This is a genomic window from Methylotenera versatilis 79 (assembly GCF_000384375.1).
Classification (GTDB): domain Bacteria; phylum Pseudomonadota; class Gammaproteobacteria; order Burkholderiales; family Methylophilaceae; genus Methylotenera_A; species Methylotenera_A versatilis_B.
In genome coordinates this window covers 461,372-516,880 of the sequence record NZ_ARVX01000001.1, presented here as the reverse complement: position 1 = coordinate 516,880, position 55,509 = coordinate 461,372, and the positions used below count along the sequence as shown (strand labels likewise).

Below are 55,509 nucleotides of genomic sequence, written 5' to 3'. Positions count from 1 at the left end.
GAATTGTTGGAACAGCGTAAAGCCGCTGATCCAACTTCGTCTTATGTGGCGAAACTGTATGCTAAAGGGTTAGACAGTATCTTAAAAAAGATTGGTGAGGAAGCGACTGAAACAGTCATTGCAGCCAAAGGTGGTAACAAAGAAGAAATTATTTATGAAACTGCTGATTTGTGGTTTCATACCTTGATTATGCTGAGTCACGCAGGTTTAAAACCGCAAGATGTGCTGGACGAACTAGCGCGCCGTGAAGGTTTGTCTGGTATTACAGAGAAAGAAAGTCGAAGTAAATAATGAGCGCGGACTGTATTTTTTGTAAAATTATTGCTGGCGATATTCCAGCCAAAAAAATCTATGAAGATGACAGCTTTATTGCCTTTCATGACATTAAGCCTATGGCAAAGATACATTTTTTAATTGTACCCAAACAACATATTGAAACCTTAAAAGATTGCACAGAAGCACAAGAATCCTTATTGGGTAAAGCATTATTGTTGGCGCCGAAATTGGCAGAAAGCCAAGGCTTGACAGGCTTTAAAACGCTGATCAATACTGGTCGCGAAGGCGGTCAGGAAGTATTTCATATTCACGTTCATGTATTTGGCGGCAATTAATTGCCTACAAAAGCAAATTAGCTAAATAACTAAATTTAGGAGAGCATCATGGGTTCATTCAGTTTGTGGCATTGGTTAATCGTCTTATTGATTGTCGTTTTAATATTTGGCACTAAAAAATTAAAGAATATGGGTAGCGATGTTGGTGGTGCAGTAAATGAGTTTAAAAAGGCCATGAAAGATGAGCAGGTAACTGACGCTAAAGTTGATACTCAGCCACATCAATCTGGCACAACTATTGAAGGTGAAGTCACTCACAAGACTAAGAGTTAATTGTAATGTTTGGTATTTCCTTTTCGGAACTGTTTGTCATTGCTATCGTAGCTTTATTGGTTATTGGCCCAGAAAAATTACCAAAAGTAGCACGCACGATAGGCGCGTTGACTGGGCGCATGCAACGTTACGCGACACAGGTAAAAGAAGAGGTCAATCGCGAATTTCGGTTTGAAGAATTGCAAAAATTGCAGCAAGAAATCAGCCATGCGGTTGTTAGTGCAGAGCAAAATATTCATCAACAAGTCAATCAAGTTGAAAATTCAATTGCAGATTTAGGTAGTAGTAAAGCTGAACCTGCGCCAAATCTTGCTCAAAATCAAGCGCCGATTCAAAAACAAACAACTGCTCGAAAACCGCGGGCGAAATCTACTAAAGTTATTTCTGAAGGTTCAGAAAAAGTCGTTAAAGCTAAACCCGTTAAAAAAACAAAAAAAGTTGAGGTTTAGCGCAAATGCCCACGCCTACTGAATCGTTTATCTCACATTTAATTGAGTTGCGTAATCGACTGCTCAGAATCGTATTGGGTTTTGTCATCGTATTTATTGGCCTATTTCCTTTCGCCAATAAAATATACGCTTTGCTGGCAGAGCCGATGCTTACTAAGCTGCCTGCTGGTGGTCAGATGATTGCGACCGCAGTGACTACACCATTTTTCGTGCCGATGAAAGTGGCAATGATGGCGGCTTTCGTAATTTCTCTACCACATACTTTGTATCAAATTTGGGCATTTATTTCGCCCGGTTTATACAATCATGAAAAAAAATTGATGGTGCCAGTTATTGTGGCAAGTAGTTTGCTATTTGTAATTGGGATGGCATTTGCGTACTTTGCCGTTTTTCCCACAGTGTTTGGATTTATCATACATAGTGCGCCAGCAGGCGTTGCAGTGATGACAGATATTGCTGAGTATTTAGATTTTGTATTGACGCTTTTTATGGCGTTTGGTTTAGCGTTTGAGGTGCCGATTGCCGTGGTGCTAATTGCACGTTTTGGTTGGGTGAGCATTGCACAATTGAAAGAGGTGCGCGGATATGTGATTGTTGGCGCTTTTATCTTGGGCGCTATTTTTACGCCACCTGATATTATTTCGCAGTTTATGTTGGCCGTGCCATTGTGGCTTTTATATGAAGTGGGTATTTTGGTGGCGTTATATACAACGCCTAAAACCAACTCACTAAAAGCTAGTGAAACAAAAGCTAGTGAAACTTAATAAATGCTAATGATGCTTTAATCTTGTTTTCTTACTGCTGTTGGCTTGGGCCGTTTACCAATTAATACACCAATTTTGATATTTTTTTGATTTCTAGCAAGTGTTAACACTGCTTTTTCATTCGGTTTTAGCACGGCAATAATGTTGAGCATGCTGCTGCTATCGGTTACTTCGTGATTATTAATTGCTAGCAAAACATCGCCAGATTTAACGCCAGCAACATACGCTGGGCTGTCGCGCAACACACCTGCAATCAGCGAACCTTGCACTTTATCTAGCTTAAATGATTCGGCCAGTTCTGGCGTGATGTCTTGCGCTTCAATACCAATCCAGCCACGGGTAACGCTACCACTTAACGCAATTTGTTCCATCACCTGTTTGGCCAAGCTTGCCGGTATCGCAAAGCCAATACCCATAGAGCCGCCACTGCGTGAATAAATAGCGCTATTAATACCAACCAAATTTCCCTCAGTATCAATCAATGCGCCGCCAGAATTGCCAGGGTTGATTGAAGCATCGGTTTGAATAAAGTTTTCGAAAGTATTGATACCTAAATGATTACGACCAAGCGCACTCACGATGCCTTGGGTGACGGTTTGCCCGACACCAAACGGATTGCCAATCGCCAATACCACATCGCCGACATCTAATTTATCCGTTGCTGCAAAGGTGATAGAAGGTAATTTATCTGCATCGACTTTAATCACTGCCAGATCTGTTTCGGGGTCAGTACCCACTACTTTTGCCGGTAATTTTCTGCCATCAGATAATAAAATCTCAATTTCGTCTGCACTGGCCACAACGTGGTCATTGGTTAAAATTAAACCCTGTTCGCTAACGATAACACCACTACCGAGACTGCTATCTGGCTGTTCATCTTCATTGTTTTCTAACTGATCACCAAAAAAATGCTTGAATAAAGGGTCATCTTTATATTGCTGTTGAGGATTAGCTGTCGTTTTTTGGCTAGATGTGAAGATGTTAACCACCGCTGGCATGGCTTTTCTTGCAGCCTCACTATAGCTTCCTTTAGAGGTGACTTTAGGACTGATCGTGCCAGCTTTGAGGTTAGGTTGAACCTGTTTAATGGTGATAGGTTCTTGTGCTGTATTGAGTAGTTGCGGATAAAACAAACGCAATACAAATAAAATACCTAGGCAGGCGGTGACCGATTGCGCAAAAATAAGCCAGATTCTTTGCATGTTTTAAACTGCTAAAATGTGATGACTATTAGTATAGGTGAAATAAGGGCGAATACGCATGAAATTAAGTGACCTGAATAACTATTTAAATCAATTACTTCAACCTGAACGTTTTAACGATTACTGCCCAAATGGTTTGCAAGTGGAAGGCAAGTCAGAAGTCAGACATATTGTGACAGGCGTGACTGCCAGCTATAACTTGCTCGAAGCGGCATTTGAGGCCAATGCAGATGCGATATTAGTGCATCACGGTTATTTCTGGCGAGGTGAGTCCATGCCAATTATTGGCATTAAAAAACGCCGTATTCAGTTTTTGCTGAAACATGATATCAGTCTGCTTGCTTATCATTTGCCGTTGGATGCACATGCTGAGTTCGGCAATAATGTGATGCTAGCAAAGAAATTAGGGTTAACCATAACAAACTGGGCTGGTCAGAAACATAAAAATGAGCCAAATTTGATTGCTTTGGCTGAATTAAATCAGTCGTTATCGCTCAAAAAATTTGTTGAAAGTTTAAATTTGGCGCTTAATCGCCCTTCACAGGTGATTGGCGATTTAGAGCGGCCAATACAGAAAATTGCCTTATGCACAGGCGCTGCGCAAGGATACATAGAGCAAGCAGTTGAAGCTGGCGCTGATGTTTATATCAGCGGTGAGATTTCTGAACCGACTGTACACGTCGCGCGTGAAGCGGGTATCGCATATATTTCAGCAGGGCATCACGCAACAGAACGTTACGGTGTGCAAGCGTTAGGCGAACATTTAGCGCAAGCATTTGGCTTGAAGCATACGTTTATAGATTGCGACAATCCTGTGTAGTTAACAATAATAAGTAAGTCGTATTAATTGTTAATTTTCAACTACTTATGAAAATATATTTGGCTTATTTTGCAAAAAATTGTATAATCATGCGCTTTGCAATTAAGCACATTTATTAACATTAATTGGTTGGGCAGATTAATGTTAATTCAGCGCCATCATTAATAGCATTGCCCCAAAAAGGCAAGTTAAAGGAAAACAATGTCAGACAACAAAATTGACAAAGACGCATCTAGTAAAGATTCAGCTAATAAAGATTTAAGCAATAATCAAGGATTATCATTTTCCGCTCCTTCTAAAGTTAACCAAGAAAAACGTAACTTTTTAATCGCAGCAACTGCAGGTGTTGGCGCATTAGGCGCTGCGGCAGTAGCGGTTCCATTTGTGGGTAGCATGTTGCCAAGTGAGCGCGCAAAAGCCGCTGGTGCGCCAGTTGAAGTGGATGTTAGCAAAATTGCACCAGGCACTATGATCACTGCCGAATGGCGTGGTAAGCCTGTGTGGATTATCAATCGTACCGATCAAATGACGTCAGAACTTGCGAAACACAATGATCAGCTTTCTGACCCTAATTGTGAAGTGCCGCAGCAGCCAACTTATTGCAAAAATGCCAGTCGTTCTATCAAGCCTAATTTAGCTGTAGTGGTTGGTATTTGCACGCATCTTGGTTGTTCACCTACTGAAAAAATACAAGCAGGTGGTGATATGGGTGAAAACTGGACAGGTGGTTTTTTCTGTCCTTGTCATGGTTCAAAATTCGATTTAGCAGGTCGCGTTTTTAAAGGTTCCCCTGCGCCAATCAATTTGGTAGTGCCACCTTATCAATACTTAACTGACACAACTCTGCTGATTGGTGTTGACACGAAAGCGGAGGCTTAATCATGGCGCTATCCAAAATAGAATCATCTAAAATCGAAGCGGGCAAAACCGAACCAAACGGTTTAATGGGTTGGGTTGATGCAAGATTGCCAGTCACCAGTTTTGTTAAAGCGCACTTAACCGAATATTACGCACCAAAAAACTTCAATTTTTGGTATTTTTTTGGCTCGCTTGCTTTGTTAATTCTGGTGCTGCAGATCGTTACCGGCATTTTCTTAACCATGCACTATAAGCCAGATGCGCAACAAGCATTTGCTTCAGTTGAATACATCATGCGTGACGTGTTTGGCGGCAATATCATTCGTTACATGCACTCTACTGGCGCTTCCATGTTTTTTGTGGTGGTTTACTTGCACATGTTCCGTGGCTTGATTTATGGCTCTTACAGAAATCCAAGAGAGTTAATTTGGTTATTTGGCGTTGGCATTTTCTTAGTGTTGATGGGTGAAGCGTTTTTTGGTTACCTATTACCTTGGGGGCAGATGTCGTATTGGGGTGCGCAAGTGATTGTGAACTTGTTCGCGACAATTCCATTCATTGGTCCTGATTTATCGGAATGGCTGCGTGGCGACTACCTAATATCTGATGCAACCTTGAACCGCTTTTTTGCTTTTCACGTGATTGCGTTGCCGTTTGTGTTGGCTGGTTTAGTGGCTGTGCATTTGGTTGCCTTACACGAAGTCGGTTCGAATAATCCTGACGGTATCGAAATCAAGGCCAAAAAAGACAAAAAAACCGGTATTCCATTGGATGGCATTCCATTTCACCCTTATTACACGGTTAAAGATTTGGTCGGCGTGGTGGTGTTTTTAATCGTGTTTGCCAGCATCTTATTCTTTTCGCCGGAAATGGGCGGCTACTTTATTGAAGCCAATAACTTTGTTCCAGCAGATCCGCTTAAAACGCCTGCGCACATTGCACCCGTTTGGTATTTCACTCCGTATTACTCAATTTTACGTGCTGTGCCGCCGATTTTTAACTCACAGTTTCCAGGTGTGGCAGCGATGGGTCTATCAGTCATGATATTTGCGTTATTGCCTTGGCTGGATAAAAGCCCAGTGAAGTCCATTCGCTATCGTGGTGGATTGTATAAAAAATGGCTAGCTGCGTTTGTCGTGAGCTTTTTAGTGTTAGGTTATTTGGGTACGGTTCCATCAAATATTTGGGGCCAATTTGGTAGCTGGTTAAGCGGTGCAGATCGTGCGACAGTGGTTGCGCGTGTTTTTACTGTGATCTACTTTGCATTCTTTATCTTAATGCCTTGGTACACAGCAAAAGATAAAACCAAGCCTGTGCCAGAGAGAGTGGTGGGTTGATATGAAAATTTCTAACATCAAAAAACTATTAACTTTATTAGCATTTTTGCCACTTATTGCGCTGGCAAATGAATCGGAAATTAGCATCACTGCGCCGATTAATCCTAGCGACAAAGCTTCATTACAACGCGGCGCGCATTCTTTTGTGAATTATTGCCTTAATTGCCATAGTGCAAAATACATGCGTTATAACCGCTTGATGGATATTGGTTTAACCGAAAAACAAATCAAAGATAATTTGTTGTTTGCCGGTGAAAAAGTGGGTGACACCATGCAGGTGTCGATTGATCCAGTGGAAGCAAAAAAATGGTTTGGTGTAACGCCGCCAGATTTGTCGGTTGAAGTGCGTGCTCGTGGCGCGGATTGGGTCTACGCCTATATGCGCGGATTTTATCGTGACAGCACAACGCCAACGGGTTGGAATAATACGGTGTATCCGAAAGTAGCCATGCCACATGTGTTGTATGAGTTGCAAGGTGAGCAAGTGCTGAATCATGAAACGCATCAGTTAGAGCTGTTAAAACCAGGCAAATTGAGTCCATCTGAATACAATGCATTCGTTGCTGATTTAACCAACTATATGGCGTTTATGGCTGAGCCTGGTAAGCAAAGCCGTAAGCACATGGGTTGGTGGGTATTGCTGTTTTTAGGTGTGCTTTTAGTTTTGGCTAAAAAACTCAAAACTGAATACTGGAAAGATATTAAGTAATAGCTAGTTAAGCAATAAAGTAAGCATTAAATAGAAATACAGCGATGCTGATAATTAGTGTCGCAAAAATGAGCGATTAGAACGCATTTCTAATTTAAGAAAGAAACAAAGATTATGATGAAATTATACTCAGGCACGGTCGATCCGTTTAGCCATCGCTGCCGTATTGTGCTGTTTGAAAAAGGCATGGATTTTGAAGTGATTGACGTAGACTTAGCCAATAAGCCAGAAGATTTGGCCGTGTTAAACCCGTATAACGCAGTGCCGGTATTAGTTGAGCGCGATTTAGTGTTAAGTGAAGCGAACATTATCAATGAATACATTGATGAGCGCTTTCCGCACCCACAATTAATGCCAGCAGATCCAGTCATGCGCGCGCGCGCTAGATTGTTTTTGTATAATTTTGAAAAAGATTTATTCGATCACATTAAAGATGTGGAGTCGGATAATCAGGAAATTGCAGATAAAGCACGTAAAACAATTCGCGATAACCTAACGCAAATTGTGCCTATTTTTAGCAAGCAAAACTATTTGTTAGGTGACGATTATTCCATGTTAGATGTGGCTGTTACGCCTTTATTATGGCGTTTAGGGCATTATGGTATTGAGTTGCCAAACCAAGCTTCGCCATTGCTTAAATATGCAGAGCGTTTATTCTCGCGCCCATTGTATGCAGATGCGATGACGCCTTCAGAAAAAGCGATGCGCAAATAGATTGAATATTTAATTTATTCACTAAAGTTTAAAGCACATGAGTGACTTAATATCCACTAAACCTTATATGGTTCGTGCCATTCATGAATGGTGCGTTGATAATAATCTAACCCCGCATTTATTGGTTGCTGTTAACCCACAAACGCGGGTGCCAGTGGCGTTTGTAAAAGATGGTGAGATCGTACTTAATCTTAATTATTCGGCCACCAAAGATTTGCATATGGATAATGAAGCGATTGTGTTTTCTGCACGTTTTAGTGGTGTATCGCAAAATATTTATGTGCCGATGCAAGCAGTTAAGGGTATTTTCGCCAGAGAAAATGGTCAGGGTATGTTTTTTGAAATTGATGCAAAAGTTAACACAAAAAATGAATCAATTAATATTGATTCCGATAACGCAACTAATGCGGCATCACCTAAGTCAGTCAGCACGCCCGAGAAAAAGAAACCAACCTTAACTATCGTTAAGTAATGCAGCAAATAACAAGCAAGTAATGCCCAAGTCAAAATAAATACTATAAAAGTCATTTATTTTTCTAAAAGGGGCTAGGCTTTAATAAATAAAATTGTTATAGTCACGCCTTCAAGAAAAAGCCGGATTAGCTCAGTTGGTAGAGCAGCGCACTTGTAATGCGAAGGTCGTCAGTTCGATTCCGACATCCGGCACCAAATTCTCACTCAAAATCCACATAGCGATTAAAGTTTTTAGTATGTTGCATTTAACGCAAAATACACTCAGCTTTAATCGTTAAATAAATGCTCAATTTGTTTGACAGTATGTCAAAAAATCAGCATAATCGCGGGTTCGGTTAGGAGGGGTGGCCGAGTGGTTAAAGGCGACGGACTGTAAATCCGTTCTCTCTGAGTACGAAGGTTCGAATCCTTCCCCCTCCACCAAAATTTAGTAGTTTGCAATGAAGTAGTAGCGGTAAGCGGTTGCTATTAAGCCTGTTGACGTTGATTTTAATGGCTATGCGGGTGTAGCTCAGTTGGTAGAGTTTCAGTTTTCCAAACTGAATGTCGCGAGTTCGAGCCTCGTCGCCCGCTCCAAATGCTGGGTTTCTTAAAGTGGCTTAGCTTGCTAAATGTTACGTTTAGCAAGGGTGTTAAAAGCTACGCTAAGAATCATGGTCAAAAAGACAAGCGCCCATGTGGCTCAGTGGTAGAGCACTCCCTTGGTAAGGGAGAGGTCGCGGGTCCGATTCCCGCCATGGGCACCATGAAAGCGCCAAGTAAGAATGATTGATAAGTGAAAATGGTTTTAATAGTTGTAGTGTTAAAGTTTTATTAAGTTAAATAAAACTTTTAAGGCCTGATAAATTCAGGTAAAAACAGAGCGTTAAGTTAATAAAATTTTATTAAAATTATATCGATAAAAAGATTAAGCAAAGGATTGTAGAGATGGCAAAAGGCAAATTTGAACGGACCAAGCCACACGTCAACGTCGGCACGATTGGCCACGTGGATCATGGTAAGACAACATTAACAGCAGCGATTACCACAATCCTGTCTAAAAAATTCGGTGGTGAAGCCAAAGCTTACGACCAAATTGACGCAGCACCAGAAGAAAAAGCACGTGGTATTACCATTAATACTGCCCACGTTGAGTATGAGACGGCTAACCGTCACTACGCACACGTAGACTGCCCAGGCCATGCTGACTACGTTAAAAACATGATCACAGGCGCAGCACAAATGGACGGCGCTATCCTAGTATGTTCAGCAGCTGACGGTCCAATGCCACAAACACGTGAGCACATCCTTCTTGCTCGTCAAGTTGGCGTACCTTACATCGTTGTGTTTCTAAACAAGGCAGACATGGTAGATGACGCTGAGTTATTAGAGCTAGTAGAAATGGAAGTGCGTGAATTGCTTAGCAAATATGACTTCCCAGGTGACGACACACCAATTATTCACGGTTCAGCTAAACTCGCTTTAGAAGGTGACCAATCACCAATCGGCGAACCAGCAATCTTCAAATTAGCAGAAGCCTTAGACAGCTACATCCCAATGCCAGAACGCGCAATCGACGGCACGTTCTTAATGCCAGTAGAAGACGTATTCTCAATCTCAGGTCGCGGTACAGTAGTAACAGGCCGTATTGAGCGTGGTATTGTAAAAGTCGGTGACGAGATCGAAATCGTTGGTATCAAACCAACTGTAAAAACCACTTGTACTGGTGTTGAAATGTTCCGTAAATTACTAGACCAAGGTCAAGCGGGCGACAACGTTGGTGTATTGCTACGTGGTACAAAACGTGAAGATATCGAACGTGGTCAAGTATTGTCTAAATCAGGCTCTATCAAACCACACACAAAATTCACAGCAGAAATCTACGTGCTAGGTAAAGATGAAGGCGGTCGTCACACACCATTCTTCAACGGCTACCGTCCACAATTCTACTTCCGTACCACAGACGTAACTGGTGCAGTTGAATTGCCAGCAGGTACTGAAATGGTCATGCCAGGTGACAACGTATCAATCACAGTTGCTTTGATCGCACCGATCGCGATGGAAGATGGCTTACGCTTCGCTATCCGTGAAGGTGGCCGTACTGTGGGTGCTGGTGTGGTCGCTAAGATTATTGAATAGTAAGTATTAAGTTTTAATGCAAAAACTACGCTAACAACTCAGCGTAGTTTTTGTGGTTTTAGTAAAAGTTAAATAGGCCAATAGCTCAATTGGTAGAGTATCGGTCTCCAAAACCGAGGGTTGGGGGTTCGACACCCTCTTGGCCTGCCATATTTAATAAGCCGCATTTTAATGCGGACAATTTGACGTAAAAGCTTAGTAAGTAAGCTAATTAAAAGTTAAGACTATAAAAACATGATAGACAAAATTAAGCTGGTGTTATCTGCATTGCTGTTGGCGGCTGGTATCGCTGGCTTTTATTTGCTGGCAGATAAGGCGCTTGTGCTGCGGATTCTTGCTGTTTTAGCAGGTTTTGCCGCGGCTATTGCTGTTTTATGGACTACCGTTCAAGGCCAAGCTTCGCTAGGTTTTATTGGTGAGTCAATTGCGGAAGCAAAAAAAGTAGTCTGGCCAACCAGAAAAGAAACTATACAAACTACCGTTGCGGTATTTTTATTGGTGTTGGTAATGGCGGCTTTCTTGGCGGTGGTTGATATCGGATTTGCTTATATGGTGCAATGGTTAATGGGACGGAGTGCTTAATGAGTATGCGTTGGTATGCAGTCCAAGCTTTTTCCGGTATGGAAAAATCAGTAAAAGCAGGCATTGAAGAGCGTATTACACGTTCTGGCTTGCAAGATCAATTTGGTGATATTTTGGTGCCAGTTGAAGAAGTCATTGAAATGAAGTCTGGCGTTAAAAAAATTACAGAGCGTCGCTTGTATCCGGGCTACGTGCTGGTGCAAATGAGCATGTCTGACGAAAGTTGGCATTTAATCAAAAGTACGCCACGTGTAACGGCCTTTATTGGTGGTAGCGCCCAGCGTCCAACGCCAATTAAAGATAAAGAAGTTGAAATTATTTTACAGCGCATGGATGACAGTAAGTCTAATCCAACACAAAAGTTAACCTTTGAAAAAGGTGAGATTGTGCGTGTGATTGATGGTCCATTTAAAGATTTCTCTGGTGCGGTTGAAGATATCAACTACGAGAAAAGTAAGTTGCGTGTTTCAGTGGTCATTTTTGGTCGCGCTACACCAGTTGAATTAGATTTCAGCCAAATTGAAAAAGAAGTTTAAGTAAGTAGATTTGTTAGATTTGTTGTAAAAAGTATTAAGCAGTATTTATCAACGGGGAGCTTTATAAAATCCCGAATAAAAAGTTCTAAGCCAGTCAAGGCGTCATTGTAAAAAATAGCGCGCCACATACGTTTTGTATGTAAGCGATCTTTTTTGTGATGACAACGATGGATGGCGACGAAGTTTTTATTCGGTAAGCGTTTGTACCCACATTAGGAGTTATACCATGGCAAAAAAAGTCATTGGCTACATTAAGCTGCAAATTCCTGCAGGTAAAGCCAACCCAAGTCCTCCAGTTGGCCCAGCATTGGGTCAACGCGGTTTGAATATTATGGAATTCTGTAAAGCGTTTAACGCTGCAACACAAGGCGTTGAGCCTGGTTTGCCAATTCCTGTTGTGATTACAGCGTTTGCGGATAAGAGCTTCACATTCGTGATGAAAACACCGCCAGCAACGATTCTAATCAAAAAAGCGGCAGGTATTACCAAAGGCTCACCAAAACCTCATACCGATAAAGTTGGCAAAATCACACGCAAACAAGCGGAAGAAATTGCAACAACTAAGATGCCTGACTTAACAGCGGCAGACATGGACGCTGCAGTGCGTACTATTGCAGGCAGCGCACGTAGTATGGGTATTGAAGTGGAGGGTGTATAACATGGCTAAACGTATTAATGCGCTTCGCGCAAAGATTGACCGCAATAAACTTTACCCAGTAACAGAAGCGTTAACTTTAGTTAAAGAAAATGCGACTGCAAAATTTAACGAGTCAATCGATACTGTAGTGAATTTAGGTATTGATGCACGTAAATCAGACCAATTGGTTCGTGGTGCTTTGGTGTTGCCAAATGGTACAGGTAAAGTAACTCGCGTAGCTGTGTTTGCGCAAGGTGCGCAAGCGGAAGCTGCTAAAGCAGCTGGTGCTGATATCGTAGGCTTTGAAGATCTAGCTGAAAAAGTTAAAGCTGGTTTCTTAGACTTCGACGTAGCAATTGCAACGCCAGATGCGATGCGTATTGTTGGTACTTTGGGTCAAGTTTTAGGCCCTCGCGGTTTAATGCCAAACCCAAAAGTAGGTACAGTAACGCCTGATGCAGCAACTGCGGTTAAAAATGCAAAAGCGGGTCAAGTGCAATATCGTACAGACAAAGGCGGCATCATCCATTGCACAATCGGCCGTGCATCATTTACGGTTGATCAATTACAAGGCAACTTAGCTGCTTTATTAGATGCATTAACTAAGGCTAAACCAGCTGCAAGTAAAGGCGTGTTTTTAAAGAAAGTTTCTGTATCTAGCACAATGGGTGCTGGCGTACGTGTTGATCAAGCAACTGTTGCATAAGAAATAATTGAGTGGCTGAAGCTGCTCAATGAAAGAACTTTGGGCTTGTGATTTGACTATTTTATTGGGTTAGCCTTTATTTAATTAAATCTCAAGAACATCAAAGACCGTTGGTATCCGAAATGGATTTAATTGCAGTAAACAAAAATGGGCGATTTTTAAGTGTTCTACAGGCTTAAGTCCTCTATTTTAATTTGCTAATACCAACGCAGATGGCGTAACCAGATACAGGATATTAAGTAATAAAACCTGATTAAGGCCGCCGTAAAATGGTTTCTAGACTATTGTTTAGAAGCTCATTCTGGTTCAGAAATGAAACAGAGATTTTAACGGAAAGGAGAAAAGACTTTGAGTCTGAATCTTACAGAGAAAAAAGCAGTTGTAGCTGAAGTAAGCGAACAAGTAGCTAATGCACAAGTAATCGTGATCGCAGAATACCGCGGCACAGGTGTGGCTAACATGACAACGCTACGTGCAAGTGCAAGAAAATCTGATGTTTATCTGCGTGTACTAAAAAATACTTTAGTACGTCGTGCAGTTGAAAACACAGCGTTTTCGAGTCTTGCTGACGGCATGGTTGGTCCATTGATTTTTGGTATTAGTAAAGATCCAGTGGCCGCCGCTAAAGTGTTAAACGACTTCGCTAAAACAAACGACAAGTTTGTGATCAAAGCAGGTGCAGTACCAAATCAGTTGCTAGATGTTGCGGGCGTTCAAGCCTTAGCATCAATGCTCAGTCGTGAAGAGTTGCTTGCTAAATTTGCACGTACACTTAACGAAGTGCCAACTAAATTTGCACGCGCAATTGCAGCGGTTCGTGACGCTAAAGCAGCTTAGCCTGTTTCAAATAGCTTAACTTAATCAGATACATAATTTAATTTTAGGAAATAAAAATGGCAACTTCAAATGCAGATATTTTAGATGCAGTAAGTAAAATGACAGTATTAGAGCTAACTGCTTTAATTACAGAAATCGAAGAAAAATTCGGCGTATCAGCAGCTGCAGTAGCAGTAGCTGGTCCAGCAGGCGGCGCAGCTCCAGCTGCAGCGGCTGAGCAAACTGAATTCAACGTGATCTTGTTAACAGCTGGCGACCAAAAAGTTAGCGTTATTAAAGCAGTTCGTGAATTAACGGCGCTTGGTTTGAAAGAAGCTAAAGACTTAGTTGACGGCGCACCAAAAGCAATTAAAGAAGGCGTTAATAAAGCAGATGCTGATGCAGCATTGAAAAAATTGATCGAGGCTGGCGCGACTGGCGAAATCAAGTAATAGTAAGATTTGAACGTACTTGGGCTGACGGGAAACCGTCAGCCTTAGCCGTTTTTAAGCAGTGATAGTTGTAACAAAATATTACAACTCAAAAAAGTAACCGAGTAACAAAATGTAACGATTTTTTGCCTCAATTTAATCGTTAACTAAAATCTAATCATTGAAAATAATGATGTTAGAAATCAAAACATTGAAATGGATGAAAGTGTTTTGTCTTCTACCCTCAAAATATCAGGAGACGCTATGAGCTATTCCTTTACCGAAAAAAAACGCATTCGCAAAAGCTTTGCCAAACGTGAAAGTGTGCAAGAGATTCCTTACTTGCTCGCGATGCAGTTAGAGTCATATAAAGCATTTTTACAAGCTGAAATTCCAGCAGACAAACGCGCCAATAACGGATTAGAGTCTACTTTTAGCTCTGTATTCCCTATTGTCAGCCATTCTGGCAATGCGCGTTTAGATTACGTGAGCTATCAATTAGGCGCTGAGCCGTTTGATGTCAAAGAATGTCAACAACGCGGTTTAACTTACGCAGCGCCTTTGCGCGTTAAAGTGCGTTTAACCATTATGGACAAAGAGGCTTCAAAGCCAACTGTTAAAGAAGTGAAAGAGCAAGAAGTTTACATGGGCGAATTGCCTTTGATGACTGAAAACGGCTCATTCGTGATTAACGGTACAGAGCGCGTGATTGTTTCGCAGTTGCACCGCAGCCCAGGCGTGTTCTTTGAGCATGACCGTGGTAAAACACATTCATCTGGTAAATTGCTGTTTTCAGCACGTATCATTCCTTACCGTGGTTCATGGTTAGACTTTGAGTTTGATCCTAAAGATTACTTGTATTTCCGCGTTGATCGTCGTCGCAAAATGCCTGTGACTATTTTGCTTAAAGCATTGGGTTACACACCAGAGCAAATTTTACAAACGTTTAACGATACAGATACTTTCCATATTGGCCCAAAAGGCGTGGAGTTTACTTTAGTTGCAGATCGTTTACGTGGCGAAGTGGCTAAGTTTGACATTGCTGATAAATCGGGTGAAGTTTTAGTCGCTAAAGACAAGCGCATTACCGTTAAGCATATTCGTGATATTGAAAAAGCTGGCGTGACTAAAATCACAGTGCCGACTGACTTTATTTTGGGTCGTGCGATTGCCAATAACATCATTGATACAGAAACTGGCGAGTTGGTTGCTCATGCCAATGATGAAGTGACTGAAGATTTGATCGAAAAATTGATTGAAGCAAAAGTCACTGAAATTAAAACGTTATATACCAATGATTTAGATCATGGCGACTTTATTTCGCAAACTTTGCGCATTGATGAAATCCCGGATCAATACAGTGCAAAAGTAGCGATTTATCGCATGATGCGTCCAGGCGAGCCGCCAACAGAAGATGCAGTTGAAGCGTTATTTAAAGGCTTGTTCTTTAATGAAGATCGCTACGATTTATCAGTAGTTGGCCGCATGAAATTTAACCGCCGCGCTTATCCAAGCAAACAAGAAGAACGCAGTGCAAACTGGATGCGTGCTTTTTATGAGCGCGTTGGCCCGCAAATCGACCAAGGTGCAAATATCTTATCTAACGATGATATTTTAGCGGTTGTTGGCGTGTTGCTAGAGTTACGCAATGGCCGTGGTGAGATTGATGATATTGATCACTTAGGTAATCGTCGTATTCGTTCAGTGGGTGAGTTAGCAGAAAACCAATTCCGTGCTGGTTTGGTACGAGTTGAGCGCGCTGTAAAAGAGCGTTTAAGCCAAGCTGAATCTGATAATTTAATGCCGCATGATCTAATCAATGCAAAACCAGTTTCAAGCGCGATTCGTGAATTTTTTGGCTCAAGCCAACTCTCACAATTTATGGACCAAACTAATCCATTGTCAGAAATTACGCATAAACGCCGTATTTCTGCATTAGGCCCAGGCGGCTTGACGCGTGAGCGTGCAGGTTTTGAGGTGCGCGACGTTCACTCAACGCATTACGGTCGTGTATGTCCGATTGAAACACCGGAAGGTCCAAACATTGGTTTGATTAACTCGCTGGCTTTGTATGCGCGTACTAACCAATATGGTTTCTTGGAAACGCCTTATCGCCGTGTTGAAGGTAATAAAGTGTCTGACACGATTGATTATTTATCGGCGATTGAAGAAAGCCAATTCATGATTGCGCAAGCAAACACTGAAATGGATAACAAGAATGTATTTACCGATGATTTGATTTCATCACGTTATCACAACGAATTTACGATGACACAACCTGATCGCGTGCAATATATGGACGTTGCGCCTGGTCAAATTGTATCGGTTGCAGCTTCATTAATTCCGTTCTTGGAACACGATGATGCGAACCGTGCATTGATGGGTGCCAACATGCAACGTCAAGCTGTACCATGTTTACGCGCTGAAAAAGCCGTAGTTGGTACTGGTATTGAACGTACAGTAGCGATTGACTCTGGCACAACAGTGCAAGCACGTCGCGGCGGTATTGTCGATTACGTTGATTCTGGCCGTATCGTGATTCGTGTAAACGATGATGAAGCAAAAGCGGGTGAAGTGGGTGTAGATATTTACAACTTAACTAAATATACGCGTTCTAATCAAAATACCAATATTAACCAACGTCCGCTCGTTAGAATCGGCGACAAATTAGCACGTGGCGATATTATTGCCGATGGCGCATCGACCGATATGGGTGAGTTGGCTTTAGGTCAAAACATGCTGGTTGGTTTTATGCCATGGAATGGCTATAACTACGAAGACTCGATCTTGATTTCAGAGCGCGTAGTGGCTGATGATCGTTACACTTCGATTCATATTGAAGAGTTATCAGTGGTTGCACGTGATACTAAATTAGGTGCGGAAGAGATTACGCAGGATATTTCTAATCTAAGCGAGCGTATGTTGGGTCGTTTGGATGAGTCTGGCATTATCTACATTGGTGCTGAAGTAGAAGCAGGTGATGTATTGGTTGGTAAAGTGACGCCAAAAGGTGAAACGCAACTGACACCAGAAGAAAAACTATTACGTGCGATTTTCGGTGAAAAAGCGTCTGATGTAAAAGATACTTCATTGCGTGTGCCATCAGGTATGAGCGGTACGGTGATTGATGTGCAAGTATTTACACGCGAAGGTATTGATCGCGATTCACGTGCGCAACAGATTATTGATGACCAATTGAATCATTACAAAACTGATTTGGCGGACCAAATGCGTATTGTAGAAGATGATGCGTTCGGTCGTATTCGTCGTTTGCTTGAAGGTAAAGCAGCTACTGGCGGTCCTAACAAGCTGAAAAAAGGTGATGCATTAAGCGCTGAGTATTTAGAGTCTGTTGGTCGTTACGATTGGTTCGATATTCGTTTGAGCGATGAAGAAGCAGCGCGTCAATTAGAGCAGTTGAAAGACAGCTTGAGCCAAGCACGTATTGAGTTTGATAATCGCTTTAATGAGAAAAAACGCAAGTTAACACAAGGTGACGAATTGCCACCAGGTGTACAAAAAATGGTCAAAGTGTATTTGGCTGTTAAGCGTCGTATTCAACCAGGCGATAAAATGGCTGGTCGTCACGGTAACAAGGGTGTTATTTCAAAAATCGTACCGGTAGAAGATATGCCGCACATGGCAGATGGTACGCCGTGTGACATTGTGTTGAACCCACTTGGCGTTCCATCACGGATGAACATTGGTCAGATTTTAGAAGTGCATTTGGGTTGGGCTGCTAAAGGTTTAGGTTTACGTATTCAAGAAATGCTGGAGTCAGAAGTTAAAGTGGCTGAAATTCGCAAATTCTTAGAACAAATCTACAACGACAGCACGGGTAAAAAAGAAGATATCAAATCTTACACAGATGTTGAGATTTTAGAGCTTGCCCGTAACTTGAAATCAGGAGTTCCATTTGCAACGCCAGTATTCGATGGTGCTGCAGAGTCTGATATTAAAGCGATGTTGGATTTAGCTTTCCCTGATGATGATGCACGCACAAAACAATTGCAGTTCTCTGCTGGTAAAACACAGGTGAAATTGTTTGATGGTCGTACTGGTGATGCGTTTGAGCGTCCTGTGACTGTTGGTTACATGCACGTGTTGAAACTGCACCATTTGGTGGATGACAAAATGCATGCGCGTTCTACAGGTCCATATTCATTGGTGACACAACAACCATTGGGCGGTAAAGCGCAATTTGGTGGTCAGCGTTTTGGTGAGATGGAGGTTTGGGCGCTTGAGGCTTATGGCGCATCTTACACATTGCAAGAAATGTTGACAGTGAAATCAGATGACGTGAATGGCCGTACCAAAGTGTACGAAAATATTGTTAAAGGCGAACACAAAATTGATGCCGGTATGCCGGAATCATTTAACGTGTTAGTGAAAGAAATCCGTTCACTTGCTATCGACATTGACCTTGACCGTAACTAATTAGGAGAGAATTCACATGAAAGCTCTATTAGACTTATTTAAACAGGTAACCAAAGAAGAAGAGTTCGACGCGATTAAAATCGCGTTGGCTTCACCTGAAAAAATCCGTTCATGGTCCTATGGCGAAGTAAAAAAACCAGAAACCATTAACTATCGTACGTTTAAACCAGAACGTGACGGCTTATTCTGCTCAAAAATATTTGGCCCTATTAAAGATTATGAGTGCTTATGCGGTAAATATAAACGCTTAAAACATCGCGGCGTAATCTGCGAAAAATGTGGTGTTGAAGTAACGTTAAGTAAAGTACGTCGCGAACGTATGGGCCATATTGAATTGGCTTCACCAGTTGCGCATATCTGGTTCTTAAAATCATTACCAAGCCGTTTGGGTATGGTATTGGATATCGCTTTGCGTGATATTGAGCGTGTGTTGTACTTTGAAGCATTTATCGTCGTTGATCCTGGCATGACACCGTTAACGCGTGGTCAATTGCTAACAGAAGATGACTATGTTGCCAAAGTAGAAGAATATGGCGATGAGTTTAATGCGGTAATGGGTGCTGAAGCGGTGCGTGAATTATTGCGCACGATGAACATTCATAACGAAATCGAAACATTGCGTGTCGATTTAGGTGCAACGGGTTCAGAAGCGAAAATCAAGAAAATCGCTAAACGCTTAAAAGTATTAGAAGCATTCCAAAAGTCTGGTATTAAACCAGAGTGGATGATTCTTGAAATCTTGCCAGTATTGCCACCAGAATTACGTCCATTAGTACCATTAGATGGCGGTCGTTTTGCGACTTCTGATTTGAACGATTTATATCGTCGCGTGATTAACCGTAACAATCGTCTAAAACGTTTGTTAGAGTTGAAAGCGCCAGAAATTATCGTACGTAACGAAAAGCGTATGTTGCAAGAAGCGGTAGATTCACTGTTAGACAATGGTCGTCGCGGTAAAGTGATGACTGGTGCTAACAAACGCCCATTGAAATCATTAGCAGACATGATCAAAGGTAAAGGCGGTCGTTTCCGTCAGAACTTACTTGGTAAACGTGTCGATTACTCTGGTCGTTCAGTGATTGTGGTTGGCCCGACATTGAAGCTGCATCAGTGCGGTTTACCAAAAAAAATGGCGCTGGAATTGTTCAAACCATTCATTTTCCACAAGTTGGAAGTGTTAGGTTTAGCAACTACGATTAAAGCGGCGAAGAAAAAAGTTGAAGAAGAAGGACCAGAAGTTTGGGATATCTTGGAAGACGTGATTCGTGAGCATCCGGTTCTATTAAACCGTGCGCCTACATTGCACCGTTTAGGTATTCAAGCGTTTGAACCTATCTTAATTGAAGGTAAGGCTATTCAATTGCATCCATTAGTTTGTGCGGCATTCAACGCCGACTTCGATGGTGACCAAATGGCTGTGCACGTTCCATTGAGCTTAGAAGCGCAAATGGAAGCACGTACTTTAATGTTGGCTTCAAATAACGTGTTGTCACCTGCAAACGGTGAGCCGATTATTGTGCCTTCGCAAGATATCGTGTTGGGTCTTTACTACATGACGCGTGACAAAGTTTCTGCGCGTGGTGAAGGTATGCGTTTTGCGGATATTAAAGAAGTGCAACGCGTATTCGATCAAAACTTAATCGATCTGCACGCTAAGATTACCGTGCGTATTAAAGAGTTTGATGTTGATTTAGATGGTGTTAAAACCGAGAAAACCACACGTTACGAAACGACTGTTGGTCGTGCTTTGTTGTCAGAAATTCTGCCAGCTGGCTTACCGTTCAGTTTCATTGATAAGGCGTTGAAAAAGAAAGAAATTTCAAAATTAATCAATGCTTCTTTCCGTAAAGTAGGTATTCGCGATACGGTAATTTTCGCTGATAAATTGATGTACACAGGTTATACATACGCGACTAAAGCGGGTATTTCGATTTCAATTAATGACATGCTGGTTCCACCAGAAAAAGCACAATTAATTGCAGCTGCTGAAAATGAAGTGAAAGAAATTGAAGATCAATATGTTTCAGGTTTGGTGACTCAAGGTGAACGCTATAACAAAGTAGTGGATATCTGGGGTCGCGCAGGTGACAAAGTGGCTGATGCCATGATGAAGCAATTGCGTGAAGAACCTGTTTTAGATGCGAATGGCAAGCAAGCAAAAGATAAAGACGGCAAAGCGCTTAAACAAGAATCGTTTAACGCGATTTATATGATGGCTGACTCTGGTGCGCGTGGTTCTGCAGCTCAGGTACGTCAATTGGCTGGTATGCGTGGTTTGATGGCAAAACCAGATGGTTCTATCATTGAAACACCGATTAAAGCGAACTTCCGTGATGGACTTAACGTGTTGCAGTACTTTATTTCTACGCATGGTGCACGTAAAGGTTTGGCTGATACGGCATTGAAAACGGCTAACTCTGGTTACTTAACACGCCGTTTAGTGGATGTAACGCAAGATTTGGTAGTAACTGAGCATGATTGCGGCACAACTGAAGGTTTGGTAACAAAAGCTTTAGTTAAAGGCGGTGAAGTGGTTGAACCATTGCATGATCGTATTTTAGGTCGTACAACCGTGTTTGATATTTTGAATCCTGAAACGCAAGCTGTAGTTTACACCGCTGGTACCGTACTGGGCGAAGATGAGGTTGAGAAAATCGATGCATTAGGTATCGATGAAGTAAAAGTACGTACAGCATTAACCTGCGATACACGCTATGGTATTTGTGCAAAATGTTACGGTCGCGATTTAGGTCGTGGTAAGTTAATCAGCATGGGTGAGGCAGTTGGCGTGATTGCAGCGCAATCTATCGGTGAGCCTGGTACACAGTTAACGATGCGTACGTTCCACATCGGTGGCGCGGTATCGCGAGCAGCTTCTGTATCGTCTGTTGAGAGTAAATCTAACGGCGTATTAAGCTTTACTTCTACTATGCGTTATGTGACCAATAACCGTAATGAGCAAATTGTGATTTCACGTAATGGTGAAGTGCTTATCGCGGATGAAAATGGCCGTGAGCGTGAACGTCATAAAGTGCCTTACGGTGCAACATTGACAGTAACTGATGGTAAAACCGTTAAGGCTGGTCAAGTATTAGCAACGTGGGATCCACATACCCGTCCAATTATTACGGAATATGCAGGTTTCATTAAATTTGAAAACGTTGAAGAAGGTATCACGGTAGCTAAACAAATCGATGATGTAACAGGTTTGTCATCATTAGTGGTTATCGATCCTAAACAACGTGCGGGCCAAACAAAAGGTTTGCGTCCACAAGTTAAGTTGTTAGATGCAAATGGCGTTGAAGTGAAAATTGCTGGTAGTGATTTACCCGTTAACGTTACTTTCCAATTAAGTTGCATTATTACGGTTAAAGATGGTCAAGAAGTAGGCGTTGGTGAAGTGATCGCGCGTATTCCACAAGAGTCATCTAAAACACGTGATATTACCGGTGGTTTGCCACGCGTAGCAGAGTTGTTTGAAGCGCGTTCACCAAAAGATGCAGGTATGTTGGCTGAAGTAACGGGTACCGTTTCATTCGGTAAAGATACTAAAGGTAAACAACGTTTGGTGATTACTGATTTAGATGGCATTGCACATGAGTTCTTGATTCTTAAAGATAAACACGTGACAGCGCATGATGGTCAAGTGGTGACTAAAGGTGAAAGTATTGTTGACGGCCCAGCCGATCCGCAAGACATTTTACGTTTACAAGGCCGTGAAGCATTGGCGCGTTATGTGATTGACGAAGTGCAAGACGTTTATCGTTTGCAAGGCGTTAAGATTAATGACAAGCATATTGAGGTGATTGTGCGTCAAATGTTGCGTCGTGTACGTGTTTCAGATGCGGGTGATACAGGCTTTATCATGGGTGAGCAAGTAGAGCGTGCGGATTTGTTGGCAGAAAATGAAAGAATCGTTGCACAAGACAAACGTCCTGCGACATTTGATTACGTGTTGCTTGGTATTACTAAAGCATCACTTTCAACTGATTCGTTTATTTCTGCGGCATCATTCCAGGAAACAACGCGTGTACTAACAGAAGCGGCAATTTTAGGTAAACGTGACGAGTTACGTGGCTTGAAAGAAAACGTGATTGTTGGTCGCTTGATTCCAGCAGGTACTGGCTTGGCTTATCACGAGGCACGTAAACGTGCAGCAATTGCAGCCTTAACACCAGCAACGCCTTCAGCGCAAATTGCAGCTGCAGAAGCATTATTTGCAGATGCAACTGCAGTGGAATCTACTGAAGCAACGGTAGTAGAAACACCTGCTGAGTAAATTAAACGTTTTAATTTGAGTGAGGTAAAAATGTGTCAAGGTGAATTTTATCTTGACACATTCCCTCGCGCTAAATAGAATACTCGGTTTTCTAGATTAGCCATGTTCTAACTGACTTAAGTCAAGATTAGAGCTAATTAGTTGGCTAAATTTTATGAACAAGCATTTTTAGATGCAGTTAAGCAATTTTTTATAGAGGTTATAGGCAATGCCAACCATCAATCAGTTAATACGTAAGCCACGCGCTAAAGTGGTTACAAAAAGTAAAGTGCCTGCACTTGAATCTTGTCCACAAAAACGCGGCGTATGTACACGTGTTTATACTACAACACCTAAAAAGCCAAACTCTGCATTGCGTAAAGTTGCCAAGGTGCGCTTAACCAATGGCTACGAAGTGATTAGCTATATCGGTGGTGAAGGCCATAACTTGCAAGAGCATAGTGTTGTGCTATTGCGCGGTGGTCGTGTAAAAGATTTGCCGGGTGTACGTTACCATATGGTGCGTGGTAGTTTGGATACGGCAGGTGTTAAAGACCGTAAACAGTCACGTTCTAAATACGGTGCTAAACGTCCTAAAGAAGGTAAAGCTGCTAAATAATTAGCAGTTAATCATTAAGGCGGCTTGAAATAGCCTTGTCAGCGCTGTTGCCGACTAAAATATATACAAAGAGAATTGAGAGAAGTATGCCAAGACGTAGAGAAGTCCCCAAGCGCCACATTCTGCCAGATCCAAAATTCGGAAGCACTGAAGTGTCTAAGTTCGTAAACGTACTAATGACAGGCGGTAAAAAATCTGTTGCTGAGCGTATTTTGTACGGTGCATTTGATCAAGTAGCCACTAAAACAGGTAAAGATGCGCTTGAAGTGTTTACACTCGCGTTAACAAATTTACGTCCGTTAGTTGAGGTGAAAAGCCGCCGTGTTGGTGGTGCTAACTACCAAGTGCCAGTTGAAGTGCGTCCAAGCCGTCGTAGTGCTTTGGCAATGCGTTGGTTGCGTGATGCTGCGCGTAAGCGTGGTGAGAAGTCTATGGGTTTGCGTTTAGCAGCTGAGTTGGCTGAAGCTTCTGAAGGTCGCGGATCTGCAATGAAGAAGCGTGAAGAGGTTCACCGTATGGCAGAAGCGAATAAAGCGTTCTCACATTTTAGATTCTAATTGTTTTAATAAGTTAGTTGTTTGTAATATTGCCTAAACAAAGTTTAGGCAATATTGATGTGGTGAGAATTAAACCGCTCTTTAAGAATTTAAGATCGAATTGAAAAGCAAAGGTAAAGTATCGTGGCTCGTATAACCCCTATTGAACGCTATCGTAATATTGGTATTTCTGCGCATATTGACGCGGGTAAAACAACGACGACAGAGCGTATTCTGTTCTACACTGGCGTAAACCATAAAATTGGTGAAGTGCATAACGGCGCTGCAACAATGGACTGGATGGAGCAAGAGCAAGAGCGCGGCATTACTATTACTTCTGCTGCTACTACCTGTTTCTGGAAAGGTATGGCTGGTCAATTCGATCAACATCGTATTAATATTATTGATACGCCGGGCCACGTTGACTTTACGATTGAAGTAGAGCGTTCAATGCGTGTGCTTGATGGCGCATGTATGGTGTACTGTGCTGTGGGTGGTGTGCAACCACAATCTGAAACTGTTTGGCGTCAAGCTAACAAATATAAAGTGCCACGTTTAGCGTTCGTTAATAAAATGGACCGCGCTGGTGCTAACTTCTTTAAAGTGTACGATCAAATGCGTGCACGTCTAAAAGCAAACCCAATTCCATTGCAAGTGCCAATCGGTGCTGAAGAAAAGTTTGAGGGTGTTGTTGACTTAATCAAAATGAAAGCTGTGTATTGGGATGATGCATCTCAAGGCATGAAATTTGATTACCGTGAAATCCCTGCCGATTTAAAAGCTGAATGTGATAAATGGCGTGAAAACATGGTTGAAGCGGCTGCTGAAGCCACTGAAGAGCTGATGAATAAATACCTTGAAGAAGGTGATTTATCAGAGGCTGACATCATGGTTGGTTTGCGCATGCGTACGATTGCCTTTGAAATCGTGCCGATGGTTTGTGGTTCTGCTTTTAAAAATAAAGGCGTGCAAGCTATGTTGGATAAAGTGGTTGAGTTAATGCCTGCTCCAACTGATATTCCGCCAACTCGTGCTGAAGATGAAGATGGTAATGAAATTTTCTTAAAAGCTTCTGATGATGAAAAATTCTCAGCGTTAGCTTTCAAAATCATGACAGATCCATTTGTGGGTCAGCTGATTTTCTTCCGTGTTTATTCTGGTGTGATTAATGCGGGCGATACCGTTTACAACCCAATCAAAGGCAAAAAAGAACGTATTGGTCGTATTGTGCAGATGCATGCTAATACTCGTGAGCCTTTAACTGAAGTGCGTGCTGGCGATATTGCTGCTGCGATTGGTTTGAAGGAAGCGACTACTGGCGATACCTTGTGTTCAGTAAATGATGAAATCATTTTAGAGCGCATGATTTTCCCTGAGCCAGTGATTCACGTTGCTGTTGAGCCAAAAACTAAAGCCGACCAAGAAAAAATGGGCGTTGCTTTGAATCGCTTAGCGCAAGAAGATCCATCTTTCCGTGTTAAAACAGATGAAGAGACTAACCAAACTATTATTTCTGGTATGGGTGAGTTGCATCTTGAGATTCTAGTGGATCGTATGCGTCGCGAATTCAACGTTGAAGCAAACGTCGGTGCGCCACAAGTGGCTTATCGTGAGGCGATTAAGAAGAAAGTCGAAGTTGAAGGTAAGTTTGTTAAGCAATCTGGCGGTAAAGGTCAGTACGGTCATGTTTGGCTAATTATGGAGCCAAATGAACCAGGTAAAGGCTTTGAGTTTGTTGATGCGATCAAGGGTGGTACTGTTCCGCGTGAGTTTATTCCAGCGGTTGAAAAAGGCTTGCGCGAAACAATCCCTTCAGGTGTGTTGGCTGGCTTCCCGGTGGTTGATGTAAAAGTAACCCTGTTTGATGGTTCATACCATGATGTTGACTCGAACGAAAATGCTTTTAAAATGGCGGCTTCAATCGGCTTTAAAGACGGTATGCGTAAAGCAGACCCAATTTTACTTGAGCCAATGATGGCAGTTGAAATTGAAACGCCAGAAGATTATATGGGCGATATTATGGGTGACTTGTCATCACGTCGCGGTATGATTCAAGGCATGGAAGACAATGCTACGGGTAAAGTGATTCGTGCAGAAGTACCGTTGGCAGAAATGTTTGGCTATTCAACAACCGTGCGTTCATTATCACAAGGTCGTGCAAGTTACAGTATGGAATTTAAGCATTACACAGAAGCACCTAGAAACGTGGCGGAAGCCATTATGAATAAGAAATAATTGTTCTTAATATATAAAACATAAAGGAAACTAAGTCATGGCAAAAGGCAAATTTGAACGGACCAAGCCACACGTCAACGTCGGCACGATTGGCCACGTGGATCATGGTAAGACAACATTAACAGCAGCGATTACCACAATCCTGTCTAAAAAATTCGGTGGTGAAGCCAAAGCTTACGACCAAATTGACGCAGCACCAGAAGAAAAAGCACGTGGTATTACCATTAATACTGCCCACGTTGAGTATGAGACGGCTAACCGTCACTACGCACACGTAGACTGCCCAGGCCATGCTGACTACGTTAAAAACATGATCACAGGCGCAGCACAAATGGACGGCGCTATCCTAGTATGTTCAGCAGCTGACGGTCCAATGCCACAAACACGTGAGCACATCCTTCTTGCTCGTCAAGTTGGCGTACCTTACATCGTTGTGTTTCTAAACAAGGCAGACATGGTAGATGACGCTGAGTTATTAGAGCTAGTAGAAATGGAAGTGCGTGAATTGCTTAGCAAATATGACTTCCCAGGTGACGACACACCAATTATTCACGGTTCAGCTAAACTCGCTTTAGAAGGTGACCAATCACCAATCGGCGAACCAGCAATCTTCAAATTAGCAGAAGCCTTAGACAGCTACATCCCAATGCCAGAACGCGCAATCGACGGCACGTTCTTAATGCCAGTAGAAGACGTATTCTCAATCTCAGGTCGCGGTACAGTAGTAACAGGCCGTATTGAGCGTGGTATTGTAAAAGTCGGTGACGAGATCGAAATCGTTGGTATCAAACCAACTGTAAAAACCACTTGTACTGGTGTTGAAATGTTCCGTAAATTACTAGACCAAGGTCAAGCGGGCGACAACGTTGGTGTATTGCTACGTGGTACAAAACGTGAAGATATCGAACGTGGTCAAGTATTGTCTAAATCAGGCTCTATCAAACCACACACAAAATTCACAGCAGAAATCTACGTGCTAGGTAAAGATGAAGGCGGTCGTCACACACCATTCTTCAACGGCTACCGTCCACAATTCTACTTCCGTACCACAGACGTAACTGGTGCAGTTGAATTGCCAGCAGGTACTGAAATGGTCATGCCAGGTGACAACGTATCAATCACAGTTGCTTTGATCGCACCGATCGCGATGGAAGATGGCTTACGCTTCGCTATCCGTGAAGGTGGCCGTACTGTGGGTGCTGGTGTTGTGGCTAAAATCATCGAGTAATTGTAGGTAATATTAATTAAACGGCAGGCTTAAGTCTGCCGTTTCGCTCTTTAAAGGAAAAGTAAAATGGCAGCTCAAAAAATTCGTATTCGCTTGAAAGCATTTGATTATCGTTTGATTGATCAATCTGCTCAAGAAATCGTAGAAACAGCTAAACGTACTGGTGCAGTGGTTAAAGGCCCAGTGCCATTGCCAACACGTATTGAACGTTTTGATATTTTGCGTTCGCCGCATGTGAACAAAACATCGCGCGATCAGTTTGAGATTCGTACGCATCAACGTTTGATGGATATTGTTGATCCAACTGATAAAACAGTGGATGCATTAATGAAGTTAGATTTACCAGCTGGTGTTGATGTAGAGATTAAATTGTAAGTAATTTAAGCTTGAAATTAGTGTTAAGTGTTGTAAAAAGTTATTGTAATAAAATCATGGGTTCGGTATAATCCGCGCTCTTTCACAGAAGTCGGTCAATTGTAATCGACTTCTTTAACTAAAAATAAGGATACGATCATGAGCTTAGGGCTTATTGGTCGCAAGGTGGGCATGACCCGCGTGTTTACTGATGATGGCGCAAGCATCCCGGTAACCGTGTTGGAAGTTGTTCCTAACCGTGTGACACAGATCAAGACAATCGCGAGCGATGGCTATACTGGCCTTCAAGTTGCTCATGGCGAGCGTCGTGCTAGCCGCATCAACAAAGCGCTTACTGGCCATTATGCCAAAGCGGGCGTTGCTGCTGGTTCTGGCATCAAAGAATTCAATGTTTCTGCTGATGTGTTAAGCGGCTACCAAGTTGGTGGCAGCATTACAGTAGAGATTTTCTCAGCAGGTCAAATCGTTGATGTGACTGGTACCTCGATTGGTAAAGGCTTTGCTGGCGCGATTAAACGCCATCACTTTAAGTCTAACCGCGCATCGCACGGTAACTCTAAATCGCATAACGTTCCTGGCTCAATCGGTATGGCGCAAGATCCAGGTCGAGTATTCCCTGGTAAGCGTATGCCTGGTCATTTAGGTGATGTAACTGTTACAACACAAAATCTAGAAATAGTGCGTGTTGATGTAGAGCGTAACTTATTGTTGATTAAAGGTGCGATTCCTGGCTCTAAAGGTGGTGATGTTGTTGTTCGCCCAGCCGTTAAAGTTAAGCTTCAGAAATCTAAGGGAGCTAAATAATGGAACTCAAATTAATTGATAAAAACGGTAAAGCTGCTAAGAAAGGCGTTGACGTTTCTGAAGTAACATTTGGTCGTGAGTTTAACGAAGCTTTGGTGCATCAAGTTGTGGTTGCGTATATGGCGAATGCCCGTACAGCAACGCGCGCACAAAAAGGCCGTGACACTGTGGCGCATACAACGCACAAGCCATACGCACAAAAAGGTACTGGTAACGCACGTGCAGGTATGAGCTCAAGCCCAATCTGGCGTGGAGGTGGACGTGCATTCCCTAATTCACCTAACGAAAATTTCAGCCACAAAGTAAACCGTAAAGCCTACCGTGCTGGTATGCAAACGATTTTGTCTGAATTAGTTCGCCAAGAGCGTATTACCGTTGTTGAAGAGTTTAAAATCGAGACACCTAAAACAAAACAATTTGTTGAGAAAATCAAAGGTCTAGGCTATGCCGATGGCGTTTTATTGTTAACAGATGGTTTTGATGAGAACTTGTATTTGTCATCACGTAACTTAACCAATGTTATGGTGATTGAAGCGCAATATGCTGACCCAGTCAGCTTGGTGCGTTTCCCTAAAGTATTGGCAACCGCAGGTGCAGTTAAAAAACTTGAGGAGTTGCTAGCATGATGACCGCGATTACAAAATCTCAAGATCGCTTATTACAAGTGATTTTAGCGCCACAAATCACAGAAAAAGCAACATACATTGCCGATAAACATCAGCAAATTGCTTTTAAAGTACGCACTGACGCAACTAAACTGGAAATTAAAGCTGCAGTTGAGCTTGTTTTTAAAGTTGAAGTTGAAAAAGTCGCTACGATTAATGTGGGTGGCAAAATTAAACGCGCTGGCAAACGTATCGGCAAGCGTAACGACTGGAAAAAAGCTTATGTTAGCTTGAAGCCAGGTCAAGAAATTAACTTCGCAGCGGGCGAATAAGGAGAGAAGATATGGCATTAGTTAAAGTCAAACCAACTTCCCCCGGTCGTCGTGGTGTCGTAAAGGTCGTAACACCAGATCTTTACAAAGGTAAGCCACACGCGCCGCTGTTGGAAAGTCAAAGTAAACACGCTGGCCGTAATAATAACGGTCATATTACAACTCGTCACCAAGGTGGTGGTCATAAGCAGCATTATCGTATGATTGATTTTCGTCGTAACAAAGACGGTATTCCTGCGAAAGTGGAGCATATCGAGTACGATCCAAATCGTACGGCACATATTGCATTGCTTTGTTATGCGGATGGTGAGCGTCGTTACATTATTGCGCCACGCGGCATTGCTGCTGGTGCGCAATTGATTAGTGGTGCAGAAGCGCCAATCAAAGTAGGTAATGCATTGCCATTACGTAATATCCCAGTAGGTAGCACGATTCATTGTATCGAATTGCAACCAGGCAAAGGCGCGCAAATTGCACGTTCAGCTGGTACCTCTGTTCAGTTATTAGCGCGTGAAGGTGCTTATGCACAGTTGCGTTTACGTTCAGGTGAAGTTCGCCGCGTTCACGTGGATTGCAAAGCAACTTTAGGTGAAGTGGGTAACGAAGAGCATTCATTACGTTCAATCGGTAAAGCTGGTGCAATGCGCTGGCGTGGTGTTCGTCCAACCGTTCGCGGTGTGGTAATGAACCCGGTTGATCACCCGCACGGTGGTGGTGAAGGTAAAACTGCAGCTGGTATGAATCCAGTGAGCCCATGGGGTGTTAAAACGAAGGGTTATCGTACACGTAGCAATAAGCGTACTGATAACATGCGTATCAGTCGTCGTCCGAGAGGCGTAAGGTAATCATATGGCACGTTCAGTTAAAAAAGGTCCATTTATTGATGGTCATTTGGCAAAAAAAGTAGAAGTCGCAGCAGCTACACGCGATCGTAAACCAATTAAAACTTGGTCACGTCGTTCTACTATTTTGCCAGATTTTATTGGGTTAACCATTGCGATTCACAATGGTAAGCAACACATTCCTGTGTTGATTTCAGAAAACATGGTTGGTCATAAGCTCGGTGAATTTGCGTTAACACGTACATTCAAGGGCCATGCAGCTGATAGAAAAGCGAAGAAATAGAGGCCTATGATGCAAGTAACTGCAATATTAAGAGGCGTTCACCTTTCTCCGCAAAAAGCGCGTTTGGTGGCTGACCTTGTTCGTGGCAAAAAAGTAGATCACGCATTAAATATTTTGAACTTCACACCTAAAAAAGGTGCTGAGGTCATTAAAAAAGTGGTTGAGTCAGCAATTGCTAATGCTGAACATAATAATGGCGCTGATATCGATGAGTTGAAGGTTACTTCAATTTATGTTGATAAAGGCATTGTGCTTAAACGTATTCGTCCACGCGCAAAAGGCCGTGCGGGTCGTATTACTAAACCAACCTGTCACATTCATGTGACTGTCGGTAACTAAAGGATAATCATGGGTCAAAAAATTCATCCAATTGGTTTCCGTCTGAGTGTCCAAAAAAATTGGGCTTCACGTTGGTACGCCAATAGCAAAAACTTTCCTGCTATGTTGCAAAGCGACATTAAAGTACGTGAGTTTTTAAATAAAAAATTAGCCAGTGCTGCAGTAAGTAAAATTATTATTGAGCGCCCAGCAAAAAATGCAAAAATTACTATTCACAGTGCCCGTCCAGGTGTTGTTATTGGTAAAAAAGGTGAGGATATCGAATCTTTACGCGCTACTTTACAAGGTTTAATGGGCGTTCCTGTTCATTTGAATATTGAAGAAGTACGTAAGCCAGAAATCGATGCGACATTAATCGCACAATCTATCGCGCAACAACTTGAAAAGCGTGTGATGTTCCGTCGTGCCATGAAGCGTGCTATGCAAAATGCAATGCGTTTAGGTGCTCAAGGTATCAAAATCATGAGTTCAGGCCGTTTGAATGGTATAGAGATTGCACGTACTGAATGGTATCGTGAAGGCCGTGTGCCATTACATACATTGCGTGCTGATATTGATTACGGTGTTGCTGAAGCATTAACAACATACGGCATTATTGGTATTAAAGTGTGGGTATTTAAAGGCGAGATTTTTGCTGATAACGTACCAACGCCAATTGGTGCTACAGCGCCAGCTGCTACACCAGTTGCTGAACCAGAGAAAAAAGTAAGAAAGCCGAGGGCTAAAGATGCTGCAACCGTCTAGACAAAAATACCGCAAGATGCAAAAAGGCCGTAATAAAGGCATTGCAACGACAGGTAATAAAGTAAGTTTTGGTGATTTTGGATTAAAAGCAATTGGTCGTGGTCGTTTGACTGCCCGTCAAATCGAAGCGGCACGTCGCGTAATGACGCGTCACATTAAGCGTGGTGGTCGTGTGTGGATCCGTATTTTCCCAGATCAACCAATTTCTAAAAAACCTGCTGAAGTACGTATGGGTAATGGTAAAGGTAGTACAGAGTACTACGTAGCACAAATCCAGCCAGGTAAAATGTTGTACGAAATGGACGGCGTAAGTGAAGAGCTTGCGCGTGAAGCGTTCCGTTTGGCGGCTGCTAAGCTACCAATCGAAACTACTTTCATGACACGTCAAATCGGCAGTTAAGAAAAGGCGAGCTAAAATGAAAGCTTTAGATTTAAGAGCAAAAAGTGTTGATGAGTTAAATGCGGAATTGATTGAATTACGCCGTGCGCAATTCTCACTTCGCATGCAAGTTGCAACACAACAATTAACCAAAGTAGATCAGCTAGGTAAAGTACGCAAAGATGTTGCGCGTGTTAAGCTTGTTTTGGCTGAGAAAGCGAAACAGGCATAATCATGACAGACGTTAAATTAGCGGAATCTACTAAAGTTGTACGCAGCCTTAATGGCCGTGTAGTGAGCGACAAAATGGATAAAACTGTAACGGTTTTAGTTGAGCGTAAAGTGAAACATCCATTAATCGGTAAGGTAGTTGTAAAATCGAATAAATTCCATGCGCATGACGAAACAAATGCATGTAAAGAAGGCGATTTAGTGACTATTACTGAATCACGACCATTGTCAAAAACAAAGACATGGGTTGTAAGTAAGGTTAATACAAAAGCCTAAGTAATTATTGTGTGGTAAAGCGATTTTAGCCTTGCTACACAATTAGTTTGTAAGTTATAATGTTGGACTTTTCGGTACTCGTGAATTCTTGGTTAGTAGTTTCTAAGGTTCATAAAAGCTAGTACCCCAATACTGACCGTGGTCTACTGGCCGTTGTGATTAAATTCATGCGGCTGGTGTTGGTTTAACGGATTAAGTTGGAGATTATTCTCATGATTCAAATGCAATCTCGGCTAGAAGTTGCCGATAACACGGGTGCGCGTTCAGTTCAGTGCATTAAAGTGTTAGGTGGCTCAAAACGTCGTTACGCTGGTATAGGCGACATCATTAAAGTTAGCATCAAAGATGCTGCTCCACGTGGTCGCGTCAAAAAAGGCGAAGTTTATAGTGCTGTTGTGGTGCGTACGGCTAAAGGCGTGCGTCGTCCAGATGGTTCTTTAGTTAAATTCGATACTAATGCTGCCGTTTTACTGAATAGTAAATTAGAGCCGATTGGTACACGTATTTTTGGCCCGGTAACTCGTGAATTACGTACTGAAAAATTCATGAAAATTGTTTCTCTTGCGCCTGAAGTGCTGTAAGGGATAAGGACAATATATGAGCAAAATTCATAAAGGCGACCAAGTCGTTTTAAATACAGGTAAAGACAAAGGTAAGCGAGGCGTTGTGCTTAACGTGCTTGAGTCTGGTCATGTGGTGGTTGAAGGTCTTAACGTTGCTAAAAAGCATGCTAAGCCAAATCCAGCAAAGGGTGTTACTGGCGGAATCATCGCTAAAGAAATGCCGATCGATATTTCTAACGTTGCGTTATTTAATAATGCAACACAAAAAGCTGACCGTGTAGGTTATAAAGTTTTGAAAGACGGCAAAAAAGTGCGCGTATTCAAATCTAACGGCGAAGCAGTGGACGCATAGGATAAATCATGGCGCGCTTAAAACAATTTTATAAAGACTCTGTTGTTAAAAGTATGACAGAGCAATTTGGTTACACTTCAGTCATGCAAGTTCCTCGCATTGAAAAGATCACCCTGAACATGGGTGTGGGCGAAGCGGTTGCTGATAAAAAAGTGATGGAAAATGCAGTTGGCGATATGGAAAAAATTGCTGGTCAAAAAGTGGTTGTGACCAAAGCAAAGAAATCTGTTGCAGCATTTAAAATTCGTGATGATTATCCTGTCGGCTGCAAAGTAACTTTGCGTCGCGAGCGTATGTATGAATTCTTGGATCGCTTGGTTACAGTTGCTATTCCACGTATTCGTGACTTCCGCGGTATTTCAGCAAAATCATTTGATGGCCGTGGTAACTACAATATGGGCGTTAAAGAGCAGATCATATTCCCGGAAATTGAATATGACAAAATTGACGTGATTCGCGGTATGAATATTACGATTACTACAACGGCAAAAACAGACGAAGAGGCTAAGGCATTGTTAGCTGCGTTTAGTTTTCCTTTTAGGGGTTAAGACATGGCAAAAACATGTATGACAGAACGCGAATCTAAACGTCGCGCAACAGTTGCAAAATTCGCAGGCAAGCGCGAAGCGCTAAATGCAACGATTAACGATCAAAGTGCAACATTGGAAGATCGTCGTGAAGCACGTTTGAAATTGCAAGCTTTACCACGTAATTCTAGCCCAGTGCGTTTGCGTAATCGCTGTGCATTAACAGGTCGCCCACGTGGTGTTTTCAGTAAATTTGGTATCGGTCGCAGCAAGTTGCGCGATTTGATGATGAGTGGCCAAGTGCCAGGCGTCACCAAAGCTAGCTGGTAACGGAGGAATAAATTATGAGTATGAGTGATCCGATTGCCGATATGCTAACGCGTATTCGTAACGCACAAAGTGTTAACAAACTATCAGTTGTTATGCCTGCTTCTAAATTGAAAAGCGCTATTGCCGCTGTGTTAAAAGATGAAGGTTATATTGATGATTTTGCGGTGAGTGCAAACGATGGCAAACCATTGTTGAGCATTAGTCTGAAATATTATGCTGGCCGTCCAGTAATTGAGAAAATTGACCGTGTAAGTAAGCCTGGTCTTCGCATTTACAAAGGTTCAGACAATATTCCTAAAGTAATGAATGGTCTTGGTGTGACAATTATGTCTACATCCAAGGGTGTAATGACAGATCGTAAAGCACAAGCAGCCGGTATCGGTGGCGAAGTGTTGTGCGTAGTGGCTTAAGGAGAAGCAAATGTCACGTGTTGCTAAAAATCCAGTCGCCATTCCAGAAAAAGTTGAAGTGGTGCTAAGTGCAAACAATATTGCGGTTAGCGGCCCTTTAGGTAAATTATCTCTTCCGTTAACGAGTGCTGTTGCGCTTAAGCGTGAAGGTGAAACAATTACATTTACAGCATCTAACGATACTAAACACTCAAGTGCGATGTCTGGTACATTGCGTGCGCTTGTGGCTAATATGGTTCAAGGCGTTTCTGTTGGTTTTACTCGCAAGCTTACATTGGTAGGCGTGGGTTATAAAGCTAATGCGCAAGGTGCTATGTTGAATTTAGAGCTTGGTTATTCACATCCAATCAATCACAAAATGCCTGTTGGCGTAACGGTAACAACACCGACACCAACTGAAGTAATCTTAACGGGTTACGACAAGCAAGTGATTGGTCAAGTTGCAGCACAAATTCGTTCTTACCGTGCACCAGAGCCTTATAAAGGCAAAGGCGTTCGTTATGCAGATGAAGTTGTTGCAATCAAAGAAACCAAGAAAAAATAAGTAGTCGGAAAAATAGGTCAATAAGGATCAATATGAACAACGTAGATAATCGCTTACGCCGCGCACGTAAAACCCGTGCCAAAATTGCTGAGCTAAAAGTGACGCGTTTAAGCGTACATCGTACTAATACGCATATCTATGCACAAATTATCGCTGAAACCGGCGATACAGTATTAGCAAGTGCTTCAACAGTTGAAGCAGATGTGCGTAAAAAAGTTAAGAATGGTGGCAATGTAGAAGCAGCTGCCGCTATTGGTAAATTAATTGCTGAAAAGGCGAAAAAAGCGGGTATCACTACTGTTGCTTTTGATCGTTCAGGTTACAAATACCATGGTCGTATCAAGGCGTTAGCAGATGCTGCGCGTGAAAACGGCCTGTCATTCTAAGAAGCGAGACAGATAATGGCTAGAGAAAACGAACAACAACAGCAAACCGATGGTTTGCGTGAAAAGATGATTACTGTAAATCGTGTAAGTAAAACGGTTAAAGGTGGTCGTATTATGAGTTTCGCGGCATTGACTGTTGTCGGTGATGGCGATGGCGCTGTAGGTATGGGTAAAGGCAAGGCGCGTGAAGTGCCAGTTGCTGTACAAAAGGCCATGGATGAAGCACGTCGCGGTATGTTGAAAGTGAATTTAAATAACGGTACGTTATTTCATGCGGTAACTGGTGTACATGGTGCTGCTAAAGTGTTTATTCAGCCTGCTTCTGAAGGTACTGGCATTATTGCTGGTGGTGCGATGCGCGCTATTTTTGAAGTGATGGGTGTGACAAACGTTGTTGCTAAATGTATCGGTTCAACAAACCCTTACAATTTGGTGCGCGCTACATTGAACGGTTTAGAGTCAATGAATACGCCATCAGAAATCGCCGCTAAACGTGGTAAATCAGTAGAAGAAATTAGAGGCTAATCATGGCTAAAGCAAAAGTAGAAGCGTCAACAATTAAAGTGACGTTGGTAAAAAGTGTGATTGGTCGTATTGAGTCACATAAAGCGACTGTAAAAGGCTTAGGCTTGCGTCGTATTCGCCACACGGTAGAGTTGCAAGACACTCCATCGATTCGCGGCATGATTAACACAGTTGGTTATCTATTAAAGGTAGAAGGATAATGCAATTAAATACAATTAAGCCTGCAGAAGGCTCTAAGAAAAATGCTCGTCGTGTTGGTCGTGGTATCGGTTCTGGTTTAGGTAAAACAGCTGGTCGTGGTCACAAAGGTCAAAAATCTCGTACTGGTGGTTTTCATAAAGTTGGTTTCGAAGGCGGTCAAATGCCTTTGCAACGTCGTTTGCCAAAACGTGGTTTTAAATCACTAACTAAAAAAGATACTGCGCATGTGCGTACATCAGAGTTGAATAATTTACCAGTTGATGTGATTGATTTGCTTGTATTGAAGCAAGCGAATGTTGTATCAGGTAATGTTCTGGCTGCAAAAGTGTTTTTGTCTGGCGAAATTACTAAAAAACTTAACTTAACTGGTTTGTTGCTGACAAAAGGCGCTCGCGCTGCTGTTGAAGCTGCAGGCGGTAAAGTTGCTGACGCTGAATAAGTCATAAGATTAGAGAATAGTATTGGCTCAAGATAGTCTTTTAAGTGCGGTAGGTAAAATGAGCGAGCTGAAAAGCCGCTTATGGTTTGTTTTAGGTGCTTTAGTTGTATACCGTTTAGGTGCGCATATTCCAGTGCCAGGCATTGATCCTACCGTGTTGAAGCAATTATTTGATTCACAAAGTGGCGGAATTTTGGGCATGTTCAACATGTTCTCAGGCGGTGCTTTATCTCGCTTCACGGTATTTGCTTTAGGCATTATGCCGTACATTTCAGCCTCTATTATTATGCAGTTAATGTCTGTGGTTTCTCCGAAAATGGAGCAGCTGAAAAAAGAAGGCGAGGCTGGCAGACGTACTATTACTAAATATACACGCTACGGCACGGTCGTTTTAGCAACGTTTCAGGCTTTAGGTATTGCTATTGCGCTTGAAGGTCAAGCGGGTTTGGTTTTAGAGCCTGGCATGGCTTTCAGATTGACAGCTGTAGTGACATTAGTGAGTGGAACGATGTTTTTAATGTGGTTAGGCGAGCAAATTACTGAACGCGGTATTGGTAATGGTATTTCTATTATCATCTTCGCTGGTATTGTTGCAGGCTTGCCGCACGCTGTAAGTTCTACCTTAGAGTTGGCTAGAACGGGTGCATTCTCAATACCATTGGTAATGTTCTTGTTTGTTGCAATATTGCTAGTAACTGCATTAGTTGTGTTTGTAGAGCGCGGTCAACGCAAGATTACAGTCAACTATGCAAAGCGTCAGGTTGGTAATAAGGTTTACGGTGGTCAGACAACACATCTACCTTTGAAACTGAATATGGCTGGAGTGATTCCTCCTATTTTTGCATCAAGTATTATTTTGTTCCCAGCGACTTTGGCTGGTTGGTTTGGTAGTAGTGAAAGACTGTATTGGTTAAAAGACATTAGTAACGTCTTGTCACCAGGACAGCCTATTTATATTTTATTCTTTGCAGCAGCGATTATATTTTTCTGTTTCTTTTACACGGCGTTAGTATTTAACCCAAAAGAAACAGCAGATAATTTAAAGAAAAGCGGCGCATTTGTACCAGGTATTCGCCCAGGTGATCAGACAGCGAAGTACATCGATAAAATCATGGGTCGACTCACGTTAATCGGTGCTTTTTACATTACTTTAGTTTGCTTGTTACCTGAGTTTTTGATTTTGAAATTTAATACGCCTTTCTATTTTGGCGGTACGTCATTGTTGATTATTGTTGTGGTAACAATGGACTTTATGACGCAAGTGCAATCCCATTTGATGTCTCATCAATATGAGGGTTTGCTTAAAAAGGCTAATTTTAAAGGTAATGCGGGAACGCGATAACTTTAGAGTAATGATTTAAATAACCGGATGTGATTCAATAATATGAGTTATATCGAAGGTTAAGTAGATTTAAAAGTAAGATATTTGAAAATTAAGTAGTGTAGAGGTTAATTATGAGAGTTCGTGCATCAGTAAAAGCATTGTGCCGCAATTGTAAAGTTGTTCGTCGTCGTGGTGTGGTACGTATTATTTGTACGGATCCACGTCATAAACAACGTCAAGGTTAAATTGTTTAGTGCAGCTATGTATTTAGTCAGTTTTTAAAGATTGAAAAAACAAGTACAAGCTGTTAAAATTTAAGGCTTTTTATTTTTGGTCGCTACAAGTTGCGATTTGTTTTGGAGTTAAAGTATGGCTCGTATTGCTGGGGTTAATATCCCGAATAACAAACATGCAGAAATCGCATTAACAGCGATTTTTGGTATTGGTAGAAATACAGCGCAAAAAATTTGTGCAGCTGCTGGCGTTTTAGTCAGTACTAAGATCAAAGATCTGAACGATGCTGATGTAGAAAAGCTGCGTGATGAAGTTGCTAAAGTAAAAGTAGAAGGCGATTTGCGTCGTGAAGTATCTATGAATATCAAGCGCTTGATGGACTTAGGTTGTTACCGTGGTGTACGTCACCGTCGTGGCTTGCCAGTTCGTGGTCAGCGCACCAAAACCAATGCGCGTACGCGTAAAGGCCCAGTTAAAGCAATTAAACAAGCTAAATAATTAGTTGTTTAATTTTATTAAGATTCGATTTAAGTAAGACTTATAGGTAAGGACTGTACAACATGGCAAAAGCTAATGTACGCGTAAGAAAAAAAGTTAAAAAGAATATTGCTGAGGGCATTGCTCACGTGCACGCTTCATTTAACAACACAATTATTACAATTACTGATCGTCAAGGTAATGCGCTTTCATGGGCAACTTCAGGCGGTCAAGGTTTTAAAGGCTCACGTAAAAGTACGCCATTTGCTGCACAAGTTGCTGCAGAGGTTGCTGGTAAATCAGCACAAGAGTCTGGTGTTAAAAATTTAGAAGTGCGCATTAAAGGTCCTGGCCCAGGTCGTGAATCTGCAGTACGTGCACTTAATGCTGCTGGTTTTAAAATTACCAGCATTACCGATGTGACGCCAGTGCCACACAACGGTTGCCGTCCGCCTAAAAAACGTAGAATTTAAATTACGCAGCATATAAATTTCGTCGTATTTAAGCGAAAAAAGATTACAGGAGAATTACTTTGGCTAGAAACTTAGACCCTAAATGCCGTCAGTGCCGCCGTGAAGGTGAGAAATTATTCTTAAAAGCTGAAAAATGCTTTACAGATAAATGCGCAATTGAAAAACGCAACTTCCCACCAGGACAACATGGTCAACGTCGTAACTCACGTTTGTCAGATTACGGTGTGCAATTGCGTGAAAAACAAAAAGTACGTCGTATTTATGGCGTGCTTGAAGGTCAATTCCGTAAATACTATGCAGAAGCTGATCGCCAAAAAGGTATTACTGGTGAAAACTTATTGCAATTATTGGAATGTCGTTTAGATAACGTTGCTTTCCGTATGGGTTTGGGTGGTTCACGTACTGAAGCGCGTCAAGTTGTGCGTCACAACAGCATTTTAGTGAATGGTAAGCGTGTGAATATTCCGTCATACCAAGTAAAAGCGGGTGATGTAGTTTCTGTAGCTGATGCTTCAAAAGCGCAATTGCGTATTAAAGGTGCTTTAGAAGCGGCTGAACAACGTGGTTTCCCAGCATGGTTAGAAGTGGATGTTAAAGCTTTTACAGGCACATTTAAATCTAAACCACAACGTGATGATTTGCCTTCAACCATTAACGAATCATTGGTCGTTGAGTTGTATTCTAAGTAATTAATGCCTAATTAATTACTTAGTTAAAACTTACTCACCCAATAACGTCAAGGAATTTTATGCAAAACAACCCAACTGAATATTTAAAGCCACGCGTAGTTGATGTAGAAGTGATTACACCATTACGCGCTCGCGTCACGCTTGAGCCTATGGAGCGCGGTTTTGGTTATACATTAGGTAACGCATTACGCCGTGTTTTATTGTCATCTATTCCTGGCTTTGCTATCACTGAAGTGAAAATTGATGGCGTAGTCCATGAATATTCAACTATCGATGGCGTACAAGAAGATGTAGTCGATATTTTGCTAAACCTTAAAGGTGTGGCACTAAAGTTAAACAATAAATCAGAAGCTATTTTAACGCTTAACAAGTCTACTGAAGGTGTAGTGACTGCTGGCGATTTTGATACTGGCCATGATGCGGAAATTGTAAACCCAAATCACGTGATTGCACACTTAACAAAAGGTGGCAAACTGAATTTGGAAGTAAAAATTGAAATGGGTCGTGGTTATCAACCTGTTCCAGCACGTCAAAAAAATGATGAAGAAGACCGTGTATTAGGTTTCATCATGGTTGATGCGTCTTTTAGCCCAATCAATAAAGTGAGCTATCAAGTTGAGAGTGCGCGTGTTGAACAACGTACTGACTTAGACAAATTAGTCATGGATGTTGAAACAAACGGTGTGATTGAGCCAGAACAAGCGATTCGTGATGCTGCGCGTATCTTAATCGGTCAGTTGTCAGTATTTGCTAACTTAGAAGGTTCGCCTAACGAAGTTGAAGTGAAATCTGCACCACAAGTTGATCCGATTCTATTGCGTCCAGTAGATGATTTGGAATTAACAGTACGTTCTGCAAATTGCTTAAAAGCGGAAAATATTTTCTACATTGGTGATTTGATTCAACGTAGCGAAAATGAACTATTAAAAGCACCTAATTTGGGTCGCAAATCTTTAAATGAAATTAAAGATGTATTGGCAACTAAAGGCTTAACATTAGGCATGAAATTAGAAAACTGGCCGCCAGTTGGTCTAGAAAAAGCGTAATTAAGCTTACGCTTAATATTTAAAGAAACTTAAGGAATTACTATGCGTCACGGTAATAGCAATCGTAAATTAAATCGTACCAGCAGCCATCGTGCGGCGATGTTTCGCAACATGTCAGTGTCTTTGTTACGTCACGAAATCATCAGAACAACTTTGCCAAAAGCAAAAGAGTTGCGTAAATATGCAGAGCCATTGATTACATTGGGTAAAGATGCAACTTTAGCAAACCGTCGTTTGGCTTTTAGTCGCTTACGTGACCGTGATATCGTTGGTAAATTGTTTGGCGAACTTGGCCCACGGTACAATGCACGTAATGGCGGTTATTTACGCATCCTTAAATGCGGTTTCCGTAATGGCGACAATGCACCAATGGCTTTAGTAGAATTAGTTGATCGTCCAGATACAACGACTGAAGCAGTTTCTGCAGAATAAATTCGGTTAAGTTAACACCAAAAAAGCCAGCATTATGCTGGCTTTTTTGTTATGCGAACGGTTCATATTATTTACGTTTATGAGTTAACGCAAAAATAATGCAATATCTGCTGAATTAAAAGGCCAGTCTAATTCTGCTTTTGTATCTTCGCGTTTTAATACAGGAATACGTATTCCATACTCCAATAATAGTTGATCGTCATCCGCGATTTCAACGATATTAACTGTTTCAACATTTAGCTCTGTAAGCAACGTTTGCGCTAGTTCGCATAAATGGCAATGAGATGTGCTATACAAATAAAGCATATAAATAAAGTTTTTTGATTAACACTACAAATTTTCATGTGAACAAATTCAAGCTTATTATAAGTGTTAATTTTCGATTAAATATCGGATTAAAAGACTATCGCCAGATAAAATAAATCATAATAACGTTTAATGTTGGTAATCGGTTGTAAGGTTTTGCATGACAAATAAAAATGAAATAAAAGAAACTTCCAAAGAAAGCTTAGGCGAGAGTCTGAAGCAAGTGATTACGCTGCTTGATAAACACAAGCTATTGGAAAGCCTTGTGCATAAACAAGATATGCCAAAACATGATCTCGTCGAACAACTGGTCCATAAACAAAATGTCAGCGAGTTACAAAAAAAATTAGATGCCTTACATCCGGCTGACGTTGCTTATATTTTAGAAGCGTTGCCACTGGATGAGCGTTTAAAAGTTTGGGAGTTAGTAAAAGCCGAGCGTGATGGTGACATCTTATTAGAAGTGTCTGATTCAGTCAGGCAAAGTCTGATTGCAGACATGGATTCAGATGAGCTTTTAGCTGCAGCTGAACAATTAGACACAGATGAACTGGCCGATTTAGCACCTGATCTGCCAAAAGATGTGTTGCAAGACTTGATGGATAGTTTGGATTCGCAAAATCGTGAACGTTTGCAGTCTGCACTTTCTTATCCTGATGCTGCGGTTGGCGCATTAATGGATTTTGATATTGTGACGATTCGTGAGGATATTACTCTAGAAGTCGCATTACGCTATTTACGTCGCTTAGCTAGTTTGCCTGACCATACCGATAAAATCTTCATTGTGGATAGACATGATATTTTGCTCGGTGTACTGCCGCTTAAAACCTTGGTGGTGAATGATTTAGATGACATCGTTGCGGATGTGATGATTGCAGATGCGGTCGTGTTTCATCCAGAAGATGTTGCGGATGAAGCGGCCAGCGCGTTTGAACGTTACGACTTGGTGACGGCGCCGGTCGTTGACCGTAATAATAAGTTAGTTGGCCGTATTACGGTCGATGCCGTGATGGATTATATTCGTGAAGAATCTGATTCTGATATGTTATCTATGGCAGGTTTACGCGAAGAGGAAGACTTTTTCGCATCCGTATGGAAATCCGTGCAAAACCGTTGGGCTTGGTTAGCTATTAATTTAATCACCGCCTTGATTGCTTCTCGCGTGATTGGCTTATTTGAAAACTCCATTGAGAAAATAGTTGCACTGGCGGCATTAATGCCAATCGTTGCAGGTATAGGAGGCAACTCTGGTAACCAAACCACCACAATGATTGTGCGCGGTTTAGCGCTAGGGCAAATCGCTTCACATAATATGCAGTCGCTGATTAAAAAAGAACTTGGCGTTGCGCTGCTAAATGGTTTATTTTGGGGTAGTGTGCTTGGTTTGATCGCATATGTATTGTATGGAAATTATCAATTAGGCATGGTCATGATGTCCGCAATGACACTTAACATGTTATTAGCCGCAATAATGGGTGTAACGATTCCATTGGTGATGAACAGGTTTGGGCGCGATCCTGCAGTAGGCTCAAGCGTATTAATCACAGCGATGACCGATAGTGGCGGCTTTTTTATCTTTTTAGGCTTGGCCACTATTTTCTTAATATAAACTTTTTGTTATATAAACTGACTTAACACAGTGTTAATAACGAATATCAACAATCAATATGAATAACGAAATTTTCCTTATCTGGCAAGAAATACAAGCAGACTTATCTACATCAGTAGTGCTGTGGCAATTGGCGATTATTATGGCCGCCGTTGCAATCGCGCACGGAATCAATGGCATGTTGCGCAAGTACGTAATGGAACATGCGCCGCTACATTGGAAAATAGCGATAGGCAGTATTAATCGTGTACTTTTTCCACTCACCAGTTTAATTCTCATTTTAGTCGGGCAACTCATACTGGAACATTGGCAGCATATCGGTTTATTGAAACTGGCTAACCGGCTTTTCTTGGCAATGGCAGCCATTCGATTAATTGTGTATTTTATGCGTTATATATTTACGGGTGCCTGGCTTAAAACCTTAGAAAACGTTGCTGCGTGGACAATATGGGGTTTGTTGGCTTTACATTTAACCGGCCTATTACCACAAATCATGGATAGTCTAGCAAGTGTCCAGTTTAGTATAGGTAAGAATCCAGTTAATTTACTGTTGATTATTCAAGGCCTATTTACAATTGTCATTACTATTTTTATTGCTTTGTGGATTAGCCGTCTGTTTGAAAATAAATTGATGCGCGCTGAGCAAGTGAATATGAATATGCGCGTGGTATTAACCAAGCTGATTCGCATTGTATTGTTATTTGTCGCCATATTGATTGCATTATCAGCTGTCGGTTTAGATATTACTTTGCTATCCGTTTTTGGTGGTGCGCTGGGCGTTGGTTTGGGTTTTGGCTTACAAAAAATCGCCAGTAACTATGTCAGCGGATTTATTATTTTATTAGATAAATCTATGCAAATTGGTGATGTGATTGCTGTAGATAAGCATTATGGTGTCGTGCACGATTTGCGTTCGCGTTATATGGTATTGAACAAGCTGGATGGCACAAATGTCATTATTCCCAATGAGACATTAATTACTACTGCGGTGGTGAATCATTCATTGATGGAGCACAAGGGGCGTGTACAGATTAACTTTACCATCAGCTATGACTCTCCCATTGAATTGGCTGTTCAGTTAACACGTGAGATTGCATTAAAACACTCACGTGTGTTGGAAATGCCTGCCCCCGTTGCATTCATAAGAGGGTTTGGCGAGCAAGGTGCAGAGCTTGTATTAACCGTTTGGATAGCCGATCCTGAAAAAGGCGCTAGCAGCTTGCAATCTGCTTTGTATTTGGATGTTTGGAAAGCCTCTAAGCTTCATGCAATTCGTTTTGTGAAACCGGCAGATATTAAAGTTGAGTAATTCGGCATTTAAAATGCTTAGTATTAAAAAATACATAAACGATACACAATAAAAAACCCGCATTTGCGGGTTTTTTATTGATTAACTAACGCTATTCAGCATTAATTAATTCTATTATTTAAGTTTTGTTTCTTTGTAAATCACATGTTTACGTACTACTGGATCAAATTTTTTGATTTCCATTTTTTCTGGCATAGTACGTTTGTTTTTTGTAGTGGTATAGAAATGACCTGTACCAGCACTTGACTCTAATTTAATTTTTTCGCGCATTTTGTTCTACCTTTTAGATTTTTTCGCCGTTAGCGCGTAATTTGGCTAACACAGAATCAATACCGTTTTTATCAATTGTGCGCAATGCAGCATTAGTAATGCGCATACTTACCCAGCGATTCTCTGATTCAACCCAAAATTTACGATTTTGTAAATTTGGTAAAAAACGACGTTTTGTTTTGTTTTGTGCGTGAGAAACATTGTTGCCCACCATTGGCTTTTTGCCAGTTACCATACATACACGTGCCATAATAAACCCTTTAAACAAGGCATTTAGCCTTAAATGCTGTGCTTTTTTAGAAAGACCGCAATTATAGTATGAAAGCCTAAATTTATTCAAGCTAAATGTCTGTTTTTATTTATTTAACTACTTAATAATTTAAACTTGTATTTTAATGTTCGGACATTCTGAATTTGCGCACGTTTAGTGCTTGCCTGTACTGCCGAAGCCGCCTTCGCCGCGATCACTTTCTGTAAATTCATCCACCACATGAAACTCTGCCTGCACTACCGGCACAATGACTAATTGCGCGATACGTTCCATCGGATTCAAAATAAACGCCTCTTTACCGCGGTTCCAACAGGAAACTAGCAATTGACCTTGGTAATCTGAATCGATTAACCCTACCAAGTTACCCAAAACAATGCCGTGTTTGTGGCCAAGCCCAGAGCGCGGCAAAATTAACGCGGCGTAATAAGTGTTATCGATATGAATCGCCATGCCAGTAGGAATCATCACTGTTTCATTGGGCTGAATAGTTTGCGTGTGTTCAATGCACGCACGCAAATCAAGCCCTGCAGAACCTTGCGTAGCGTAACTTGGCATCATATGATGCAGGCGGTTATCTAAAATTTTTAAATCGACTGAAATGGACATGGCAATCTGAAGTGATGATTAAAGGTCATATTAAACACTAAATGATGATTAAAATCACTAGGCGAGGCAGATTGAGCTGATGTGATTTCAGATAAGCATTTATTAATGATTAAACCCAGTGCTTAAAAAGTAAAAACCAGCTAAAAGCTGGTTTTTATTCGTGCATTATCTCATTTAATTAAACTACTAGAATTTATAGCTGGCACTTAGCCCTAATAAATAGTTTCTATCTGCCGCTGGTTCAAAGAATAGATTGTTGCCATCATTTACTCTTACAGAACCAATATATTCTTTATCAAATATGTTTTCTACACGAATATATTCTGCAAAACTCCAGTGCTCTAAGTTTTGTTTAAATCCTGCACGTACGTTGAAGATCGCGTAAGAGTTGGCAGTGTCGGCATTCAAATCATTAACATATACTTTACTGTTGTAACGGCCTTCAATGGCGGTGCTAAAGCCTAATGGCTGATATTTCCAACTAATTTCACCATAAATTTGGCTGCGATAAGTACCTGGAATTTTGTTTCCTGCTAAAACAGTGCGAGTTGTGGTTACATTATTTGCGATGGTTGTGTATGAGAAATTATCTTTAAACTCTGCATCTAATAAAGTGTAAGAAAAATAAGTGCCAATATCATTAGCAAATGAAGAGTCGATTGATAGCTCAATGCCTTTACGCGCTGTTTTGCTGGCATTTGTAAAAGACGAGCGACCAGCATTGGTCAATGCAGTAACGATTTCATCATTTGTGGTGGTTTTAAATAAAGCTAAATTGACAAGTGTGTTGTCAGCAATAATGGCTTTTGCCCCCACTTCATAATTATTACTTTCTGATGGTTTTAGTGCCAAATTTGGTTTGCTTGCAACATTGTTACTTACGTTATCAAATGCGGCTTCAACAAAAGTGGGCGTTTCAAAACCTTTACCAAAGTTTGTATACAGATTAAACGTAGGGGTAACTTTCCATATAGCGCCAATGACAGGCGTCGTTTTTTGATACTCAACAGTACCGCTATTATCTCCATTAAGGGCAAGATCATCGTCAACCTCAAGCTTTACTTTAGTGCGTCGTGCGCCCGCATGAATGTCTATTTTGTCTGTAATGCCTAATTTACCTTGAATGTATTGATCAAAATTACTAGCAATATTCTCTTCTCTACGATTTAGCTGATTAACAGGGTTACCAAGACTGAGAGTATTAGTATCTAAACGGTCATCAGTTTGTTTTCCGTAGGTAAGACCCAAGCTAATATTATATGGCATCGCACCAAGTGAGCCTTTGTTATCCCAGCGAGCATCCATGCCATAAAACTCTCGTTCAATTTCACTCAGGCGCGCACTGGTGGTTGCGCGAGTGGTAGCATTTGCTGTAGTTGTTAAAATTTGTGCATTATTTCGGTTGCCTACGTAAGGCGTAAAAGTAATCTTATTGTTTTCGTTAAATGCATGTTCTATATTGAATCCAATTTGTGTGTGATCTCTTTTAACGCTGGTGTTAGCAAAATCTACAGCAGGTACTACGGAATCACGCGTGTTGCTATTAAATGCTCTTGCTCTATCAAGGCCTAGTGGATCTTGTGCTTCTTGATCAAACCAGTTAATAAGAGTGGTGATTTTTGTAACGTCACTGATGTTAAATTTGAATTTTGCAGTGGCTTGTTGTTTATTACTTTCGCTATTGTCACGATAACCATCGCTTTCAAAGTTAGAAAAGTTGAGTAAATACTCTACGCCATCTGCTTTGCCTGCAGCTTCTAATGACTGACGCTTTGTATCGTAACTACCAAACATAACGGTTGCGCCGATTTCTGGTGTTTTAGGTGCATCTTCTGTAAATAGTTGGATTACACCGCCAGACGAATTGCCGTAAAGTGCAGAAAATGGCCCGCGCATGACCTCTATACTTTTGATTGCAGATAAATCTACAACGCCAGGCTGACCTTGACCATCTGGCATGGTTAATGGAATGCCGTCTACATAAACGCGTACGCCACGCACGCCAAAGCTTGAGCGTGAGCCAAAACCGCGGCTTGAGATTTGTGGGTCTTGCGCAGACTGTGTACGGTTTTGTGCAGTGATGCCTGGAATGCGAATTAAACTTTCAGATAGCGTCATTTGTAATTGGCCAGCTTGAATATCTTCTTGATCGACTACATCAATCGCAATCGGCAAATCAAAACTGTTTTGTTCGACACGTGTACCAGTTACCACTATGGGGGCAAGTTGAATGACTTTTTTCGACTCATCTTCCGCAAAACTGGTTGGTGAATAACTAAATGCAGACAATATGGCTAGCGGAATAAGTTTGAATTTGAGGCGAGTATTAAGATAGGCGTGGCGTACAGACATAATTGATTCTTAACAGGAAAAAGTAAAGCTGCATCATAAATACAAATGCCGATAATATGCATCAGCATTTTCATGATTTTTGATTAAGATTGTGGGTTTTTAGACGTTTTTTACAACAAACTAGATATGTGCATCAAAATGCGTTTTGCAACTTCAGTTTTATGCGCGCGCGGCAATGGGTGAATGCCTTTTTCATCAATTAATGTCACTTGATTATCATCGCTGCCTAATGCGCTTATCACCTCGTTCGCCACGATCAATGGCAGTTTTTTGGCAATACGTTTTTGGCTAGCGTATTCAATTAAGTGTTCACTTTCTGCCGCAAAACCCACGCAAAATGGAGGGCTTGGTAAACTGGCAACATCTGCCAAAATATCTTTAGTTTTCTTTAGATTCAAACTCAGTGGTTTCTCAGTTAAATAATCAGTTTTCTTGATTTTTTGCGCAAGCGTATCCACTGGCGTGTAATCAGCAACGGCGGCAACGCTGATAAAAATATCCTGTGTAGAAATATTTTGCATAACAGCTTGATACATGGCATCGGCACTGGTTGCGCGAATATTCGTTACATTTTCAGGCGCGTTAATTGCGGTTGCGCCACTGATTAACGTCACAATTGCACCCATATCTGTTGCGGTTTTTGCCAAAGCGTAGCCCATTTTCCCACTACTTAAATTAGTGATGGCGCGCACAGGGTCGATCATTTCAAGCGTAGCGCCTGCCGTAATTAATATGCGTTTGTCAGCAAATAATTTTGGGGTGAAATATGTGGTTAATGCCTCTAATAGATTCTCGGCTTCTAACATACGGCCCAAGCCTATTTCGCCACACGCTTGTTCGCCTGAATCAGGTCCTAAAATAGTGATGCCATCAGTGATTAATTGGGTGATATTGCGTTGCGTGGCGGGGTTTTCCCACATTTGTTTATTCATCGCAGGTGCAACTAAAAGCGGGCAATCTCTTGCCAAACATAAAGTAGACAATAAATCATCCGCACGACCATGCACCAGTTTTGCTAGAAAATCGGCACTGGCAGGTGCAATTAAAATCGCATCTGCTTCGCGACTTAATTCAATATGTGGCATGCCGTTATTAACGCTGCTATCCCACATGCCCGTAAAAACAGGTTTGCCAGATAGCGCTTGCATAGTAACTGGCGTAATAAATTGGCAAGCCGCTTCCGTCATTACCACTTGCACATCAATGTCTGATTTCACTAACAATCGCACCAACTCTGCAGCCTTATAAGCAGCGATGCCGCCTGTTATGCCTAAAACAAGTTTACGTAATATTGGTTTTTTATTTGCACTCATGCTGTGATTTTATATCAAAGCCTAAGCAATTGCGATGCGCGCAACTATTTGCCAAGTTAATGCTGATAAACTGGCAAAAAACCAACAACGAGAGCGTTATGTGGAAAAGTCTTAGAATCTTTATTTTGCTGATTGTTTTGGGTACAGCTATTCAGCAAATATGGTTGGATAAAGCGGATTTAGATTGGAAAGATAATCTCTATGTTGCGGTTTATCCAATTAACGCAGATGCTGAAGATAGCGAGACGGCTAAGGAAGTAAACACTTACATCAGTACGTTAACACGCGATGATTTTGAGCCAGTCGCTGCATATTTTGCGGAACAATCTGCGCGCTACGATCTTGGACTGCGTCGGCCAATTGAGGTGCAATTAGGTGACGTAGTACATGAGATTCCAGCTGCGCCGCCAAAAAATAATAGCTTGTTAGAGACGATTATCTGGAGCTTGAAGTTCAGGTATTTCGCTTGGAAAAATAGCCCTAAAATGTCTGTTAAGCCTGATATTAAACTTTATTTACTTTACCATAATCCCAAAACTCATCCGGTATTAAGCCATTCAACTGCGCTGAATAAAGGGCGTATCGGCCGAGTTAACCTGTTTGGCGATGCAAAATATGCTAAGAAAAATTTAGTTATTTTGTCACATGAATTGTTGCACACGCTTACTGCTACCGATAAATATGATTTACAAACCACACTACCGATTTTCCCCGATGGATTCGCAGAGCCGGATAAACGGCCGCTTTATCCACAAGACTTTGCCGAACTAATGGGCGGGCGAATACCGTTAAGTGAGTCGCGCGCTGAAATTTCAGCAAGCCTTGCGCAGACAGTGATTGGACATAAAACTGCGCAAGAAATAGGATGGTTAAGACCTGCAAAGTAAAAGTCATCACAATAAATAACGCAATAAAAATCATCGGGAGAATAATAATGATAGGCTCTATATGGCAATAAGAGATTGGCCTGCGGCAGAACGGCCGCGTGAAAAATTGGTTGAACTGGGCGCAGAAGCGTTGTCAGATGCTGAGTTACTGGCGATTTTTTTACGTGTAGGAGTAGTGGGCAAAAGTGCGGTGGATTTAGCGCGCGATTTGCTTACGCAATTTGGCAGTTTGAATGGAATATTCAGTGCAAGTGAATCTGAATTAAGCCAAGTGCATGGCATTGGCGCTAGTAAATATGTGCAATTACAAGCGATATTTGAAATGAGCCGCCGCGCATTAACCGAGCAGTTGCAACAAAAAGATGTGTTCGAATCGCCAAAACAAGTACATGATTATTTAGTGTTAAAACTAGGTAATCTGAATAAAGAAGTATTTTTAGTATTGTTTTTAGATGCACAAAATCGTTTACAGGCCAGTGAACAGATGTTTAGCGGCACGCTGACAGAAACCAGCGTTTACCCGCGCGAAGTAGTGAAACGTGCGATGCATCATAATGCCGCGGGTGTTATTTTTGCGCACAATCATCCTTATGGCATCGCGAAACAAAGTCAGGCTGATGAGTTGATCACCAAACAACTTAAACAGGCTTTAGCGTTGGTGGATGTAAAAGTATTGGATCATTTTATTGTGGCGGGAAATCACACTATGTCTTTTGTAGAGCGCGGATTGCTTTGAGACTTAAGATTTTGAGGTTTAGAATATTTAAGAATACCTGTAGAGAATGGAGATGAAAATGTTGGGAGTTTTTATTAAAATTTCATCAAAACATCATTTCGTTAAAGCATCTTTACGGTTGCTTAAATTATTTATTTGATAAGTAAAATTTATCAAATAAATAAATACAATTAAATTTAATGTTAACTGTAATCTGTGTATGATGTTGTTCAAGGTCAAAAGCAACGGAATAAATGTTTTGACAGGCTGTTTTTATACAGCGTATTTTTTTAATCAGTGAAAAGGAAATAATCATGGCAAGAGTACCAAACGTAACTTTTAAAACCCGTGTTCGCGATGAGAGCATTGGCGGCGAGAACCCATTCCGTTGGCAAGATGTAACATCTGACGACATTTTTAAAGGCAAAAAAGTGGTGATTGTTGCGCTTCCAGGTGCGTTTACACCAACTTGTTCAAGCACACATTTACCAGGCTATGAAGCTAAATTTGCTGAATTTAAAGCGGCTGGTGTTGATGATATTTACTGCGTAAGCGTGAATGACGCCTTTGTGATGTTTCAATGGGGTAAAAACCTTGGCGTTAAAAACGTGAAAATGTTGCCAGATGGTAACGGTGATTTCACACGTGGCATGAATATGTTAGTGAAGAAAAACAACCTTGGTTTCGGTGACCGTTCATGGCGCTATTCAGCATTAGTAGTAGACGGCGAAGTGAAACAAGTTTTCGCTGAAGCTGGTAAATCTGATGATTTTGGTGATGATCCATTTGAAGTTTCTGATGCAGACACGATGTTGAATTATTTGAAAAAATAAGCACATTCGCATTAAAAAGGGCGATGTGATGTGCATCGCCCTTTTTTGTTTAAAACACTTTTTGTTGAATATCAAAGCAAGAAAATCTTAAAATTAACTTAGCACGACTATATTAATTAGCATATTAAAGAGAAATAAATTGTCTACATACACTCCAACAACTCAATACGATTATGATCTATTTGTAATAGGCGCAGGCTCTGGCGGCGTACGTGCGGCACGCATGGCAGCTGGCTTGGGCGCAAAAGTCGCGATTGCAGAAGACCGCTATTTTGGCGGTACTTGTGTGAATGTGGGTTGCGTACCTAAAAAATTGTACGTGTATGCATCACAATTCTCTGAGAGTTTTGCTGCGGCGGCTGGTTTTGGCTGGAAAGTAGGCGACTCTGCATTTACTTGGTCAAATTTAGTGGCCAGTAAAGATAAAGAAATCAATCGCTTACAAAGCGTTTACGATAAATTGTTACGTGACAGCCAAGTGTTTGTGCTAAATGGTCGCGCGACATTGGTAGGCGCGCATACTGTAAAAGTAGGCGATAACACATATACGGCAGAACGTATTTTAGTCGCTACTGGTGGCTGGCCATTCGTACCAGAAGTTGAAGGCAAAGAACATATTGTTACTTCAAATGAGATTTTTAATTTACCTGTGTTGCCTAAACAAATGGTGATTGTTGGCGGCGGGTATATTGCCGTGGAATTTGCTGGTATTTTGCATGGCTTGGGCGTGGATGTAACGATTTTTGAGCGTGGTGCTAAAGTATTGCGCGGTTTTGATGAGGATATTCGCGACTTCTTAATCGCAGAGATGACCAAAAAAGGCATCAAGTTTATGTTTAACACCAGCGTAGACAAGATTAATTTGGATTGCGAAGGTTTAAGTGTACACACCACAAATGGTGAAACCGTCGCGGCTGAGTTGGTCATGTACGCTACTGGTCGTGTGCCTAATAGTAAAAATATAGGACTTGAGGCATTAGGTGTGACGCTGGATGCAGTGGGTGCGATTAAAGTGAATGCTGACTATCAAACCAATGTGCCGTCTATCTATGCACTGGGCGATGTGACCAATCGCGTGAATTTAACACCGGTGGCGACATCTGAAGGTATGGCTTTAGTGAACAAGCTGTATGCGGCACACGATAAAAAAGTGGATTACGATAATATTCCAACCGCTGTATTCAGCCAGCCTAGTATTGGTACTGTTGGTCTAACCGAGGCGCAAGCTTTGGCAAAATATCCAGCGGATATTGATATTTACAAAGCTGATTTTAAGCCAATGAAAAATACATTATCAGGTAGCAGCGAGCGCACACTCATGAAAATGGTAGTGGTGCGCAGTACAGATAAAGTCGTTGGTATGCATATGGTAGGGCCAGATGCAGGTGAGATTATTCAAGGTTTTTCTGTAGCGATTCGTGCAGGTGCAACAAAAGCAGTATTCGATAGCACTATCGGCATACACCCGACTGCGGCTGAAGAGTTTGTGACAATGCGTAAACCTGCAGTGTCATTTTAGTAAATACTGGCCTAAATAAACCGTTAACTATTAACGAAAATTAGTTACCAAAACCTTTGCCGCTGCGCGAACCTGTTTGATAATCTTTATCGCCAGGCAAAATGCAGCGGCCAAAGCCAAAAAAAGTGCCTTGGCTGCCTGGTGGACAATTAGCAGCAGGGTCAAGCTTGATAGCAATTTCTTTGGCTTGGGCTGCTTTTTGCGTATTCACGAACTCCCACTTTCCATTGGCGTGCAAAATCACACTTTCACTACTGGTCGTTTGTGCCTCAATATCCGGATGGGCGTCATCGGCATAAACATTCATCGTGCTTAAACAAATCCCAACCGCTAAAATTTTAGCCAATTTGGCAGTATTGGTTAAATATATAGCGTGTTTTAAGTGATGTTTAAACATGATTTTTCCCATACATTTGTACTTTTAAAATTTACCGTGCATTTGCACTAGTTTTTTCAATTCAGGCACGCAAGATCCGCACTCAGTTCCGCATTTGAGCTTGGCTTGTAGTGTAAGTAAATCTGCACCTAATTCAATATTGTCGATAATTTCATTTTGCGAAACGTCTAAGCAGTTACACACGATTTTGCCACGACCTTTTTGTCCAGTTGGCGGCGTAACGACAGGTGCCAATGCCCAGCGACGTAATTCATCTGTAAATCTGCCGCTCGACATTACATCTTTTAACCAATCGGCTGCTAGTGTTTCGCCCATCAAACGCACACCGGTCACTTGGTCATTCTCCACTAAAATACGTTTGCTAATGCCACGTTTAGCATCGTTGTAGTTAAGCAGCGGCATCTCGTCTGTCATGCCTAAAATCGTGTCGATTTGGGTGATTAAGTCCATTTGTGGGTTATCAGATATTGGCGTATCTGCGTGCGCTGCACGTAATATCAGCATGCCGATACCATTGGCTGATTCGCGACTAAATAGGCCGCAACTTGCGTACTCAAAATGCGGTAGCAAGGCACGAATTTCTTGCAGCATGCCCAAATCACTTACGGCGCGCATCACTGTCATGCGCCACGGCAGCTCTAGTTTCTCAATTTTAATGGCAGTATGTTTCAGTTCAGGCTGTTTTGATGTTTTATCAAAATTTGGGGGCATTAACGCATTAACACCCAAACCGTGCATAAATTGCCTGCCCCAATGCATGGCGATAAAGGTCTGCGAAGGCTGCACATCGGTAGAAGCTTGCGCAGGCAAAACCATGCTGCCGCGCTTGTTTTGTACTTTGACGATATCGCCATTTTTAATACTGCGACGCATCATGTCATCCGCATTCATCTGGATGGCTGGTTCTTCTACGTGATTAAATAACTGCGCAGTTGTACCTGTACGGCTCATGCCATGCCACTGATCGCGCAATCGACCAGTGAGTAAATGCAACGGATGACGCGCATCGGTTTTATCTGTTGTGCCTTTGTATACGGCGTTTAAAAACTGCGCTTTACCGTTAGGTTTTTGAAAAACGCCATCGGCATAAAGTCGGGCTAAGCCTTGTGATTCGCCTGTTTTAAATGGCCATTGTTGCGGACCATTTTCGTTGAGCAAACCATAACTCAAGCCCGTAATATCCAAATCACGTCCGCGTGTGGATTCGCGGTGTTCGTTGAAAATATCTTCAGTCGTATTAAAGGCAAATAAATCGGTATTTTTAGCTAGTCGTTTTTCTAAACGCTGTGCAAAATCGACCATAATCGCCCAGTCGTGCTTGGCTTCAGCTGGCGGCGGCACGGCGGGATTTACACGCGTGATACGGCGCTCTGAATTGGTGACAGTACCTTCTTTTTCGCCCCAAGTGCTTGCTGGCAACAGTACATCTGCATACGCGCAGGTATCAGTATTATTGTAAGCGTCCTGCACGACGACTAATTCCGCATTATTCAATGCAGTCAATACGTTATTCAAGTCGGGCATGGAATGCGCCGGATTAGTACAGGCAATCCAGATGGCTTTAATTTCACCTGCTTTTACCGCGTCAAACATTTCAATCGCTGTTTTGC

General features: G+C 41.7%; 67 protein-coding genes and 5 tRNA genes (2 of these 72 only partly in view). 63 read left to right on the top strand and 9 right to left on the bottom strand.

What is annotated here, in order from left to right; translation table 11 throughout:
• The 5 genes in view from METVE_RS0102675 to tatC are tightly spaced (at most 48 nt apart) and all read left to right on the top strand, a layout consistent with a single transcriptional unit that may run on beyond the window.
• Positions 1–291: the 3' portion of a phosphoribosyl-ATP diphosphatase gene (locus METVE_RS0102675; RefSeq protein WP_020166904.1), read on the top strand. The gene continues 27 nt to the left of window position 1, outside the view; only the last 291 of its 318 coding nucleotides appear in the window; its start codon lies beyond the left edge, outside the window; its stop codon occupies positions 289–291.
• Positions 291–611, top strand: a complete 321-nt coding sequence (locus tag METVE_RS0102670; RefSeq protein ID WP_020166903.1) for a histidine triad nucleotide-binding protein — start codon at positions 291–293, stop codon at positions 609–611. Before METVE_RS0102675 ends, METVE_RS0102670 begins: the two co-directional genes overlap by 1 nt.
• A 48-nt stretch (positions 612–659) precedes the next feature.
• Positions 660–884, top strand: a complete 225-nt coding sequence (gene tatA, locus METVE_RS0102665; protein WP_020166902.1) for a Sec-independent protein translocase subunit TatA — start codon at positions 660–662, stop codon at positions 882–884.
• Between the two features lie 5 nt (positions 885–889).
• On the top strand, positions 890–1,333 hold the full coding sequence (tatB, locus tag METVE_RS0102660) for a Sec-independent protein translocase protein TatB (RefSeq protein WP_020166901.1): 444 nt from the start codon (positions 890–892) through the stop codon (positions 1,331–1,333).
• 5 nt (positions 1,334–1,338) lie between these two features.
• A complete protein-coding gene (gene tatC, locus METVE_RS0102655) occupies positions 1,339–2,097 on the top strand; it encodes a twin-arginine translocase subunit TatC (RefSeq protein ID WP_020166900.1) in 759 nt (252 codons plus the stop codon).
• Positions 2,098–2,114: 17 nt separating this feature from the next.
• Here tatC and METVE_RS0102650 read toward each other — a convergent pair whose 3' ends face one another.
• Entirely contained in the window at positions 2,115–3,299 is a 1,185-nt protein-coding gene (locus tag METVE_RS0102650) for a Do family serine endopeptidase (RefSeq protein ID WP_020166899.1), read from the bottom strand.
• 58 nt (positions 3,300–3,357) lie between these two features.
• On the opposite strand from METVE_RS0102650, the gene METVE_RS0102645 reads away from it, so the two are divergent.
• The 52 genes from METVE_RS0102645 to rplQ all read left to right on the top strand — a co-directional run bounded on the left by METVE_RS0102645 (position 3,358) and on the right by rplQ (position 41,512).
• Positions 3,358–4,119, top strand: a complete 762-nt coding sequence (locus tag METVE_RS0102645) for a Nif3-like dinuclear metal center hexameric protein (protein WP_020166898.1) — start codon at positions 3,358–3,360, stop codon at positions 4,117–4,119.
• A 201-nt stretch (positions 4,120–4,320) separates the two neighbouring features.
• Positions 4,321–4,998: a ubiquinol-cytochrome c reductase iron-sulfur subunit gene (gene petA, locus METVE_RS0102640; protein WP_020166897.1), complete on the top strand. Its 678-nt coding sequence runs from the start codon at positions 4,321–4,323 to the stop codon at positions 4,996–4,998.
• 2 nt (positions 4,999–5,000) lie between these two features.
• The gene (locus tag METVE_RS0102635; protein ID WP_020166896.1) at positions 5,001–6,314 is read left to right on the top strand and encodes a cytochrome b; all 1,314 of its coding nucleotides are present in this window, start codon (positions 5,001–5,003) and stop codon (positions 6,312–6,314) included.
• Between the two features lies 1 nt (position 6,315).
• Entirely contained in the window at positions 6,316–7,023 is a 708-nt protein-coding gene (locus METVE_RS0102630; protein ID WP_020166895.1) for a cytochrome c1, read from the top strand.
• A gap of 114 nt (positions 7,024–7,137) precedes the next feature.
• Positions 7,138–7,737, top strand: coding sequence for a glutathione S-transferase N-terminal domain-containing protein (locus METVE_RS0102625; RefSeq protein WP_020166894.1), 600 nt, complete (start codon positions 7,138–7,140; stop codon positions 7,735–7,737).
• Positions 7,738–7,774: 37 nt separating this feature from the next.
• Entirely contained in the window at positions 7,775–8,209 is a 435-nt protein-coding gene (locus tag METVE_RS0102620) for a ClpXP protease specificity-enhancing factor (RefSeq protein WP_020166893.1), read from the top strand.
• Positions 8,210–8,330: 121 nt separating this feature from the next.
• A tRNA-Thr gene (locus METVE_RS0102615) sits at positions 8,331–8,406 on the top strand.
• 143 nt (positions 8,407–8,549) lie between these two features.
• Positions 8,550–8,634: transfer RNA gene (locus METVE_RS0102610), tRNA-Tyr, on the top strand.
• 77 nt (positions 8,635–8,711) lie between these two features.
• Positions 8,712–8,787: transfer RNA gene (locus METVE_RS0102605), tRNA-Gly, on the top strand.
• A 95-nt stretch (positions 8,788–8,882) separates the two neighbouring features.
• Positions 8,883–8,957: transfer RNA gene (locus tag METVE_RS0102600), tRNA-Thr, on the top strand.
• Between the two features lie 181 nt (positions 8,958–9,138).
• Positions 9,139–10,329: an elongation factor Tu gene (gene tuf, locus METVE_RS0102595; protein ID WP_020166881.1), complete on the top strand. Its 1,191-nt coding sequence runs from the start codon at positions 9,139–9,141 to the stop codon at positions 10,327–10,329.
• A 74-nt stretch (positions 10,330–10,403) separates the two neighbouring features.
• Positions 10,404–10,479: transfer RNA gene (locus METVE_RS0102590), tRNA-Trp, on the top strand.
• An 84-nt stretch (positions 10,480–10,563) separates the two neighbouring features.
• Positions 10,564–10,911 carry a preprotein translocase subunit SecE gene (gene secE / locus METVE_RS0102585; RefSeq protein WP_020166892.1) on the top strand — a complete coding sequence of 116 codons (348 nt, stop codon included), beginning with the start codon at positions 10,564–10,566 and terminating at the stop codon, positions 10,909–10,911.
• On the top strand, positions 10,911–11,447 hold the full coding sequence (gene nusG, locus METVE_RS0102580) for a transcription termination/antitermination protein NusG (protein ID WP_020166891.1): 537 nt from the start codon (positions 10,911–10,913) through the stop codon (positions 11,445–11,447). Before secE ends, nusG begins: the two co-directional genes overlap by 1 nt.
• Positions 11,448–11,673: 226 nt before the next feature.
• On the top strand, positions 11,674–12,105 hold the full coding sequence (gene rplK, locus METVE_RS0102575; protein WP_020166890.1) for a 50S ribosomal protein L11: 432 nt from the start codon (positions 11,674–11,676) through the stop codon (positions 12,103–12,105).
• Between the two features lies 1 nt (position 12,106).
• Positions 12,107–12,790 (top strand): 50S ribosomal protein L1, encoded by a 684-nt coding sequence (gene rplA, locus METVE_RS0102570; RefSeq protein WP_020166889.1) that lies wholly within the window; start codon positions 12,107–12,109, stop codon positions 12,788–12,790.
• Between the two features lie 348 nt (positions 12,791–13,138).
• Positions 13,139–13,627 (top strand): 50S ribosomal protein L10, encoded by a 489-nt coding sequence (rplJ, locus tag METVE_RS0102565; protein ID WP_020166888.1) that lies wholly within the window; start codon positions 13,139–13,141, stop codon positions 13,625–13,627.
• Between the two features lie 56 nt (positions 13,628–13,683).
• Positions 13,684–14,058: a 50S ribosomal protein L7/L12 gene (gene rplL, locus METVE_RS0102560; protein WP_020166887.1), complete on the top strand. Its 375-nt coding sequence runs from the start codon at positions 13,684–13,686 to the stop codon at positions 14,056–14,058.
• Positions 14,059–14,301: 243 nt separating this feature from the next.
• Positions 14,302–18,474, top strand: a complete 4,173-nt coding sequence (gene rpoB / locus METVE_RS0102555; RefSeq protein ID WP_020166886.1) for a DNA-directed RNA polymerase subunit beta — start codon at positions 14,302–14,304, stop codon at positions 18,472–18,474.
• 16 nt (positions 18,475–18,490) lie between these two features.
• Positions 18,491–22,753, top strand: a complete 4,263-nt coding sequence (gene rpoC, locus METVE_RS0102550; RefSeq protein ID WP_020166885.1) for a DNA-directed RNA polymerase subunit beta' — start codon at positions 18,491–18,493, stop codon at positions 22,751–22,753.
• 208 nt (positions 22,754–22,961) lie between these two features.
• Positions 22,962–23,351, top strand: a complete 390-nt coding sequence (rpsL, locus tag METVE_RS0102545) for a 30S ribosomal protein S12 (protein ID WP_020166884.1) — start codon at positions 22,962–22,964, stop codon at positions 23,349–23,351.
• Positions 23,352–23,437: 86 nt separating this feature from the next.
• Positions 23,438–23,908 carry a 30S ribosomal protein S7 gene (gene rpsG, locus METVE_RS0102540; RefSeq protein WP_020166883.1) on the top strand — a complete coding sequence of 157 codons (471 nt, stop codon included), beginning with the start codon at positions 23,438–23,440 and terminating at the stop codon, positions 23,906–23,908.
• Positions 23,909–24,031: 123 nt separating this feature from the next.
• Positions 24,032–26,122 (top strand): elongation factor G, encoded by a 2,091-nt coding sequence (gene fusA / locus METVE_RS0102535; RefSeq protein ID WP_020166882.1) that lies wholly within the window; start codon positions 24,032–24,034, stop codon positions 26,120–26,122.
• Positions 26,123–26,159: 37 nt separating this feature from the next.
• Positions 26,160–27,350 carry an elongation factor Tu gene (gene tuf, locus METVE_RS0102530; protein WP_020166881.1) on the top strand — a complete coding sequence of 397 codons (1,191 nt, stop codon included), beginning with the start codon at positions 26,160–26,162 and terminating at the stop codon, positions 27,348–27,350.
• Positions 27,351–27,416: 66 nt separating this feature from the next.
• A complete protein-coding gene (gene rpsJ / locus METVE_RS0102525; protein ID WP_020166880.1) occupies positions 27,417–27,725 on the top strand; it encodes a 30S ribosomal protein S10 in 309 nt (102 codons plus the stop codon).
• 138 nt (positions 27,726–27,863) lie between these two features.
• A complete protein-coding gene (gene rplC / locus METVE_RS0102520; protein WP_020166879.1) occupies positions 27,864–28,529 on the top strand; it encodes a 50S ribosomal protein L3 in 666 nt (221 codons plus the stop codon).
• Entirely contained in the window at positions 28,529–29,155 is a 627-nt protein-coding gene (gene rplD / locus METVE_RS0102515; protein ID WP_020166878.1) for a 50S ribosomal protein L4, read from the top strand. Before rplC ends, rplD begins: the two co-directional genes overlap by 1 nt.
• Positions 29,152–29,466, top strand: a complete 315-nt coding sequence (gene rplW / locus METVE_RS0102510; protein WP_020166877.1) for a 50S ribosomal protein L23 — start codon at positions 29,152–29,154, stop codon at positions 29,464–29,466. The genes rplD and rplW overlap by 4 nt, the downstream gene beginning before the upstream one ends.
• An 11-nt stretch (positions 29,467–29,477) precedes the next feature.
• Positions 29,478–30,311 (top strand): 50S ribosomal protein L2, encoded by an 834-nt coding sequence (rplB, locus tag METVE_RS0102505; RefSeq protein ID WP_020166876.1) that lies wholly within the window; start codon positions 29,478–29,480, stop codon positions 30,309–30,311.
• 4 nt (positions 30,312–30,315) lie between these two features.
• Positions 30,316–30,591, top strand: coding sequence for a 30S ribosomal protein S19 (gene rpsS / locus METVE_RS0102500; RefSeq protein WP_020166875.1), 276 nt, complete (start codon positions 30,316–30,318; stop codon positions 30,589–30,591).
• Between the two features lie 9 nt (positions 30,592–30,600).
• Positions 30,601–30,930: a 50S ribosomal protein L22 gene (rplV, locus tag METVE_RS0102495; RefSeq protein ID WP_036297918.1), complete on the top strand. Its 330-nt coding sequence runs from the start codon at positions 30,601–30,603 to the stop codon at positions 30,928–30,930.
• 9 nt (positions 30,931–30,939) lie between these two features.
• Positions 30,940–31,674: a 30S ribosomal protein S3 gene (rpsC, locus tag METVE_RS0102490; RefSeq protein WP_020166873.1), complete on the top strand. Its 735-nt coding sequence runs from the start codon at positions 30,940–30,942 to the stop codon at positions 31,672–31,674.
• The gene (rplP, locus tag METVE_RS0102485; RefSeq protein ID WP_020166872.1) at positions 31,658–32,074 is read left to right on the top strand and encodes a 50S ribosomal protein L16; all 417 of its coding nucleotides are present in this window, start codon (positions 31,658–31,660) and stop codon (positions 32,072–32,074) included. The genes rpsC and rplP overlap by 17 nt, the downstream gene beginning before the upstream one ends.
• Positions 32,075–32,090: 16 nt before the next feature.
• Positions 32,091–32,285: a 50S ribosomal protein L29 gene (gene rpmC / locus METVE_RS0102480; protein ID WP_020166871.1), complete on the top strand. Its 195-nt coding sequence runs from the start codon at positions 32,091–32,093 to the stop codon at positions 32,283–32,285.
• Between the two features lie 2 nt (positions 32,286–32,287).
• Entirely contained in the window at positions 32,288–32,560 is a 273-nt protein-coding gene (rpsQ, locus tag METVE_RS0102475; RefSeq protein WP_020166870.1) for a 30S ribosomal protein S17, read from the top strand.
• Between the two features lie 212 nt (positions 32,561–32,772).
• Positions 32,773–33,141, top strand: a complete 369-nt coding sequence (rplN, locus tag METVE_RS0102470) for a 50S ribosomal protein L14 (protein WP_020166869.1) — start codon at positions 32,773–32,775, stop codon at positions 33,139–33,141.
• A gap of 16 nt (positions 33,142–33,157) precedes the next feature.
• The gene (gene rplX, locus METVE_RS0102465; RefSeq protein ID WP_020166868.1) at positions 33,158–33,475 is read left to right on the top strand and encodes a 50S ribosomal protein L24; all 318 of its coding nucleotides are present in this window, start codon (positions 33,158–33,160) and stop codon (positions 33,473–33,475) included.
• An 8-nt stretch (positions 33,476–33,483) separates the two neighbouring features.
• Positions 33,484–34,023 (top strand): 50S ribosomal protein L5, encoded by a 540-nt coding sequence (rplE, locus tag METVE_RS0102460; RefSeq protein ID WP_020166867.1) that lies wholly within the window; start codon positions 33,484–33,486, stop codon positions 34,021–34,023.
• Positions 34,024–34,026: 3 nt separating this feature from the next.
• Positions 34,027–34,332 (top strand): 30S ribosomal protein S14, encoded by a 306-nt coding sequence (gene rpsN, locus METVE_RS0102455; protein WP_020166866.1) that lies wholly within the window; start codon positions 34,027–34,029, stop codon positions 34,330–34,332.
• 14 nt (positions 34,333–34,346) lie between these two features.
• A complete protein-coding gene (rpsH, locus tag METVE_RS0102450; RefSeq protein ID WP_020166865.1) occupies positions 34,347–34,742 on the top strand; it encodes a 30S ribosomal protein S8 in 396 nt (131 codons plus the stop codon).
• A gap of 10 nt (positions 34,743–34,752) precedes the next feature.
• Positions 34,753–35,286 carry a 50S ribosomal protein L6 gene (gene rplF / locus METVE_RS0102445; protein WP_020166864.1) on the top strand — a complete coding sequence of 178 codons (534 nt, stop codon included), beginning with the start codon at positions 34,753–34,755 and terminating at the stop codon, positions 35,284–35,286.
• A gap of 32 nt (positions 35,287–35,318) precedes the next feature.
• Entirely contained in the window at positions 35,319–35,672 is a 354-nt protein-coding gene (gene rplR / locus METVE_RS0102440) for a 50S ribosomal protein L18 (protein ID WP_020166863.1), read from the top strand.
• A 15-nt stretch (positions 35,673–35,687) separates the two neighbouring features.
• A complete protein-coding gene (rpsE, locus tag METVE_RS0102435; RefSeq protein WP_020166862.1) occupies positions 35,688–36,197 on the top strand; it encodes a 30S ribosomal protein S5 in 510 nt (169 codons plus the stop codon).
• Positions 36,198–36,199: 2 nt separating this feature from the next.
• Positions 36,200–36,397 carry a 50S ribosomal protein L30 gene (gene rpmD, locus METVE_RS0102430; RefSeq protein ID WP_020166861.1) on the top strand — a complete coding sequence of 66 codons (198 nt, stop codon included), beginning with the start codon at positions 36,200–36,202 and terminating at the stop codon, positions 36,395–36,397.
• Positions 36,397–36,837 carry a 50S ribosomal protein L15 gene (gene rplO, locus METVE_RS0102425; protein WP_020166860.1) on the top strand — a complete coding sequence of 147 codons (441 nt, stop codon included), beginning with the start codon at positions 36,397–36,399 and terminating at the stop codon, positions 36,835–36,837. The genes rpmD and rplO overlap by 1 nt, the downstream gene beginning before the upstream one ends.
• A 22-nt stretch (positions 36,838–36,859) precedes the next feature.
• Positions 36,860–38,179 carry a preprotein translocase subunit SecY gene (gene secY, locus METVE_RS0102420; protein ID WP_020166859.1) on the top strand — a complete coding sequence of 440 codons (1,320 nt, stop codon included), beginning with the start codon at positions 36,860–36,862 and terminating at the stop codon, positions 38,177–38,179.
• Between the two features lie 113 nt (positions 38,180–38,292).
• On the top strand, positions 38,293–38,406 hold the full coding sequence (gene rpmJ / locus METVE_RS12670; protein WP_013147060.1) for a 50S ribosomal protein L36: 114 nt from the start codon (positions 38,293–38,295) through the stop codon (positions 38,404–38,406).
• A gap of 124 nt (positions 38,407–38,530) precedes the next feature.
• Positions 38,531–38,893: a 30S ribosomal protein S13 gene (gene rpsM / locus METVE_RS0102415; protein WP_020166858.1), complete on the top strand. Its 363-nt coding sequence runs from the start codon at positions 38,531–38,533 to the stop codon at positions 38,891–38,893.
• A 62-nt stretch (positions 38,894–38,955) separates the two neighbouring features.
• The gene (rpsK, locus tag METVE_RS0102410) at positions 38,956–39,345 is read left to right on the top strand and encodes a 30S ribosomal protein S11 (RefSeq protein ID WP_020166857.1); all 390 of its coding nucleotides are present in this window, start codon (positions 38,956–38,958) and stop codon (positions 39,343–39,345) included.
• A 59-nt stretch (positions 39,346–39,404) separates the two neighbouring features.
• On the top strand, positions 39,405–40,034 hold the full coding sequence (rpsD, locus tag METVE_RS0102405) for a 30S ribosomal protein S4 (protein WP_020166856.1): 630 nt from the start codon (positions 39,405–39,407) through the stop codon (positions 40,032–40,034).
• Between the two features lie 59 nt (positions 40,035–40,093).
• On the top strand, positions 40,094–41,080 hold the full coding sequence (locus tag METVE_RS0102400) for a DNA-directed RNA polymerase subunit alpha (protein ID WP_020166855.1): 987 nt from the start codon (positions 40,094–40,096) through the stop codon (positions 41,078–41,080).
• Between the two features lie 42 nt (positions 41,081–41,122).
• The gene (rplQ, locus tag METVE_RS0102395; RefSeq protein ID WP_020166854.1) at positions 41,123–41,512 is read left to right on the top strand and encodes a 50S ribosomal protein L17; all 390 of its coding nucleotides are present in this window, start codon (positions 41,123–41,125) and stop codon (positions 41,510–41,512) included.
• An 84-nt stretch (positions 41,513–41,596) separates the two neighbouring features.
• Here rplQ and METVE_RS0102390 read toward each other — a convergent pair whose 3' ends face one another.
• On the bottom strand, positions 41,597–41,818 hold the full coding sequence (locus METVE_RS0102390; RefSeq protein ID WP_020166853.1) for a glutaredoxin family protein: 222 nt from the start codon (positions 41,816–41,818) through the stop codon (positions 41,597–41,599).
• A gap of 160 nt (positions 41,819–41,978) precedes the next feature.
• On the opposite strand from METVE_RS0102390, the gene mgtE reads away from it, so the two are divergent.
• Together mgtE and METVE_RS0102380 are read left to right on the top strand one after the other, a co-directional pair.
• Entirely contained in the window at positions 41,979–43,427 is a 1,449-nt protein-coding gene (gene mgtE / locus METVE_RS0102385; protein WP_020166852.1) for a magnesium transporter, read from the top strand.
• A 58-nt stretch (positions 43,428–43,485) separates the two neighbouring features.
• Positions 43,486–44,736, top strand: a complete 1,251-nt coding sequence (locus tag METVE_RS0102380; protein ID WP_020166851.1) for a mechanosensitive ion channel family protein — start codon at positions 43,486–43,488, stop codon at positions 44,734–44,736.
• A gap of 114 nt (positions 44,737–44,850) precedes the next feature.
• Here METVE_RS0102380 and rpmG read toward each other — a convergent pair whose 3' ends face one another.
• The 5 genes from rpmG to coaBC form a co-directional block, all read right to left on the bottom strand.
• Complete coding sequence (gene rpmG / locus METVE_RS0102375) at positions 44,851–45,006, bottom strand: 50S ribosomal protein L33 (protein WP_020166850.1); 156 nt, start codon at positions 45,004–45,006, stop codon at positions 44,851–44,853.
• Between the two features lie 13 nt (positions 45,007–45,019).
• Entirely contained in the window at positions 45,020–45,256 is a 237-nt protein-coding gene (gene rpmB / locus METVE_RS0102370) for a 50S ribosomal protein L28 (RefSeq protein WP_020166849.1), read from the bottom strand.
• 174 nt (positions 45,257–45,430) lie between these two features.
• The gene (gene dut / locus METVE_RS0102365; RefSeq protein WP_020166848.1) at positions 45,431–45,883 is read right to left on the bottom strand and encodes a dUTP diphosphatase; all 453 of its coding nucleotides are present in this window, start codon (positions 45,881–45,883) and stop codon (positions 45,431–45,433) included.
• A 186-nt stretch (positions 45,884–46,069) separates the two neighbouring features.
• Positions 46,070–48,235 (bottom strand): TonB-dependent receptor family protein, encoded by a 2,166-nt coding sequence (locus METVE_RS0102360; RefSeq protein ID WP_020166847.1) that lies wholly within the window; start codon positions 48,233–48,235, stop codon positions 46,070–46,072.
• Between the two features lie 110 nt (positions 48,236–48,345).
• The gene (gene coaBC / locus METVE_RS0102355) at positions 48,346–49,548 is read right to left on the bottom strand and encodes a bifunctional phosphopantothenoylcysteine decarboxylase/phosphopantothenate--cysteine ligase CoaBC (protein ID WP_020166846.1); all 1,203 of its coding nucleotides are present in this window, start codon (positions 49,546–49,548) and stop codon (positions 48,346–48,348) included.
• A gap of 98 nt (positions 49,549–49,646) precedes the next feature.
• Here coaBC and METVE_RS0102350 point away from each other — a divergent pair, with 98 nt between their 5' ends.
• The 4 genes from METVE_RS0102350 (at position 49,647) to gor (ending at position 53,502) form a co-directional block, all read left to right on the top strand.
• Positions 49,647–50,435 carry a hypothetical protein gene (locus METVE_RS0102350; RefSeq protein ID WP_026361977.1) on the top strand — a complete coding sequence of 263 codons (789 nt, stop codon included), beginning with the start codon at positions 49,647–49,649 and terminating at the stop codon, positions 50,433–50,435.
• A gap of 61 nt (positions 50,436–50,496) precedes the next feature.
• Positions 50,497–51,171 carry a RadC family protein gene (gene radC / locus METVE_RS0102345; RefSeq protein WP_020166844.1) on the top strand — a complete coding sequence of 225 codons (675 nt, stop codon included), beginning with the start codon at positions 50,497–50,499 and terminating at the stop codon, positions 51,169–51,171.
• A 293-nt stretch (positions 51,172–51,464) separates the two neighbouring features.
• Positions 51,465–51,983: a peroxiredoxin gene (locus METVE_RS0102335; RefSeq protein ID WP_020166841.1), complete on the top strand. Its 519-nt coding sequence runs from the start codon at positions 51,465–51,467 to the stop codon at positions 51,981–51,983.
• Between the two features lie 139 nt (positions 51,984–52,122).
• Positions 52,123–53,502, top strand: coding sequence for a glutathione-disulfide reductase (gor, locus tag METVE_RS0102330; RefSeq protein ID WP_020166840.1), 1,380 nt, complete (start codon positions 52,123–52,125; stop codon positions 53,500–53,502).
• A gap of 40 nt (positions 53,503–53,542) precedes the next feature.
• Here the strand turns inward: gor and METVE_RS0102325 are convergent, their stop codons facing one another.
• Positions 53,543–53,899, bottom strand: coding sequence for a hypothetical protein (locus METVE_RS0102325; protein WP_232415362.1), 357 nt, complete (start codon positions 53,897–53,899; stop codon positions 53,543–53,545).
• A 24-nt stretch (positions 53,900–53,923) separates the two neighbouring features.
• On the bottom strand, positions 53,924–55,509 hold the 3' portion of the coding sequence (locus tag METVE_RS0102320; RefSeq protein ID WP_020166838.1) for a nitrate reductase. 1,141 nt of this gene lie beyond the right edge of the window; 1,586 of the gene's 2,727 nt are visible here — the last part of the coding sequence; the start codon falls outside the window, past its right edge — the gene reads right to left on this strand; the stop codon is at positions 53,924–53,926.

Bases quoted from the DNA above. Each gene is read 5' to 3' on its own strand.
- rpmD (WP_020166861.1), top strand. From the start codon at position 36,200: ATGGCTAAAGCAAAAGTAGAAGCGTCAACAATTAAAGTGACGTTGGTA.
- rplB (WP_020166876.1), top strand. From the start codon at position 29,478: ATGGCATTAGTTAAAGTCAAACCAACTTCCCCCGGTCGTCGTGGTGTC.
- tuf (WP_020166881.1), top strand. From the start codon at position 9,139: ATGGCAAAAGGCAAATTTGAACGGACCAAGCCACACGTCAACGTCGGC.
- rpsL (WP_020166884.1), top strand. From the start codon at position 22,962: ATGCCAACCATCAATCAGTTAATACGTAAGCCACGCGCTAAAGTGGTT.
- rplP (WP_020166872.1), top strand. From the start codon at position 31,658: ATGCTGCAACCGTCTAGACAAAAATACCGCAAGATGCAAAAAGGCCGT.
- tatB (WP_020166901.1), top strand. From the start codon at position 890: ATGTTTGGTATTTCCTTTTCGGAACTGTTTGTCATTGCTATCGTAGCT.
- METVE_RS0102670 (WP_020166903.1), top strand. From the start codon at position 291: ATGAGCGCGGACTGTATTTTTTGTAAAATTATTGCTGGCGATATTCCA.
- rplE (WP_020166867.1), top strand. From the start codon at position 33,484: ATGGCGCGCTTAAAACAATTTTATAAAGACTCTGTTGTTAAAAGTATG.
- rpmB (WP_020166849.1), bottom strand. From the start codon at position 45,256: ATGGCACGTGTATGTATGGTAACTGGCAAAAAGCCAATGGTGGGCAAC.
- coaBC (WP_020166846.1), bottom strand. From the start codon at position 49,548: ATGAGTGCAAATAAAAAACCAATATTACGTAAACTTGTTTTAGGCATA.
- rplA (WP_020166889.1), top strand. From the start codon at position 12,107: ATGGCTAAACGTATTAATGCGCTTCGCGCAAAGATTGACCGCAATAAA.
- METVE_RS0102650 (WP_020166899.1), bottom strand. From the start codon at position 3,299: ATGCAAAGAATCTGGCTTATTTTTGCGCAATCGGTCACCGCCTGCCTA.
- rplR (WP_020166863.1), top strand. From the start codon at position 35,319: ATGAACAACGTAGATAATCGCTTACGCCGCGCACGTAAAACCCGTGCC.
- METVE_RS0102645 (WP_020166898.1), top strand. From the start codon at position 3,358: ATGAAATTAAGTGACCTGAATAACTATTTAAATCAATTACTTCAACCT.
- rpmC (WP_020166871.1), top strand. From the start codon at position 32,091: ATGAAAGCTTTAGATTTAAGAGCAAAAAGTGTTGATGAGTTAAATGCG.
- rpsM (WP_020166858.1), top strand. From the start codon at position 38,531: ATGGCTCGTATTGCTGGGGTTAATATCCCGAATAACAAACATGCAGAA.
- METVE_RS0102380 (WP_020166851.1), top strand. From the start codon at position 43,486: ATGAATAACGAAATTTTCCTTATCTGGCAAGAAATACAAGCAGACTTA.
- tatC (WP_020166900.1), top strand. From the start codon at position 1,339: ATGCCCACGCCTACTGAATCGTTTATCTCACATTTAATTGAGTTGCGT.
- rpsK (WP_020166857.1), top strand. From the start codon at position 38,956: ATGGCAAAAGCTAATGTACGCGTAAGAAAAAAAGTTAAAAAGAATATT.
- rplF (WP_020166864.1), top strand. From the start codon at position 34,753: ATGTCACGTGTTGCTAAAAATCCAGTCGCCATTCCAGAAAAAGTTGAA.
- METVE_RS0102630 (WP_020166895.1), top strand. From the start codon at position 6,316: ATGAAAATTTCTAACATCAAAAAACTATTAACTTTATTAGCATTTTTG.
- tatA (WP_020166902.1), top strand. From the start codon at position 660: ATGGGTTCATTCAGTTTGTGGCATTGGTTAATCGTCTTATTGATTGTC.
- METVE_RS0102350 (WP_026361977.1), top strand. From the start codon at position 49,647: ATGTGGAAAAGTCTTAGAATCTTTATTTTGCTGATTGTTTTGGGTACA.
- petA (WP_020166897.1), top strand. From the start codon at position 4,321: ATGTCAGACAACAAAATTGACAAAGACGCATCTAGTAAAGATTCAGCT.
- rpsQ (WP_020166870.1), top strand. From the start codon at position 32,288: ATGACAGACGTTAAATTAGCGGAATCTACTAAAGTTGTACGCAGCCTT.
- rpoB (WP_020166886.1), top strand. From the start codon at position 14,302: ATGAGCTATTCCTTTACCGAAAAAAAACGCATTCGCAAAAGCTTTGCC.
- METVE_RS0102335 (WP_020166841.1), top strand. From the start codon at position 51,465: ATGGCAAGAGTACCAAACGTAACTTTTAAAACCCGTGTTCGCGATGAG.
- rplO (WP_020166860.1), top strand. From the start codon at position 36,397: ATGCAATTAAATACAATTAAGCCTGCAGAAGGCTCTAAGAAAAATGCT.
- rplK (WP_020166890.1), top strand. From the start codon at position 11,674: ATGGCAAAAAAAGTCATTGGCTACATTAAGCTGCAAATTCCTGCAGGT.
- rpsE (WP_020166862.1), top strand. From the start codon at position 35,688: ATGGCTAGAGAAAACGAACAACAACAGCAAACCGATGGTTTGCGTGAA.
- rplW (WP_020166877.1), top strand. From the start codon at position 29,152: ATGATGACCGCGATTACAAAATCTCAAGATCGCTTATTACAAGTGATT.
- rplQ (WP_020166854.1), top strand. From the start codon at position 41,123: ATGCGTCACGGTAATAGCAATCGTAAATTAAATCGTACCAGCAGCCAT.
- rplD (WP_020166878.1), top strand. From the start codon at position 28,529: ATGGAACTCAAATTAATTGATAAAAACGGTAAAGCTGCTAAGAAAGGC.
- METVE_RS0102635 (WP_020166896.1), top strand. From the start codon at position 5,001: ATGGCGCTATCCAAAATAGAATCATCTAAAATCGAAGCGGGCAAAACC.
- METVE_RS0102400 (WP_020166855.1), top strand. From the start codon at position 40,094: ATGCAAAACAACCCAACTGAATATTTAAAGCCACGCGTAGTTGATGTA.
- rplL (WP_020166887.1), top strand. From the start codon at position 13,684: ATGGCAACTTCAAATGCAGATATTTTAGATGCAGTAAGTAAAATGACA.
- METVE_RS0102360 (WP_020166847.1), bottom strand. From the start codon at position 48,235: ATGTCTGTACGCCACGCCTATCTTAATACTCGCCTCAAATTCAAACTT.
- rpsH (WP_020166865.1), top strand. From the start codon at position 34,347: ATGAGTATGAGTGATCCGATTGCCGATATGCTAACGCGTATTCGTAAC.
- rpmG (WP_020166850.1), bottom strand. From the start codon at position 45,006: ATGCGCGAAAAAATTAAATTAGAGTCAAGTGCTGGTACAGGTCATTTC.
- rpmJ (WP_013147060.1), top strand. From the start codon at position 38,293: ATGAGAGTTCGTGCATCAGTAAAAGCATTGTGCCGCAATTGTAAAGTT.
- rpsC (WP_020166873.1), top strand. From the start codon at position 30,940: ATGGGTCAAAAAATTCATCCAATTGGTTTCCGTCTGAGTGTCCAAAAA.
- radC (WP_020166844.1), top strand. From the start codon at position 50,497: ATGGCAATAAGAGATTGGCCTGCGGCAGAACGGCCGCGTGAAAAATTG.
- METVE_RS0102620 (WP_020166893.1), top strand. From the start codon at position 7,775: ATGAGTGACTTAATATCCACTAAACCTTATATGGTTCGTGCCATTCAT.
- nusG (WP_020166891.1), top strand. From the start codon at position 10,911: ATGAGTATGCGTTGGTATGCAGTCCAAGCTTTTTCCGGTATGGAAAAA.
- METVE_RS0102390 (WP_020166853.1), bottom strand. From the start codon at position 41,818: ATGCTTTATTTGTATAGCACATCTCATTGCCATTTATGCGAACTAGCG.
- rpsN (WP_020166866.1), top strand. From the start codon at position 34,027: ATGGCAAAAACATGTATGACAGAACGCGAATCTAAACGTCGCGCAACA.
- rplN (WP_020166869.1), top strand. From the start codon at position 32,773: ATGATTCAAATGCAATCTCGGCTAGAAGTTGCCGATAACACGGGTGCG.
- rplC (WP_020166879.1), top strand. From the start codon at position 27,864: ATGAGCTTAGGGCTTATTGGTCGCAAGGTGGGCATGACCCGCGTGTTT.
- rpsS (WP_020166875.1), top strand. From the start codon at position 30,316: ATGGCACGTTCAGTTAAAAAAGGTCCATTTATTGATGGTCATTTGGCA.
- rpsJ (WP_020166880.1), top strand. From the start codon at position 27,417: ATGGCAGCTCAAAAAATTCGTATTCGCTTGAAAGCATTTGATTATCGT.
- rplX (WP_020166868.1), top strand. From the start codon at position 33,158: ATGAGCAAAATTCATAAAGGCGACCAAGTCGTTTTAAATACAGGTAAA.
- METVE_RS0102625 (WP_020166894.1), top strand. From the start codon at position 7,138: ATGATGAAATTATACTCAGGCACGGTCGATCCGTTTAGCCATCGCTGC.
- secE (WP_020166892.1), top strand. From the start codon at position 10,564: ATGATAGACAAAATTAAGCTGGTGTTATCTGCATTGCTGTTGGCGGCT.
- rplV (WP_036297918.1), top strand. From the start codon at position 30,601: ATGCAAGTAACTGCAATATTAAGAGGCGTTCACCTTTCTCCGCAAAAA.
- mgtE (WP_020166852.1), top strand. From the start codon at position 41,979: ATGACAAATAAAAATGAAATAAAAGAAACTTCCAAAGAAAGCTTAGGC.
- tuf (WP_020166881.1), top strand. From the start codon at position 26,160: ATGGCAAAAGGCAAATTTGAACGGACCAAGCCACACGTCAACGTCGGC.
- rpsG (WP_020166883.1), top strand. From the start codon at position 23,438: ATGCCAAGACGTAGAGAAGTCCCCAAGCGCCACATTCTGCCAGATCCA.
- rpoC (WP_020166885.1), top strand. From the start codon at position 18,491: ATGAAAGCTCTATTAGACTTATTTAAACAGGTAACCAAAGAAGAAGAG.
- METVE_RS0102325 (WP_232415362.1), bottom strand. From the start codon at position 53,899: ATGTTTAAACATCACTTAAAACACGCTATATATTTAACCAATACTGCC.
- dut (WP_020166848.1), bottom strand. From the start codon at position 45,883: ATGTCCATTTCAGTCGATTTAAAAATTTTAGATAACCGCCTGCATCAT.